At 68.5% G+C, this 57425-nt stretch carries 48 protein-coding genes and 6 pseudogenes (1 of these 54 running past the window's edge); 28 read left to right on the top strand and 26 right to left on the bottom strand.

Annotated elements, in window-relative coordinates; translation table 11 throughout:
- A protein-coding gene (locus ABZZ79_RS34095; RefSeq protein WP_356695531.1) for an ABC transporter substrate-binding protein crosses the window boundary here: on the bottom strand, nt 1-828 show its 5' portion. Its footprint begins 456 nt before the window's first position; the window shows 828 of its 1284 coding nt (coding positions 1-828); the start codon lies at nt 826-828; the stop codon falls past the left edge of the window.
- A gap of 352 nt (nt 829-1180) precedes the next feature.
- On the opposite strand from ABZZ79_RS34095, the gene ABZZ79_RS34090 reads away from it, so the two are divergent.
- From ABZZ79_RS34090 to ABZZ79_RS34080, 3 genes are all read left to right on the top strand, one after another.
- Nucleotides 1181-1354 carry a CsbD family protein gene (locus tag ABZZ79_RS34090; protein ID WP_356695529.1) on the top strand — a complete coding sequence of 58 codons (174 nt, stop codon included), beginning with the start codon at nt 1181-1183 and terminating at the stop codon, nt 1352-1354.
- A 222-nt stretch (nt 1355-1576) separates the two neighbouring features.
- Nucleotides 1577-1777 (top strand): hypothetical protein, encoded by a 201-nt coding sequence (locus tag ABZZ79_RS34085; RefSeq protein WP_356695527.1) that lies wholly within the window; start codon nt 1577-1579, stop codon nt 1775-1777.
- Nucleotides 1778-1782: 5 nt separating this feature from the next.
- On the top strand, nt 1783-2451 hold the full coding sequence (locus ABZZ79_RS34080) for an HAD family hydrolase (RefSeq protein ID WP_356695525.1): 669 nt from the start codon (nt 1783-1785) through the stop codon (nt 2449-2451).
- Between the two features lie 107 nt (nt 2452-2558).
- Here ABZZ79_RS34080 and ABZZ79_RS34075 read toward each other — a convergent pair whose 3' ends face one another.
- The 3 genes from ABZZ79_RS34075 to ABZZ79_RS34065 all read right to left on the bottom strand — a co-directional run bounded on the left by ABZZ79_RS34075 (nt 2559) and on the right by ABZZ79_RS34065 (nt 6940).
- The gene (locus tag ABZZ79_RS34075; protein WP_356695523.1) at nt 2559-4046 is read right to left on the bottom strand and encodes a hypothetical protein; all 1488 of its coding nucleotides are present in this window, start codon (nt 4044-4046) and stop codon (nt 2559-2561) included.
- A 1143-nt stretch (nt 4047-5189) separates the two neighbouring features.
- A complete protein-coding gene (locus ABZZ79_RS34070) occupies nt 5190-5645 on the bottom strand; it encodes a DUF6069 family protein (protein WP_356695521.1) in 456 nt (151 codons plus the stop codon).
- Nucleotides 5646-5932: 287 nt separating this feature from the next.
- Nucleotides 5933-6940, bottom strand: coding sequence for an RNA polymerase subunit sigma-70 (locus ABZZ79_RS34065; RefSeq protein ID WP_356695519.1), 1008 nt, complete (start codon nt 6938-6940; stop codon nt 5933-5935).
- A 296-nt stretch (nt 6941-7236) separates the two neighbouring features.
- On the opposite strand from ABZZ79_RS34065, the pseudogene ABZZ79_RS34060 reads away from it, so the two are divergent.
- Nucleotides 7237-9896: pseudogene (locus ABZZ79_RS34060) on the top strand (SpoIIE family protein phosphatase).
- A gap of 56 nt (nt 9897-9952) precedes the next feature.
- Here the strand turns inward: ABZZ79_RS34060 and ABZZ79_RS34055 are convergent.
- Nucleotides 9953-10777: an ABC transporter substrate-binding protein gene (locus ABZZ79_RS34055; RefSeq protein ID WP_356695517.1), complete on the bottom strand. Its 825-nt coding sequence runs from the start codon at nt 10775-10777 to the stop codon at nt 9953-9955.
- 158 nt (nt 10778-10935) lie between these two features.
- Here ABZZ79_RS34055 and ABZZ79_RS34050 point away from each other — a divergent pair, with 158 nt between their 5' ends.
- Nucleotides 10936-11769: a class I SAM-dependent methyltransferase gene (locus ABZZ79_RS34050; RefSeq protein WP_356695515.1), complete on the top strand. Its 834-nt coding sequence runs from the start codon at nt 10936-10938 to the stop codon at nt 11767-11769.
- A 968-nt stretch (nt 11770-12737) separates the two neighbouring features.
- Here the strand turns inward: ABZZ79_RS34050 and ABZZ79_RS34045 are convergent.
- The 5 genes from ABZZ79_RS34045 to ABZZ79_RS34025 all read right to left on the bottom strand — a co-directional run bounded on the left by ABZZ79_RS34045 (nt 12738) and on the right by ABZZ79_RS34025 (nt 19987).
- Nucleotides 12738-15425, bottom strand: a complete 2688-nt coding sequence (locus ABZZ79_RS34045; protein ID WP_356695513.1) for a hypothetical protein — start codon at nt 15423-15425, stop codon at nt 12738-12740.
- A 136-nt stretch (nt 15426-15561) separates the two neighbouring features.
- Entirely contained in the window at nt 15562-16431 is an 870-nt protein-coding gene (locus ABZZ79_RS34040; protein WP_356695511.1) for a peptidoglycan-binding protein, read from the bottom strand.
- A gap of 378 nt (nt 16432-16809) precedes the next feature.
- Nucleotides 16810-18219, bottom strand: coding sequence for a VCBS repeat-containing protein (locus tag ABZZ79_RS34035; RefSeq protein WP_356695509.1), 1410 nt, complete (start codon nt 18217-18219; stop codon nt 16810-16812).
- 89 nt (nt 18220-18308) lie between these two features.
- Nucleotides 18309-18734 carry a hypothetical protein gene (locus ABZZ79_RS34030; protein WP_356695507.1) on the bottom strand — a complete coding sequence of 142 codons (426 nt, stop codon included), beginning with the start codon at nt 18732-18734 and terminating at the stop codon, nt 18309-18311.
- 146 nt (nt 18735-18880) lie between these two features.
- Nucleotides 18881-19987, bottom strand: coding sequence for a peptidoglycan-binding protein (locus tag ABZZ79_RS34025; RefSeq protein ID WP_356695505.1), 1107 nt, complete (start codon nt 19985-19987; stop codon nt 18881-18883).
- A 1086-nt stretch (nt 19988-21073) separates the two neighbouring features.
- Here ABZZ79_RS34025 and thpR point away from each other — a divergent pair.
- Nucleotides 21074-21658, top strand: coding sequence for an RNA 2',3'-cyclic phosphodiesterase (thpR, locus tag ABZZ79_RS34020; protein WP_356695503.1), 585 nt, complete (start codon nt 21074-21076; stop codon nt 21656-21658).
- A gap of 116 nt (nt 21659-21774) precedes the next feature.
- On the opposite strand, the gene ABZZ79_RS34015 is transcribed toward thpR, so the two are convergent.
- Together ABZZ79_RS34015 and ABZZ79_RS34010 are read right to left on the bottom strand one after the other, a co-directional pair.
- The gene (locus tag ABZZ79_RS34015; protein WP_356695501.1) at nt 21775-21981 is read right to left on the bottom strand and encodes a DUF2180 family protein; all 207 of its coding nucleotides are present in this window, start codon (nt 21979-21981) and stop codon (nt 21775-21777) included.
- 187 nt (nt 21982-22168) lie between these two features.
- Nucleotides 22169-22308 (bottom strand): annotated as a pseudogene (locus ABZZ79_RS34010) (IS3 family transposase); the annotation flags it as partial.
- A gap of 613 nt (nt 22309-22921) precedes the next feature.
- Between ABZZ79_RS34010 and ABZZ79_RS34005 the strand changes: the two are divergent.
- The 4 genes from ABZZ79_RS34005 to ABZZ79_RS33990 all read left to right on the top strand — a co-directional run bounded on the left by ABZZ79_RS34005 (nt 22922) and on the right by ABZZ79_RS33990 (nt 26421).
- Nucleotides 22922-23359 (top strand): cytidine deaminase, encoded by a 438-nt coding sequence (locus ABZZ79_RS34005; RefSeq protein ID WP_356695499.1) that lies wholly within the window; start codon nt 22922-22924, stop codon nt 23357-23359.
- A 398-nt stretch (nt 23360-23757) separates the two neighbouring features.
- A complete protein-coding gene (locus tag ABZZ79_RS34000) occupies nt 23758-23982 on the top strand; it encodes a hypothetical protein (RefSeq protein WP_356695497.1) in 225 nt (74 codons plus the stop codon).
- A 143-nt stretch (nt 23983-24125) separates the two neighbouring features.
- A complete protein-coding gene (locus ABZZ79_RS33995) occupies nt 24126-24371 on the top strand; it encodes a hypothetical protein (protein WP_356695495.1) in 246 nt (81 codons plus the stop codon).
- A gap of 460 nt (nt 24372-24831) precedes the next feature.
- Nucleotides 24832-26421: a hypothetical protein gene (locus tag ABZZ79_RS33990; RefSeq protein WP_356695493.1), complete on the top strand. Its 1590-nt coding sequence runs from the start codon at nt 24832-24834 to the stop codon at nt 26419-26421.
- A gap of 478 nt (nt 26422-26899) precedes the next feature.
- Here the strand turns inward: ABZZ79_RS33990 and ABZZ79_RS33985 are convergent, their stop codons facing one another.
- Entirely contained in the window at nt 26900-27889 is a 990-nt protein-coding gene (locus tag ABZZ79_RS33985) for an aldo/keto reductase (RefSeq protein ID WP_356695491.1), read from the bottom strand.
- A 1001-nt stretch (nt 27890-28890) separates the two neighbouring features.
- On the opposite strand from ABZZ79_RS33985, the gene ABZZ79_RS33980 reads away from it, so the two are divergent.
- Entirely contained in the window at nt 28891-29811 is a 921-nt protein-coding gene (locus ABZZ79_RS33980) for a hypothetical protein (protein ID WP_356695489.1), read from the top strand.
- Nucleotides 29812-30243: 432 nt separating this feature from the next.
- On the opposite strand, the gene ABZZ79_RS33975 is transcribed toward ABZZ79_RS33980, so the two are convergent.
- The 6 genes and pseudogenes from ABZZ79_RS33975 to ABZZ79_RS33950 form a co-directional block, all read right to left on the bottom strand.
- Entirely contained in the window at nt 30244-32160 is a 1917-nt protein-coding gene (locus tag ABZZ79_RS33975) for a hypothetical protein (protein WP_356695487.1), read from the bottom strand.
- 190 nt (nt 32161-32350) lie between these two features.
- Nucleotides 32351-32925: pseudogene (locus ABZZ79_RS33970) on the bottom strand (exonuclease domain-containing protein); the annotation flags it as partial.
- 292 nt (nt 32926-33217) lie between these two features.
- Nucleotides 33218-33757, bottom strand: coding sequence for a GNAT family N-acetyltransferase (locus ABZZ79_RS33965; protein WP_356695485.1), 540 nt, complete (start codon nt 33755-33757; stop codon nt 33218-33220).
- Between the two features lie 20 nt (nt 33758-33777).
- Nucleotides 33778-34005: a hypothetical protein gene (locus ABZZ79_RS33960; RefSeq protein WP_356695483.1), complete on the bottom strand. Its 228-nt coding sequence runs from the start codon at nt 34003-34005 to the stop codon at nt 33778-33780.
- 53 nt (nt 34006-34058) lie between these two features.
- Entirely contained in the window at nt 34059-34991 is a 933-nt protein-coding gene (locus tag ABZZ79_RS33955) for a YceI family protein (protein ID WP_356695481.1), read from the bottom strand.
- Nucleotides 34992-35401: 410 nt separating this feature from the next.
- Nucleotides 35402-35812, bottom strand: coding sequence for a hypothetical protein (locus tag ABZZ79_RS33950; protein WP_356695479.1), 411 nt, complete (start codon nt 35810-35812; stop codon nt 35402-35404).
- 785 nt (nt 35813-36597) lie between these two features.
- Between ABZZ79_RS33950 and ABZZ79_RS33945 the strand changes: the two genes are divergently transcribed.
- Nucleotides 36598-37311, top strand: a complete 714-nt coding sequence (locus tag ABZZ79_RS33945) for a cupin (RefSeq protein ID WP_356695477.1) — start codon at nt 36598-36600, stop codon at nt 37309-37311.
- A gap of 54 nt (nt 37312-37365) precedes the next feature.
- On the opposite strand, the gene ABZZ79_RS33940 is transcribed toward ABZZ79_RS33945, so the two are convergent.
- Nucleotides 37366-38400 carry a LacI family DNA-binding transcriptional regulator gene (locus tag ABZZ79_RS33940; RefSeq protein ID WP_356695475.1) on the bottom strand — a complete coding sequence of 345 codons (1035 nt, stop codon included), beginning with the start codon at nt 38398-38400 and terminating at the stop codon, nt 37366-37368.
- 182 nt (nt 38401-38582) lie between these two features.
- Here ABZZ79_RS33940 and ABZZ79_RS33935 point away from each other — a divergent pair, with 182 nt between their 5' ends.
- The 9 genes and pseudogenes from ABZZ79_RS33935 to ABZZ79_RS33895 all read left to right on the top strand — a co-directional run.
- Entirely contained in the window at nt 38583-39503 is a 921-nt protein-coding gene (locus tag ABZZ79_RS33935; protein ID WP_356695473.1) for a sugar ABC transporter permease, read from the top strand.
- Nucleotides 39504-39573: 70 nt separating this feature from the next.
- On the top strand, nt 39574-40389 hold the full coding sequence (locus ABZZ79_RS33930) for a carbohydrate ABC transporter permease (protein WP_356695471.1): 816 nt from the start codon (nt 39574-39576) through the stop codon (nt 40387-40389).
- A 101-nt stretch (nt 40390-40490) separates the two neighbouring features.
- Entirely contained in the window at nt 40491-41795 is a 1305-nt protein-coding gene (locus tag ABZZ79_RS33925) for a sugar ABC transporter substrate-binding protein (RefSeq protein WP_356695469.1), read from the top strand.
- 90 nt (nt 41796-41885) lie between these two features.
- Nucleotides 41886-43001, top strand: a complete 1116-nt coding sequence (locus ABZZ79_RS33920) for a Gfo/Idh/MocA family oxidoreductase (protein WP_356695467.1) — start codon at nt 41886-41888, stop codon at nt 42999-43001.
- Complete coding sequence (locus ABZZ79_RS33915; protein WP_356695465.1) at nt 42998-43936, top strand: PmoA family protein; 939 nt, start codon at nt 42998-43000, stop codon at nt 43934-43936. Before ABZZ79_RS33920 ends, ABZZ79_RS33915 begins: the two co-directional genes overlap by 4 nt.
- 439 nt (nt 43937-44375) lie before the next feature.
- Nucleotides 44376-46661: a right-handed parallel beta-helix repeat-containing protein gene (locus tag ABZZ79_RS33910; RefSeq protein ID WP_356695463.1), complete on the top strand. Its 2286-nt coding sequence runs from the start codon at nt 44376-44378 to the stop codon at nt 46659-46661.
- A gap of 209 nt (nt 46662-46870) precedes the next feature.
- Nucleotides 46871-47371, top strand: coding sequence for an ATP-binding protein (locus ABZZ79_RS33905; protein WP_356695461.1), 501 nt, complete (start codon nt 46871-46873; stop codon nt 47369-47371).
- A 447-nt stretch (nt 47372-47818) separates the two neighbouring features.
- On the top strand, nt 47819-48304 hold the full coding sequence (locus ABZZ79_RS33900) for an ATP-binding protein (RefSeq protein WP_356695459.1): 486 nt from the start codon (nt 47819-47821) through the stop codon (nt 48302-48304).
- A 61-nt stretch (nt 48305-48365) separates the two neighbouring features.
- Nucleotides 48366-48698 (top strand): annotated as a pseudogene (locus ABZZ79_RS33895) (transposase); the annotation flags it as partial.
- 201 nt (nt 48699-48899) lie between these two features.
- Here the strand turns inward: ABZZ79_RS33895 and ABZZ79_RS33890 are convergent.
- From ABZZ79_RS33890 to ABZZ79_RS33880, 3 genes are all read right to left on the bottom strand, one after another.
- A complete protein-coding gene (locus ABZZ79_RS33890) occupies nt 48900-49481 on the bottom strand; it encodes a dihydrofolate reductase family protein (RefSeq protein WP_356695457.1) in 582 nt (193 codons plus the stop codon).
- 84 nt (nt 49482-49565) lie between these two features.
- Nucleotides 49566-49760, bottom strand: coding sequence for a hypothetical protein (locus ABZZ79_RS33885; RefSeq protein WP_356695455.1), 195 nt, complete (start codon nt 49758-49760; stop codon nt 49566-49568).
- A 91-nt stretch (nt 49761-49851) separates the two neighbouring features.
- Nucleotides 49852-49977 carry a hypothetical protein gene (locus tag ABZZ79_RS33880; protein ID WP_356695453.1) on the bottom strand — a complete coding sequence of 42 codons (126 nt, stop codon included), beginning with the start codon at nt 49975-49977 and terminating at the stop codon, nt 49852-49854.
- A gap of 35 nt (nt 49978-50012) precedes the next feature.
- Between ABZZ79_RS33880 and ABZZ79_RS33875 the strand changes: the two genes are divergently transcribed.
- On the top strand, nt 50013-50168 hold the full coding sequence (locus ABZZ79_RS33875; protein ID WP_356695451.1) for a hypothetical protein: 156 nt from the start codon (nt 50013-50015) through the stop codon (nt 50166-50168).
- A gap of 7 nt (nt 50169-50175) precedes the next feature.
- On the opposite strand, the gene ABZZ79_RS33870 is transcribed toward ABZZ79_RS33875, so the two are convergent.
- Together ABZZ79_RS33870 and ABZZ79_RS33865 are read right to left on the bottom strand one after the other, a co-directional pair.
- Nucleotides 50176-50343: a hypothetical protein gene (locus ABZZ79_RS33870; RefSeq protein ID WP_356695449.1), complete on the bottom strand. Its 168-nt coding sequence runs from the start codon at nt 50341-50343 to the stop codon at nt 50176-50178.
- Between the two features lie 510 nt (nt 50344-50853).
- Nucleotides 50854-51099: a hypothetical protein gene (locus ABZZ79_RS33865; RefSeq protein ID WP_356695447.1), complete on the bottom strand. Its 246-nt coding sequence runs from the start codon at nt 51097-51099 to the stop codon at nt 50854-50856.
- A gap of 551 nt (nt 51100-51650) precedes the next feature.
- On the opposite strand from ABZZ79_RS33865, the gene ABZZ79_RS33860 reads away from it, so the two are divergent.
- The 6 genes and pseudogenes from ABZZ79_RS33860 to ABZZ79_RS33835 all read left to right on the top strand — a co-directional run.
- Nucleotides 51651-52187: a 2'-5' RNA ligase family protein gene (locus ABZZ79_RS33860; protein ID WP_356695445.1), complete on the top strand. Its 537-nt coding sequence runs from the start codon at nt 51651-51653 to the stop codon at nt 52185-52187.
- A gap of 1284 nt (nt 52188-53471) precedes the next feature.
- Nucleotides 53472-53810, top strand: a complete 339-nt coding sequence (locus tag ABZZ79_RS33855; protein WP_356695443.1) for a hypothetical protein — start codon at nt 53472-53474, stop codon at nt 53808-53810.
- Entirely contained in the window at nt 53807-55387 is a 1581-nt protein-coding gene (locus ABZZ79_RS33850; protein WP_356695441.1) for a transporter, read from the top strand. Before ABZZ79_RS33855 ends, ABZZ79_RS33850 begins: the two co-directional genes overlap by 4 nt.
- A gap of 83 nt (nt 55388-55470) precedes the next feature.
- A complete protein-coding gene (locus tag ABZZ79_RS33845; protein WP_356695561.1) occupies nt 55471-56079 on the top strand; it encodes a dihydrofolate reductase family protein in 609 nt (202 codons plus the stop codon).
- 338 nt (nt 56080-56417) lie between these two features.
- Nucleotides 56418-56610 (top strand): annotated as a pseudogene (locus tag ABZZ79_RS33840) (IS3 family transposase); the annotation flags it as partial.
- Between the two features lie 7 nt (nt 56611-56617).
- A pseudogene (locus tag ABZZ79_RS33835) lies at nt 56618-56877 on the top strand (ISNCY family transposase); the annotation flags it as partial.
- Between the two features lie 232 nt (nt 56878-57109).
- Here ABZZ79_RS33835 and ABZZ79_RS33830 read toward each other — a convergent pair.
- Nucleotides 57110-57301 carry a hypothetical protein gene (locus ABZZ79_RS33830; protein ID WP_356695439.1) on the bottom strand — a complete coding sequence of 64 codons (192 nt, stop codon included), beginning with the start codon at nt 57299-57301 and terminating at the stop codon, nt 57110-57112.
- Nucleotides 57302-57425: the final 124 nt, after the last annotated feature.

The raw sequence follows: 57425 nt of genomic DNA, 5'->3' as shown, positions 1-57425 counted from the left end.
ATAGACGAACGGGTAGTTGAGTTCGAACGCCGCTGAACCCGATTCCATGGCCAGCCGGTTCTGGTCCTCCATCTGGTTGGACAGGGACGGGTCGCCGGCCGGTGAGCGAGCGAGGTCGCGCATGATGGTTGCGGCCCGCACGGCGGGCGGCCCCAGGGAGGGTTCGGTCGCGCTCGCGTTCAGAATGCTGCCGCCCGCACTGTTGATGAGGGTGTTGAACCAGACGGTCAGCCCTTCGTACTGGGCTCCCTGGACCTCCACGTAGTGCGGCTTGCCCTCCTTGGCGAGGCGGGCGGCCATATCCAGCATCTCGGCCCAGGTCTTGGGCGGCTTTGGCACCAAGTCATCGCGGTACCAGAGGAGTTGGGTGTTGGTGTTGTACGGAACCGCGTACAGCTTGTTCTTCCAGGTCGAGGTCTGCAGCGGAACGCGCAGGGTGCCTTCGATCGCCTGCTGCTTCACCCGGCCGGTCCACTCGCGGATCCAGCGCGCCTCGGCGAACTCCGGCGCCCAGGTGACGTCCAGGCCCAGGATGTCCAGCGAGTCGTCCTTGGCCGCGAGCCTTCGAACCATTTGCTGGCGCTGACCGTCGGCCGCGCGTGGGAGCTTGTTGTAGACGATCTTGTAGCGGCCTCCGGAGGCCTTGCTGCACCGGTCGGCCGCCGTCTGCAGAGCGCCCGAGTCGTCCGGGAAGTTGTACCAGTTGATGCTGCGCGGCCCGGACCCCTCGTCGTCGCCGCACGAGGCGAGCAGGGACGCCAGCAACGGCAGTACGGCAAGAGCTCGCAACCGCCGCATCCGCACGTCACGCACCTTCTTCCCACTCATCCGCTGGACTCCGCACCCGCGCACGTGGCCACCTCGTTTCCGTGACGGCGGACAGGGCCTGGCCCGGCGGTGCCTCACTCCACACTCACAATAGGCACGACGAGGCGGTGCGTAAGCACGCATCGTCGGCCTTTCACCCATATCGCCCAATATGTAGACCCGCTCGGCGCCGACCACGTCCAGCGGCAGCACAGGACGGCATGCGCAGTCGCGCCGCGATACGCATGAGCCGCGCACCCCCGGTGGGGGCTTCGTGGCCGACTGGCGAGCCGCCACGCGTCGCTGTTTGCGCCCCGCGCAGGAGGTCACTCGGGGTAGCCCCAACGTCGAATACGTCCGGGAGTGATCAGCCGTGGCTCGAGAGCAGAAGGCCAAGGCCAAAGTGGAGCAGGTCAAGGGCAAGGCCGAAGGAACCGTTGGCCGCGCGACGGACGACGAAAGCCTCACGGCCGAGGGCCAGACCGAGAAGTCGAAGGGCGACGTGCGTCAGGCCAAGGAGAAGATCAAGGACGTCTTCCGGCGCTGACGGACCCGATACGCACGGTGGGCCCCCGTACACGGAGGCCCACCGGTCGCGGTACATCCGCCGACCCGTGGGCGCCTCGAGCCCGCCGGCAGGCGTCCGAGCCGGTGACGAGGCCCGGCAGGACCACCCGAACCGTCCGCCCGAGGTCCTGTCGCAGGTGAGTCTCCTCCCCCACCGGGCATCGCGCGCGTGTCACCTCGGCGAGACGGGCACTCGGTGGTCATGAACGCCGAGCCGGAGAATCGGATGCCGCACGGGCAAGGGATCGCGCCACGCGATGAGCCCGTTCCGCCGCCGTCCGGCGAGGCCGTCGTCATCCACCACGAGGAGCACGTCGGGGAGCGCCCCCGCGACGGCTCCCGCTTCGCCTCGGGCGGCCGCATCCTCGAGGGCCCCGCCGTCCGGCCGACACGAGAGGTCTGAGCCTCATGGATCGAGCAGCCGTGTTCGACGTGGACGGGACCCTCGTCGACACCAATCACCTCCACGTGGTCACCTGGTGGGAGGCGTTCCGCCGGGCCGGGCACACGGTGCCCACACACGCGATCCACCGAGCGATCGGACGCACTTCCGAGGACCTCGTCGCCCGTCTGCTCGGCGAGAACGGCAAGCCCGAGCTCGCCCCGGCTGAGGTGGAGGACCTCAGCTCCGCACACAAGGTGCTGTACGCCCAGTACTTCGAGCGGCTGACCGCGCTGCCGGGCGCGGGAGATCTGCTGCGGCGACTGGCCGACGACGGCTGGACGGTCGTCCTGGCCACATCCGCCGGGGACGACGAACTGTCCGCGCTGCGTCGTGCGATCGGGGCGGACGACAGCATCGCGGCGACGGCGAGCGCCGACGACGTCTCCGAGGGCAAACCGGCACCGGAGCCCGTCGAACGGGCTCTGGAGCTGGCCGGTGTACCGGCGGAGCGGGCGGTGTTCGTGGGCGACACCGTGTGGGACATGAAGGCCGGCAGCCGTGCCGGCGTGCGGTGCGTGGCACTGCTCTGCGGCGGCATCCCCCGCTCGGATCTGGAAGAAGCCGGCGCCGTCGCCGTGTTCGACGACCCGGCCCATCTGCTCTCCGCGCTGCCCGACAGTCCGCTCGCCTGACCGCCGCGACGGCTCGCACCCTCCTCGGAGGCGCGGGCCGTCGCCCCGGTCCCGCCGCCATGGCGCACGGTGCCCTCCGACCGCGAGGCCGGGCAGCGGCGCGCCGTTCAGAAGCCACTGCGGCGCAGCGCGTCGGTGACCATCAACGCCGGTATGGCCTCGTGGACTTGGCCGCTGTCGGCATAGGACACTCGGCCCTCCAGTCGCCGGGCCAGGCTCTGCCATGCGGCCGGCGGGAGGGACGTGAGGGACTTACGGCCGTCGGCGGTCTCGGCGTGGAACGGCGGGACACCGGCCGTCACTCCGAGCCGGGCGAGCAACGGGCCGAGCTTGGCGGGGTCGTTCTGTGTGTAGAGCCGGACGGTCTTCGCTCCCGCCGGGCCGCGCGCGGCCCATGCGGTCGCGTGAGCGAGCGCGTCGTCGGTCGCTCCCGCCTCGTCGGCGTGGGGATCGAAGAGATAGACCTCCTGGAGCGTGTCCAGGAAGAGCGGGTGCGTCTGGTTGGCGGCGCGTGCCAGGAAACAGCTCAGCAGGGCGTGACCGCTGCCGAACGATCCCATGGCGAGCCGGCCGATGGATCCGAAGGCGAAGTTCCCCGCCCGGCGGAACATGAAGGCCTGGATCTCCTCCAAGTACTCCTCCAGCACGGCGGCTTCGGCGAACGAGGCGATCTCCCCGCAGGGTTGGGCGGCGACGCGTGGCAGCGGCAGTACCAGAACGACGTTCCGTCCAGAGGCATGCACCTGGTACGGAAGCCCCTTGGGCAACGGATCGTCCAGGAGCGGATCCCCCATGTATCGCAAGGGGCGAAGCAATCCGAAGAACTGGTAGTCCCAGCCCCACGGATAGGTGTCGCCCGTACCGGGGTCGTGGCGGTCCAGCGCGTTGGTGAACAGGCCGTCCGGAACCTGGTCGGCCGTCGTCGGGCCGAACAGGACGAGGAACGGCGCGGGCGGGGCGCCCGGTCCGCGGGGCACTGCGTCGGGCCAGTGGACGGCCACGAGCCGGGGCGCCTCGATTCCCGGGAGGCTCAGGACGACCAGCTCCCCGTTGGGGGTCACCGTGCGGCTCTCCACCTGGATCGCCCGGTCACCGACCGCGGGCGACGCGACGAAGGTGGTGCCGGTGGTCTCCGGCAGCGGGGAGTACGCGGTGGGCGGCAGCGCCACGGGCGGGATACGGAAGCTCATGTCGCCCGGCGGCGGAGCGCCCGGGTAGTCGGCGCCGGTGCGCTCCAGGCTGGTACGCGCCTGCTCGGTGGCGTCTCGTAGCGGAGTGACATGGACCACCATGATCACGCGCGGGCCCGGGGCGGGGGGCAGGACTGTCAGGTGGCAGTTCTCGGGCAGGAGGACGGCCCGGACACTGCCGGATGCGTCTATCTCCAGTCGGGCCTCGGTGGTTCCGTACCTGACCGGGTCGAAGGGGTCGGCACGGATGTCGATCCGCGCCGAGGCGTCCGGGAGTGTGTACTGCGACTCCTCAAGGATCTCTTCCGTGGGCGTGGCGGGGCTGCCGCCGTTCACGGTGACCGTGAACTGGCACTGGGGCATGGCCTCCCTGCCGACACGGGCGCTGAGGGTGATTCTGCCCATGGCGTGCCTCCTGTCCTGGATCCGGACGGCCCGCCCGGCCAGTGTCGGCGGATCCCCCGCCCGCGGCAACTCACCGGTACCGCTCCGATGACGGCGGATTGACGCCGAGCTGACGCCGAGCTGACGCGGCGAGCATCGGGGGGCGTCATACGCCACGCCGATCCCGTCGACGAACGGCAGCACCGGGCCCTTCTCTGCGGCTGCGGCGTCCCATCCGAGCAGCACACCCCGTGCACCCCCGCCTACGCGAGGATCAGGCACACGTGGAGCACGCTCCGGAGGGCATCCGATCTCCACGGTCGGCGGTCAGCCAGTCGGCGATCCGCAACGCGATGGAGCGCACGGGCAAGGTGGTCGTCGTCGGACGACCACAGCAACTGTGGTGGACGGCCCATCGAGCCGGAGAGCGCCATGGCTTCGGTCCGGTCGTGCGTGACGTACACCGTTCGTCGTGGTGCCCAGGCGGCGTTGTATCCGGGAGATCTGGGTACGCATCTGGACCGCGATCCGATGCTCGACGAAACGAGCCCTCCAACGGGCCATCGCGTGCGGCGTCGAGCCGAGTTGGGCGGCCACGTCCATATTGGACGCCCAGCTTGCGCAGGCAGGGCGTCGACGGCAGCGCGGGTCTGGGCTTCAGGGAGGTGTCGGTCCCGATCGTCATGTCGACCCGCGGGAACATCGACGAGTGACGAAGTCGAGGTAACCCCGGGAGGTGTTCTCCCAGAACGGCAGCAGGGCGTGGTCGCCGGTCAAGAGCATCGCGACGCAGGCGGGATCGGGGATAACGGGCACGGTGTTGTCGCCGGGTCCGGATGATGCCGAGGCGGACGGACTTGGCCTGATGTTCGGCTCCTTGTCGCGCGGCCGACGCGCCTGTACCCGTTGGAGTCCGACACCACGCCCTTTTCCAATCGATCGCGCGGCCCCGCACCTCGCAGTCGCGAGACAGGGCGACGGGTCCTGCCGGCCGGGCGCTCTCGTGGTGACGCGACATCCTCCGGCTCGCCGCGTAGACGCGGCTGTCAGGCAGCCCACGGCCCCCGGCCAACGAGCCGAAGAAGGCCCACCGTACGGGTTGTACGCCTCCTTCGTGGGGTGTGCGGTGTCCGGCTTGCCTATGCCGTGAACTCGGCCTCGTCGTCAATCGGTCCGGGTGCGCAGGCTGCGCGCCAGGGTGGGGATCATCACCGTCGCAGGGACGAGGTGCAGCCCGAGGAGGGCGGCGGCGGTGGCGGTGTTCGCCCCGGAGAGGAAGGGCGGGACGAACGAGATCGCGGTCAGCGACACTGCCGTCCACACGAATCGCTCGGCGGGGCGAGCGCTCCGGCGGCGAAGTGCGACGGCGATGACGATGCCCACGACGGAGAAGGAGCCGGTCACCACGGCGAATCCGGACAGCGGGATCGCCTCGCCACCATCGGGGACCTCGAAGTCGACGCCGACGGCCTGGGCGAGCGCCGCGGCGAGGGTGGTGGTCGCCAGCGCTGCGAGCGTGGCGGTGAAGCCGGTGCCGACGAGGCCGCGGGGTCGGTTGGTGTGGCTGGTCCGGCCCGATGCCGGGCCTGCGACGGCGCCGGTGTCATCCATGCTGTCCATGCCGTTCCTCCTTCGTTCGGTACTGGCGTACGGGGTGTTGACGGGCACGTGGCGGTCCTGGCCCTGGGGGTGACGATGAGCGCCCTCGCCGTGCGACGGCGCCGTTCCGCCGGGCGCGGACGCCGGTTCCGCGGAGCCGGAACCCGGCGTCGCGTCCCGAGGACCTGGCCGGGCTCGCCCTCGTGCAGCTCCAGCCGCACCCGCCCGCGGGTGACGACGCCGAACGTGTCGCGCCGCGCCGCCGCGACACGCGTGCCGCGACGCAGCACGAGCCCCCGCACCGGGTGCTACTCCGTGCCGTCCGCCGGCAGGCGCTCCGGCAGCCCGAGCCTCGGGAACCGGTCGTCGTGGAACGTGACGATCTCGGTGATCGCCCCGCCGGTGACGCGCAGGACGTCGATCGTCAGCGGCAGGTACGCGCCCTCCCGCTCGCGCCAGAGGTAGAAGGCGACAGCGGGCTGCCGGTTCACGGAGGTCAGGACGCCGCGCAGGCCCTTCATGCCCTCGAAGCCGCTCTCGACCCAGTCGTTCACCACCGCGTCGCGGCCGACGTACAGGCCCGGCGTGGGCGGCATCGAGCACCGGACGTCGTCCCGCAGCATCGAGGCGAGCGCCGGGACGTCCGTGGCCACGCTGGCGTCGGTGTAGCGGCGCACCAGGTCGCGCGTCCCGGCGTCCTGTTCACCGCCGGTCCAGTCCTGCCGCTCGGCGGGCAGGTGCTCCCGCATCCCGGCGCGGGCCCGCTGCAGCGCGCTGTTCACGGAGTTGACGGAGTCCCCGAGGAGTCCCGCGACGTCCTTCGCGGGCCAGCCGAGCACGTCCCGCAGGATCAGCACGGCCCGAGGGCGCGGCGCGAGGTGCTGGACCGCGACCAGGTAGGCGAGCTCGATCGTCTCCCGCGCGACGGCGACGGTCTCCGGCTCGTCCGCTTCGCCCGCGGGCAGCTCGTCGAGCAGCCCGTCGGGGTAGGGCTGAAGCCACAGCACCTCGCCGCCGGTCGCAGGTTCCGGGCGGCACTTGGCGAGCAGGTCCAGGCAGGCGTTGGTGGCGATCCGGTACAGCCAGGCCCGGAATGTCGACCGCCCCTCGAAAGTCTCCCGCCGCCGCCAGGCACGGAGGAACGTCTCCTGCACGGTGTCCTCGGCGTCCTCGAACGACCCGAGCATCCGGTAGCAGTGCACGTGCAGCTCCCGCCGGTGCCGTTCGGCCAGCCCTGAGAACGCCGACTCGTCGACCTCGTCCAGCCTGCCCGGACCGCTCATGCCCAGCTCCTCCAGCCGCGTGTCCGCACTCATCACGTCGTCCTTCCGCCTTGCCGTGTCCCGTCATAGGTGTGACGGGGATGGGCGCCAGAACTCATCACAGGGTCGGCCGGCATGGCTGGGCGCTTCTCATCTTCACCGCCTGTCGCGGCACCGGCCCGGCGGGCCCGTCCTGAGCCGCGCCCGCCGGGCCGGTCACTGAAACTGAGGAAATAGGCAAACTTGGGCAATATGTCCCGGTGAGCCGACGGGACGACCGAGTGCAGCCGAAGGCCCGGCCGCCGGAAGCCGGCCCGGGGGCCCGCCACCGTTCGGCCGGCCGACGCGGGCTGTCGTCGCTGAAGCCACGCAGTGTCGCCGGTCAGGTCTTCCTGCTGCAACTGGTGGTCGTCCTGCTGCTCATCGCCACGGCCGTGGTGGCGCTCGTGATCCAGGACCGCAACCGCGCGATCCAGGAGGCCGGCGACCGGTCACTGGTGGCGGCCGAGTCGTTCGCGAACGCCCCGGGCACCGCGGAGGCGATGAAGGGCGATGACCCGACGGCGGCACTCCAGCCACATGCCGAGGCGGTGCGCAAGAAGACCGGCGTCGACTACGTCGTGGCGTTGAGCCCCTACGGCTTCCGGTGGACCCACCCGGACCCGGACCAGATCGGGAAGCACGTCTCCACCTCCTACGGCGAGGCGCTCGAAGGCGAGCCCCACCAGACCACGTTCGACAGCAGTCTGGGAAAGGCGGTCGACTCGACAGTGGCCGTCGTCGACGAGAAGGGGACCGCGGTCGGTCTCGTCACCGTGGGGGTCACGGTGGACAAGGTGACCAGCGTGGTGCAGGACCAGCTGCCGGTGATCTTCGCCGCCGGCGGTGTCGCGCTGCTGCTGGCCGCAGGCGGGTCGGCGCTGGTCAGCGGGCGCTTGCGGCGCCAGACCCGGGGCCTGGGGCCGGTGGAGATGACCCGCATGTACGAGCACCACGACGCGGTGCTGCACGCGGTCCGTGAAGGCGTGATCATTCTGGACGGCGACGGAAGGCTGCTGCTGGTCAACGACGAGGCGCGCCGCCTGCTCGCACTGCCGCCGGAGGCCGAGGGCAGGCCGATCACCGGACTCGGGCTGAGCCCGGCCCTGGCCGGACTGCTGGGATCGGGCCGGGCGGCCACGGACAAGGTCTTCCTGGCCGGGGACATCCTGCTCGCGGTCAACGTGCGGGCGGTGGGCCCGAAGGAGGGCAGCGTGGCCACCCTGCGGGACACCACGGAGCTGCGCGCCCTCGCGGGCCGAGCGGACGTGGCGGGCGGGCGCCTGCAACTGCTCTACGAGGCCAGCACGCGAATCGGTACCACCCTCGACATGAAGCGCACCGCCGAGGAGCTGACCGAGGTGGCGGTCCCGCGCTTCGCCGACTTCGCCACCATCGAGCTGGTGGAGCCCGTGCTGCTCGGCGGTGAACCCGGCGGCGCATATGGACATGCGCCGCATCGCGGCCGCGGGCATCAGGGAGGAAACCCCTTCACCCCGTCGGGAAGCTGATGCGCTACGCGCCCGACAACCCCGTGGTCATCGGTATGACCACCGGCCGGCCGGTCCTGGTGGCGCACCTCGCCATGGCCGACGAATGGCGGGCACAGGACCCGGAGCAGACCCAGAAGGTCATCGAATACGGTATCCACTCCATGATCTCGGTGCCCCTCCAGGCCCGAGGCCAGCTGCTGGGGGTCGTGGAGTTCTGGCGTTCGGAGCAGAACCCCTTCGAGTCGGACGACCTGTCCCCCGCCGAGGAACTCGCCACTCGTGCGGCGGTGTGCATCGACAACGCGCGCCGCTACACCCGCGAGCACACCACAGCCGTCACCCTCCAGCGCAGCCTGCTTCCCGGCACACTTCCCGAGCTGTCTGCCTTGGAGGTCGGGCACCGGTACCTGCCCGCCCAGGCGGGGGTGGGCGGCGACTGGTACGACGTCATCCCGCTGCCGGGGGCCCGGGTGGCCCTGGTGGTCGGCGACGTCGTCGGACACGGTCTGCACGCCGCCGCGACGATGGGCCGCCTGAGGACCGCCGTGCACAACTTCGCCGCCCTGGACCTGCCTCCGGACGAGCTTCTCATGCACCTGGACGACCTGATCACCCGGATCGACCAGGACGCGGCAGCCGAGGGCGAGACCGAGGCCGTCACCGGTGCCACCTGCCTGTATGCGGTCTACGATCCGGTCTCCGGGCGGTGTGTTCTCGCCCGCGCCGGTCATCCCGGTCCGGTGCTGGTCTCACCCGACGGCTCCGTGACCTTCCCCGACGTCCCCGTCGCCCCGCCACTCGGCGTGGGAGCGGGGCTGCCGGTCGAGACGGCCGAACTCCGGCTGGCCGCCGACAGCCGGCTGGTCCTCTACACCGACGGCCTCGTCGAGGCCCGAGGCCGTGACATCGACGTCGGGCTCGGCATGCTGAGGGAGGCACTCGTCCACGCGGACGGCACCACCCCGGACGACACCTGCCGGGCGGTGCTCGACGCGATGCTGCGCACCAGGTCGAGTGACGATGTCGCCCTGCTCGTCGCACGCACCCGGCTGCTCGACCCGGAGCAGGTCGCAGAGTGGGAGGTGCCCGACGACCTCGCGGCCGTCTCCCGGATCCGCGCCGAGGCCACCCGCGGGCTGGAAGCCTGGGGGCTCGGCGAGGCCACCTTCACGACCGAGCTGATCCTCAGCGAACTGGTGACGAACGCCATCCGGTACGGGGCGAGCCCGATCAGTCTGCGACTGCTGCGCGACCGCGACAGCCTGATCTGCGAGGTCGGCGACGGCATCAGCACCTCCCCGCACCTGCGCCGCGCGACCCTCACCGACGAGGGGGGCCGCGGGCTGTTTCTCGTCGCGCAGCTGTCCCGCCGCTGGGGGACCCGGTACACCGACCGAGGCAAGATCATCTGGGCTGAGCAGGCGCTCGACGCCGGAGCCGTCGGCGACCTGAGCGGTCTCCCGATGGCGGACCTGTGAAGCGGGGCGGAAACCGGACCGCCGCCCACCCCTGGGTGTGCGCACGCCCGGAGCGTTCAGGAGCCGTCGTCGACCGTGAAGTACGGGATCTTGGCCGGATCCTGGCCGAAAGCGGCCCCGAGATAGACGGCCGACAGTTTGGCGAGCGTCCCGTCGTCGATCAGCTGCCTGATGATCCGGTCCAGCTCGTCCCTGTCGGGTGACCCCTTCGGGTACAGGGCGCCGTAACCCTGGTCGGTCCTGTACTGACCCACCAGGCGCACCCTGCCCTCCCGCTTCTGGGGATACGCCAGCAGAATCGTCGTGTCGTGGACGACCGCGTCGATCCGGCCCTCCTCCAGCGCCGTGACCATCTCAAGGTCGTTGGGGAAGACGGTGACGGGCTTGAGCTGCTTGATGCGGTCCTCGACGAACTCCTCGCCCGTGGTGCCCTCGGCCACTCCGATGCGCACGTCACGGATGTTGTCCTGGCCGATCTTCTCGCCGTCCCTGATCAGCACTCCCAGGGTCGAGGAGAGGTAGGGCGGGGAGAACTCGGCGACCTTGCTCCGTTCCGGGGTGATCGTGATCTGCGCCAGCGCCAGGTCGAAGTCCTTGGTCCGGCCGGACACAACCTCCGGGAAGGGTGCGTTCTTCACCTTCACCCGGTCGAGTCCGGACCGGTAGGCGATGTTGGCGGCCATGCAGTACTCGTAGCCACTCTTGACGGAGTCCGGTGTGTCGCCGTTCCACCAGGCGGGGGCGGGCAGGGTCGTCTTGACCGTGAGGGCATCCGCCGTCTCTGGTGACAGGTGAAACTCCCCGTGATGTCCCGAGACCGGGCAGTGGGCGTTCGACGACTCCGACCCGCCCTGGTCACAAGCCGCGACGATGAGCGCCACGCCGACAGCCAGAGAGACGGTCGCTGCCGCGGCGCGCATCATTGCACCTCCGGTAGGGGCATACTCCTTTAGTCACCATAAATTACCCCGAAGCGCGCGGGTCGGATCGCCTGTGTTCCGGCGACGCCCGTCGGCTCGTCGACGACGGAGGCCCACCGATGACCTCGACAACCGGCAGCGCGGGTGGTCCTGTGCGAAACCGGACCGACGCGGCGCGACGCGTCCGGGTGAACCGCGCCCGCCTCGTCCACAAGCTCCGGTACGCGAGAAGTCACCCCGACCGCATCTGGCCGTATCTGCGCCGCCTCGCCCGCGACTGGCGGCTGCGGCTGACGACTCGCGGCCATACGGCGTACTACCGCGGCGTGATGAAGGCCGACACCGCGAAGAGCACGACAGGCGCGGTCGGGAGCGCCACGCGGGAGCGCTGGCTGGCGCTCGGACAGATGCAGTTCGACTACCTCGTACGGCACGGGCTGACCCCTCAGGACCGGATGCTGGAGATCGGCTGCGGCAATCTGCGGGCGGGCTGGCGTTTCATCGAGCATCTCGAACCCGGTCACTATCACGGCCTCGACATCTCCCCGGACATCCTCCTCGCGGCAGCCGACACCCTGGCCGAACGCGGCCTGCAGGACAGACTCCCGCGGTTGATCCTGGTCCGAGATCTGCGCCTGGAGGCACTACCGGCCTCGTACTTCACGGTGGTGCACGCGCACAGCGTCTTCTCGCACTCACCGATCGAAGTGATCGACGAGTGCCTGGCACACGTGGGCCGGGTGATGGCGCCGGGGGCCTTCTTCGACTTCACCTTCGACCGCACGGAGGGCAGGGAACACCATGTACTGCGGGAGGACTTCTACTACCGCACGGAGACACTGACGGCCCTGGCGGAGCGCCACGGCTTCACGGCACGCTTGATGGAGGACTGGGAGGAGCTCCCGCACAAGCAGTCCAAGATCCGTCTGACCCGGCCCGGTCCGACGGCCTGACACGTGCCCTGACGCCGAGGTCGTGGTCCACGTCCCGGTCGTACTCGTCAGCGAGGTGACCGCACGGGCGGGGACGACGAGTTCTCGCAGGACACGGCCGCAGCTACCCGTTCTCCGCAAACATGCAGGTCACCGCCGACCCCAACGGCCGCCCGGTCGTGGCCGCTGCCCGCGCGACCGCGGACAACAGGGCCGAGGCTACGCAAGCGCGACTCCGGCAGGACAACGGCCTGCTCAGGCCTTCGCCCGGTACGCCCGCAGCGCCGGCGGGCAGAACACGGCGGCTGTCCCGGCCGCCCACACCGGGACGCGCCTACGCGCAGTCCAAGCTCGGCGAAATGCTGACGATCCACCTGGCCGAGCATGGCGGGCCTCTGCCATCGGCCGGTGCGCACCACGGCTACACCGCACCAACCTGATCACCTCGGGCCCGACCCTGAACGGTGGCCGGCCGATCACTCCTGCACAAGATCGTGCCGTCCCAGGGGACAAACCTGGAGCAGGCACGCCCACACCCCGGTCGTGGCCGTCAGCGGCCGCCGCTCGGGGCGCCTGTCAGTTGCCGCGCCGATCGCAATGCGGCCAGGCTCCCGCACCTGGCTGTGCCACCGATCGCGCACCCACCCCGCAGGCAAGGGCAGGCGCCGCAGCATGCGCGAGCGTGGCTTCATCGCGCTGACCGACGGCCTCACCAACTCGTCAAGGCGCCGGACGTGCCGTTGCGGGACCGGCTGGACACTCACGTCTCCCATGTCATGCGTGAGCTGATCGCCGAGCGTGAAGGGTTGACGGTGGGCCTCGTACGCAACCGCTCAAGCGCCTTCAGTACCGGCCATGCACCCTCGGCGGCTTCATAGTCGGCACCGGCCTGGACCCTCCGGGTTCCAGAGTCACCCTGACGAGCCGGAGTCAGCAGTCAGCTGGGTTCAGCTGCTGCGCGTCAGTCCAATGGGACTGACCAGACTTGATCAGCTGACTCGCCGGAAGTTGTACGCACCGCCATTTCTGATGACGGCAAGAGCACGCCACCACCTGTCGTTTGGCTCGTGGAAGCGACTCATGGCCGTTCGCAGGGCCGCGCCGTCCTCGTCGGGATCGACCTGATCACGCAGCGCACGCCAGGCGATCTCATAGTCCCTGCACACCTGCCTGACAGCAGCCTGAGTAACGAAAACCGCCGATGCGCCATTCCGCCGCACAGAGGTCAGCCACTGAGTGCTGAGGACGATAGGGGAATTGGGGTTCCCTGAACCGTTCAGCCTCTCGGACACGACAGACTTCATGGACTCAAGGCGCCTCTTGATCTCCTGCTCGGACGCCTCGACATGTTTCCGCGCATCGTTGACATTCAGCCATGTGGCGTTGTCCAAGAGGTCGTCCATCTCCGGCAGCCTGGCCGGAAGCCCGCACTTGACCAGCAGCGTGATGTCGGCGATCTCCCTGACGTGCTGGAGAAGTTTCTCACGATCACGCCAGTGGCGACCCTCATTCTCGGCGATGCGGTGGACACATCGCCACAATTCAGCGTCGCCGGAGAACCACTGCGCCAGCAAGTGGGATTCGACCGGGAGCTGTTTGCCCCTTAGACGCCAGGTGTGCTCCATCACTTCAGCGCATCCGCTCAGCAAATGCTGGTCGTACACGGTCATTTCCGGCCACACAGGCCTCCTCGGCCGATGGCGGTCCGGTGAGGCATGGGGGTAGGTCTCACGCTCGAAACGGATGAAGTGGTCCGTCTGGCGTAGTTCCTCGAGATCCGGGTCCTCGGCGAGCAGCCACGATCGCATGAGGGGATGATGGAAGCCGCTCGAATCGGCATGTGTCGCGTTCTCCAGTTCCTCCACAGCCAGGTCGGCGAGGGCGCCGTGCTCGGCGTCCCCCTCGGCGAAGCGGTTCATCCCCACCGCGTACACACATGCGGCGTTATAACTGTCCTGCCAGAGGCTCCACTCGGGCGACAGCCACTGGCGAGGCATCCGTAGCCAACCCCTTGCCTTCTTCACCCCTCGCTGGAGCTTCTCGGCCGACAGAGAACCCCATCGCAATGAGTTCTCCAATCCCTGGAACGCGTAACCACCTTGGTCCTCCACCTGGGCCAGTCTCAGCGGCGCCCACACATCCCGATCGAGTCGCAGGGAAGTGCGGGTGAGTGTCCCATGAGCGTGAGAGAAGGGGTGCCGAAGCTGGAAGAGAATCCGGAGCATACGGGGGTAGTCGTCGGCGAGCTGCCTCATCTCCTCCCTGCAAGCGAGCAGGAAAATCACCTTGACGATCTCCTCTCGGCGTTCCTCCTCCCCGAGTCGCTTCTCGAGCCACAACTTGGCGTCGTTCTCCCGCACCCACCAGAGGGGACGGGTCTCACCAGGAGGTGTCAGCCCCATGAGGATTCGCCAGTGACGGCTGGCGAGGGCAGGGACGAGAGCCTTCCGGATCTCCATTCGGGCGTGCTCTCGTCGCGGGTACCGGCCTGCTTCCGGTCTGCACCACTGATTGGCAGTCCGCTCCGCCACCCCCAGGACAACGGCGTAACGGAATCGCGCCTCCAGCAAGCCACTGCGCCACCACCGGTATCGCCGTCGGAAGATCCGGCGCGGATCCCAGGAACCCATGCCCATACGGGCGTTGCGCTCCGTGCTGGTCTGCCCGTCCAGAATTACGGCCCCGTAGTAGGTCTCCAGGGCATCGAGATGCAGCCAGAGCTGCTCCTGAATCCCGGCGATCTGTGTGCGCAGATAGAGGTTTGTCGGGTCGATCCGCAGCGCCTCGTAGTAGCGGTCCAGAGCATCATCGAATTTCCGGTCCGAGCTCAGCTCCCGGGCCTGCTGATACGCCGCGAAGAGCTTCGGTGGCAGATCCCGTCCGCGCCACTGCTGCCAGGGTGGTCGTCGACTGGCCCGGGTAACGGGCACGAGGGACGCCATCACCCAGTATCCCGCGTCCTGAACCGCCTCGTCCCACGTGGTACCCCAGATCGCTTCCGTTCGGCTACCTCGGATGGCATAAGAAGTGACAGTGACGGTGATGCCGAAACGGGGCTCCTGCTCCCGCGTGCGGAGGACTCCGCGAACCGTATAGGCGATCTTCGGCCGCAGGCGGCTGAAGAGTCGCAGTAGACTCGTCCACACTTTCCTGGGTTCAAGGTCAACGTCCCCCAGGAGGTCAAGGAAGTTGTCCGCCGGCGCCTCCGCCGGCAGCGCCGTCGGCGGGTAGAGATTCGTCTCGGACAACTGCTTGCGGAACTGCGCCGTAAGACCCTCCAGATTTGGTTCGGCATCCGGCGCGGAGGCAACGAGTCTCTTCACGTCCACAGCACCGGGCTTGTACGCGTAGTACATCAGCATCCAGCGCCGAAGCGCGACGAACAGCACGATAAGCAACAGCAGGCAACCAAGCCTGGCGGTGAACGAGGCCCCGTCGCTGCCGGCCTTCACCAAACGGGCGACACCCTCGACAAACTGCATGAAAAGCTCGGCAGGCAATTGAATGACTCTCAGCCATCCGGTTGCCTGCCACGCGGAATTATTGCCTCCGACAGAACGGACCACGGCGAACAGGACAGCGAAAACGAACAGCGTCAGCGTCGCCGAACGCATCACGTGTGGTGTCCGCAACGACGAGGCATCAGTTGGGGCATGGCGCTCAATACGAGAGGACATGGCTCCCTCGGATCCTTCTGACCTTCAATGTGAAAGTCTTCTGCTTCACTCCTAGTCGAATCGCGGGCACGCGGCACGAGGAATGCGCCGAAGCTCTGGTCGAATCCGTTGTGGCCGACCTTTGTTCGGAAGAACCTCAGACGTTGGGGACTTCGAGCCTGTCCCAGCTGAACTGGCCGGGGATGCCGTCGGCAGCGCTTCCTTCGAACCCCAGCTTCTGCTGCCAGAGGCTGTACGACCTCACATCGCCCGCTCCCCACACATCGACAGGGGCGCTGGCCGTGTAGCGGTCGCAGTTTTCTGTGACGAGCCGAGCGTGCATCGCCGCGATGATGGGCGACCTGCGTCCCATCTGGAAGAACGACGCACCGGGGAACGGCTCGAACCGCGGCTCGGCAGGGGGCGGTTCAGTCGGCCGGGACGCGAACGCCGGCCAGGAACCGGGGTCGACGTGATCGTTCTCCGGGACATGCGCATGGGCGTACCACCCCCCTTGCGCCCTCCACTTGTCGGCCGGACACGAGTTGCGGGACAGGGAGGTCGGGCGGCCCATGGGCCAGACGTCCGGTACGTCCCACGAGCTGATCCATGCGTTGAGAGCGTCCCAGCCCGTACAAGGAGTGTCGACCAGCCTCGCGAACACCTTGCCGTTCACGCGGCAGTGCGGGAAGAACAAGGACTCGACCTGGATGACGACCTTGCCGGCCCGGTTGGTACGAGTACCACCGGTCGCGTCGAACACCGCTTTGCTACGGGAGGTGGCAGGGAAGAACTGGGCGAACGCTCCGGTGAAGGGATCCCAGAGGATGTGCGGCGCCTTGCCGCTGCCACTGCCGGTGAAGAAGCTCTTGAGGTCGGCGAACGGAACCAGATCCAGGGGAGCTTCGGCGGTGGCTTTCCTGTCCCCCGTGATGTGCGCTATCGCCCTTGCCGGAAATTCGGGGTCACACGGCGCGTGGTCACCGATGTCCGTCTTGAGGGCTTGGGGCATCCATGAACTGGGCATCCCGAGATCCTTCCCTCTTCGCAGCACACATGATCGGGGACGCGACGGAGACAGGGGTGCCGACGGCATCGAACCAGGCAGCGGGCCCCTTCTTACTTCCTGCGATGCGAGTGCCGGGCTGTGGTATTCGAGAACAGGGGCATGGACCTTCCTCCGGCGCGTACGTCACATGAGTGAGAATAGGAGCGCGCCGTCATCGTGGCGTCATCAGTACGGCGCGGGGACTCTCCCACCTCTTGCCCGTCCGAACACTGGTGCCGGGAGCGGACTCGGGCTCCCCGGGCCGGCTGATCAAGGGCGTGCCAGTCGCAGTAGGGACCGCGACACGCGGGGGCCGGTGTTCTCGACACCGGCCCCCTTACGTCCGCCCGCTCCGGGTCAGGTGATCCAGAAGAGCCCGAAGCCGCCCAGCCAGCCCTCGTACGACTGCGGCATGCCGAGCGAGTCCAGCGTGAAGCCCCTGCTGCCGGTGCCGGTCGGGCGGGACGCACCGCCCCGCAGCATGAACACCGCGCCGTTGTAGTGGTTCTCGCAGGCCGCGCCGATGAACAGCTCTGGCCTGAGGTCCCCGTTCACGTCCTCGGCGGACACCGTGGTGCCGAAGCAGTCCGTGGTCTCGTTGACGCTGGGGACACCAGGGGTGTCCTGGTGGAAGGAGTAGCCGCCCGCACCGAGCGGGCCGATACGACGGCCCGGGATCACGGTGACCATGCCGGTCCGGAGGACCTCGCCGACGGCCTCGTACGGCGCTCCGACGATGATCTCGGCGGCGCCGTCGCGGTTGAGGTCGGCCACCGCCAAGCCGGCACCGAACGTGTCGCCCTTCTCGCTCGTGCCGGGCACCCCCTCGGTGTCCTGGCTGATCACCTCGGGGGCCGCGTCGGTGGCGATACCTCCCGCCGAGCCGCGCCACACCAGCACACGGCCGCCCAGCTCGCCGTCGACGCCCGGGGTCCAGGGCGTCAGCGGGTCGCCGACCACCAGGTCGCTGTAGCCGTCGCCGTTGACGTCACCGGTGGCGGCGATGAACCCGTTGCCCTTCTGCAGCACCGTCCCGGTGGGGGCGCCGGTCTGGTTCACCCGGACCGGGCTGCCGGTCAGGTCGCGCTGCCGCCAGCCGAAGTCGACCTGGTCGGGCATGCCGTCGCGGTTGAAGTCACCGAGCGCCACCGAGCCGGTCAGGGGTCCCCGCTCGCCCGGACCCTGCATGACCGAGCTGTAGGTGCCGGAACTGCTGAAGGGACCCTTGAAGAGGACGGTCCCGCCCTCTCCGCCGACCAGGACCTGGGCCCTCGCGCCCGGTCCCGCGCTGACGGCCGCCACGTCCGCGCCGTAGAGGCTGTTGTAGGGCGTCGGTTTGGGCAGCAGGGTGCCCTTGCGCAGGCCGTTCCCGCTGCCCCACATGACGGTGACGGTCGTGCCGCCCCTGGGGGCACCGATGACCAGGTCGGCGAATCCGTCGCGGTTCAGGTCGGCCGTGGCGGTGGACTGGCCGAAGCCGGACGACTCGGCGATCTGCGCCGGAACACCGGGCGAGTCCTCGGTGATGACCTGACGCCGACTGCCGGCCGACACCCCGTTGGCGGAGCCGTACAGGACGACAACGGCACCTCCACGCACGTTGTTACCGACCTTCGCGCTCGGTATCGGCAGCACCGCGTCGCGGTAGCCGTCACCGTTGAAGTCGCCCGGCACGGCTCCGTGCACGGAGGCTGCGGGGCCGGCCGGCGCCAGCGTCCCCGCGATCAGTCCGACGGCCACCAGCGCGGCCCCACTCCATCTGCGCATGTGTGCGTCCTTCCCCAACCTGCTTCTGGAAAAGGGGACATGTCACGGCTCCAGTTGGTTGTACGGCTCCGCACGCCTTCGAAGGGCGCTCAGCAGACGCCCTTCCCCCAGCCCGTGCCGATCTCCAGCGGGCCCCGAACGTCCCCGTCCCGATGCCCGAGAACTACAAGATCCTCCGCACTGCCTGCGGATCTCGCCGCCGATGACTCGCGGCGACGCATTGCCCCTTCGCTGTCGTCGGCCCGGCCCGGGGAACGGCGGCGGGGAGGCTGGTCGGTCAACTCGCAGTGGAACAGCGTCGCTTCCGTGTTGAACAGGGCGTTGGACAGGGCCTTGGCGCGGCGGATCGGGATGCGGCGGGCCCGCCTCCAGCAGCAGGCTGCGTCCCTCGTCCCAGTCGGCTCTGCCCGCAGTTGGTCCGGCCGTGTGCCGAACAGCGCGACAAAGTGGCCCAGCAGGTTGAACCGGGTCATCGCCATGGCGTCGCGCAAGCCGGGCGTGCGGGCGGTCTCCATGAACCGCAGATGCAGTTCCGGCTCCGTTTGCTGCGAGCACGATGCCCAGTCACGGACGGCGAGCCACCAGGCAATCGGCGCCCGGCTGCATCCGTCCGGTCACCGTGTTGCATCGGAGGCGATCTTCATGAGCGTCACCGAATGGTCTACGGACCACCCGGGGGCAGCAGCTCGGGCCGTCCGGCCTGGCCGAACCGGCCGGCGATCAGATCGTCCATGGGCAGGCTGGTCAGCCGGGCCCGTTCGTCGACACCAATGTCATCCCAGCGCTGGTACATCCCGTCCGGGAAGGTGATCCAACGCCAACGATCCTCAGTGTTCAGAATGTCCCCGGTCGGCACCTCGCGGAGGAAAGCACGATGGTAGGGATGGATGTTGTTGGTGAACGGCGTGGGGAGCCCGGAGAACACGAATGTACGCAGCACCTCGTAGTGCGGCGGAATGATCGACTTCTGCTCATTTTCGAGTAGATCCCGGTTGCCTTCGGCAATCAGCCCTGTGGTGATCTTGTTCCAGGCCGCTCCGTAGGAGCGGGTGGGAAACCCGGGGGCGAAGGTCGGCAGGCCGGTCGCGTAGGTCGTGTATTCATTGAACCGGTCGTGCAGATGGCCAAGCTTGATGGCCTCGCTCGGATGGTCCAGGAAGGCCTCGTGCAGCCAGGCAAGGTCGAAGAAGATGTCCCGGCCGATCCGCACCATGATGGACTGCTCGATGAAGGCGGGGTCGCTGTCCAGCCCGCCGACGACCGCGCCTCCTGCCATGCGCCCGAGACCGGCCCAGAGAAATTCCGTCGGTGCTGTCTGGGACAGGTCGCGGTAGTAGCCGTACAGGTCGACGACCCGTGCTCGGTTTGCGGCCCACCCCGCCTCCGGCAGCCACTCGGCATGCTCGCCGTCGCGGGCCTTCGCGAGTGCGCGGTTGCTGTAGAACGAGCGCCGGTCCGAGTAGTGCATCTGCAGGTCGTCGAGGCTCGGCAGGGGTTCGGTGTCGAGCCGGCCTATCGTCTTCGGGCCGACCTTGCCGTCGCTGGGCGAGATACCGCGGGACTCCTTGTATGCGCTGACGGCCCCGGCCGTTTCGTCGCCGAAGTCACCGTCTGCACCGAACATCGGCAGATCGAACTGAAGGTCCAGCAGTGCCCATTGAACGCGCCGCACTGCCAACCCCTTCTCCCCCGGCCCCATGACGTGGGAGTCAACTGCGCACGCCTCCAGCACGGGGTCGCCGGAGAATCGCGGATTGCTCAGGCCCATCGCTCTGAGGCTCCACCAAGATCGGTCCTGACGACCTTGTACCTGCCCTCCATCAGCGGCAATGGCATTCGGACTCTCCTCACGGGCGTCTTTCGTTTCATGGTTGGCGACCGCCGGGCTGTTCGCATCCACACGGGGGCCGGACGAGTGCCGAAATCATTCAGGACTCGGCTGCCGCAGCGTCCGGACTGAAACCGAAACGCCACCGGTCGACGATTCCTGTCGTCCTCTCGCGACACCGCATCCTCCCCCTCGTCACCGTGATCAACCGGCTGACGACCCCAGCATCGGAGAGCCCGGAAGCTGTGGCGGAACCGCTGATGAGGTGCGAGCCGGACCACGCGGGCCTGCCGCGGCCGCCGGTTCGGCCTTGCCGAGCGCCGGGAGCGGAGGCAGCCCTCCCCATCACATGCACCGCGAAGAGCGCCAGGTGCTCCTCGGCGACGAGCCGACAGGCACACACCCTGGTCGCCACAGCCCAGGAGCCGAACGCTGAGCTTGCCTCTCAGCTGCGCCTCGCTGCCCCACTCGCCGCCGACCATCCCGCCTCCACCACCCGCATGGCCACCCTCCGCAGGCCGCTCGAACCGCCACCAGCCGATTCATCCGGCGACACGGCGGGCGCAGAGCGCTGAGCCCCACCCTCCATCCGCTACCGAACGCAACACATGGCTGGACAGGCCGCCCGTGTTCGAGTCGGAGAGACCTCCGCGAGATCGGTGCCGACGGAACCACCGGTTCCCCAGAGCCGTGGGCATCCGTGGCCAGCCGCACCCGCGCGACGCGTGCCTGAGGCGTCGCACAGGCCCCCACCGGTGAAACGCTCCGCAACTCGCGCCAGCAGTGCGCGCCATCCGCCCCGACGACCGCCACCGCGCCCGATGATCCTGTCGCGCCTCCAGCGCCCGGACGGCAGCAAGATCCGCCACACGAACCGCACTTCCTCGCCTCCCGCACCAACTGCCGTCTCTGCAGAGGCGCCACCGCGGGCGCGGGACGCGAACAGCCGCCAACGGTGACGATGCCGCTCAGCACGTACGGACCCGGATTCGGTCCGGGCTCGCGCGGTGGTGTACGAAGTCCTGTGTGAACGAACAGTCCGATGCATCCACCGTCCGCGTGTTCATAGCGCTGGCCCCGCCCGACGACGCCAAGGAGGAGCTGGAGCGGGAGCTGCGGCCCGCCTACGACGCGTACCCGCGGATGCGGTGGAACCGCGTCGAGGACTGGCACATCACCCTGGCGTTCCTCGGCGAGCTCCCGGTGCGGGTCGTACCGCTCCTGGGGCAGCCGCTCGCGGACCTCGCGGCGCGGCGCTGCCCCGTGGCGCTGGCGCTGCGCGGCAGCGGCCACTTCGACGAGCGGGTGCTGTGGACCGGGATCGACGGGGACCTGGCCGGGCTCCACACGCTCGCCACCGAGGTCCGCGAGCTGGTCGGGGAGTGCGGGGTGGCCTTGGACGAACGCCCGTTGCGGCCGCACCTGACACTGGCCCGGGCCCGCCGCGACGATCCCTCCAGCGTGCTGGAAGTCGCCACCGGGCTCGCCGCGTTCACCGGCCGCCCCTGGCACGCCGAACGCCTTCACCTGGTCGGCAGCAACTACGGTCGCGGCCCGGGCCCGATCCGCTACCGCGACATCGACGCGTGGAGCTTCACCGGCGCACAGTGATCACGTACCCGCCGGCCGATCATGGCGCGTCGCCGCGCCCCGGCCGCCTCGCCGCGACGCGGGCGTGGAGGCCCGGGGAGCGCCGGGGACGACAAGGGAGCCGAGACCTACCCCGGCTACGGCGACACCTCGGCCGCTCGGCACACCGGGCAGGTCAGCTGGCGGGCCGCTCGGTCATGTGTCACCTTGCCCAGACTCGCGGGGCCACGCAGTACTTTGCCCTCGGTGCGCACATGGTCGGCGCACACGGCCGCTCCGCATACCCGGCACACGGCGACCGCGACCCGTTCACGACCTTGCTGAGCACATTCGTAACAGTCCACGGCAGACCCTTTCGATCACAAGACCGGGCACCTTCGCGACTCCCTCGTGGCCCCAGGCTTCCCCCCAGCCTTCGCGGACGCAACCAGGATCGCCTTCCACCCAGCGCTTCGGGTTCCCAGTCCAGCAGCCGGGCACCGATCAGCGCCGTCTGCGGGGTGTGGCGGTACACCGGGCCAAAGGGGTCGGCCGGGTCCTCACTTCACCTCCCGGGCGAAATAGGCGGCTGCCCGGCGCAGGATCTCGCACTCCAGCGGCCACTCCTTCGCGGCCTTCACAAGCCTGGCGTTCTCGGCCCGCAGCCGGGCCAGCTCCTCGGCCTGCCGTCCGGGCCGCTCCCGCCCCGGACGGCAGGCACGTCCGCACCGTTGTCCTTGAGGACCGGCGCGCCCAGCCAGGGTGCCCACTCCAAGGGATCCGCTTCAGTTCCCACCTCCGCCTCCAGGCCCCGCACCCCAGCGAGACGGCAGTGGCCCGCGCACCGTGCTCGGGACTGCGTCTGCGGCGCGGGCGACGGCCAGGTCGAGACCCTGTGCGACGGCTCGGTGAGAGGCAGCCTCGGCCAGCGGTGGTGAAGGCCACGGACGCCAATCGAAATGCCCTGGTCACAGCCCTCTACGTCCAGCTCGGCGGCCCGCAGCTACTGGGTTCGCGCGGCCGGTGTGGTCCGCCGCCTCACGCTTCCGGCCTCGTCCGACGCAGTCCGGCGTGTGGCATATGCCCGTGTCAGGAAATGCTGGTCGCCTCCCTGGAAGGGGACCTCGCGTTCGAGGCAGGTGCCGTGATCAATAAGAGTCAGGCCGGGTGCCACTCGCTACCTCACTCTCGACGGTACCGACCACGCCGGCCACAAAGGAGCAGGGCAGCATGATCCGCCACCAGCGCCTACGCTCCGTCGTCGACAGGGCCAACGCCGCCTGACACCGCATGAAGGCAGAGAAGATGACCACACAGACCGACCGTGTCGACCACGAACTGATCCGGGCAGCGGCACACGTCGCGGCCACACGTTGCCGGGGCGACAACCACACCATGGCGGCTGCGGCCCGCGCCCGAGACGGCCGGATCGTCACCGCGGTGAACGCCTATCACTTCACCGGAGGCGCCTGCGCGGAACTGGTCCTGATCGGCACCGCTGCCGCCCAGGGCGCCTATGACCTGGACACCATCGTCGCCGTGGGTGACCGCGACCGAGGCGTCGTTCCCCCATGTGGCCGCTGCCGCCAGGTCCTTCTTGACTACTTCCCAGCACTCAAGGTCATCGTCGGGACAACCGACGGCCTCCGAGCGGTGCCCGTCACCGACCTGCTTCCCGAAAGCTACATCTGGGCGGACCACCAGCTCGACGCTGATGAGAGCGCACCACTCAGCACGAGCTGACGCGCCAGGCGGTTACAGGGCAAACGATGCCTGATACGGCTGTATGCCTTCGCACGCCGCTGGCAGATCAGAGCCTGCGCGGCAACCGTTGATTCGCAGTCGGTGCGGACCGCGGCCAAGGTCACGCGTTCGACGCAAGGGTGGGATCGCGGGAGGAAGGTGGACGGGCCAAGCAACGCCGCGCGGTCGCCTCGCCCTGGAACTGGTGGTGCCGTCCCCCCACCTGCTGCGGTGGTTCTTTCACGGCCATTACGTCTTTTTATATAGTTATGCGCTTTCTGTCTTGACCTGTGTCGAGGAGGCGACAAGCGTGAATCGGTGACAGGCGACAGTCGGAGAAACTCTGCCGCAGCAGCCGTGAGAAGGAGAGGCTGAGCGAAATGTCGAGCAGGTTCAGGATGAATAGGCTGGTCACCGCCATCGGCGCCGGTGTCGCGGCCTGTGCGCTGAGCGTCGGCGGGGCAAGTATCGCCGACGCCAAGATTCAGCCGGTGGACACCGAGTGCACCAACAATGGCGGCCAGCAGCCAGGCGGCCAGCAGCCCACTTGCACGGGCGGCGGTCTCACCCAGGACACCGAGAACCAGAATCCCGCAGGTCACGCCCCACGCGGGCAGAACTGACGCGACAAACACCAGGGCCGGCGTCGGCGCCGTCGGCCCCTCCGCGTGCCGGTCCAGGCGGCCGGGCGCGGGTGCGTCACGGAGTGGCGCAGAAGCTCTGGCCGGACGACCGTGGAGCGTGGGGTACCGCAAGGGAGGTAGCCATGACTGTCCGTACCTATGTGTCGACGACTGTCCTGAACGACCGCCTCGACGAGGTTCTGCACGCTCTGGAGGACTTGGACCCGGATGCGATCGTGGCATCCGCCAACCGCTCGGATAATCCCGACGTCCCCGCCGGGGTATCGGTGTCGCTGGCCGGTGACGTCCGGGAAGCGGTAGTGGAACAGCTCAAGGTGTTTCCCGACCTGGACTGCGATATTGACGTTCGGGACGCCGAAGATCTGTGACTCCCGCCCGGTCGCCCAGAACCAGCGGGTACCTGCACGGGTCGCAGCCCGTTCCCCGCACCGGTGCGCTGGGCGGTGGGTGCTGGCCGGGCCCCGGGGCGCCGGGGTCTGTAGGCGCCCTCGTCACGTTGGCGGGCATCCTGCCCGCTTGCCTCACTCGCGAGCTTGACGAACAGAACGGTGCCGAACGCCTGCAGCAGGCTGACAGCTGAATCTGGACATGCAGAGTCTCGAGCGAACGCTTCGAGGCCGAGCTGCGGGCCATCGCCGGCCAGGACGCCAGGTTCGGCGTCCGGCTGTGGCTGCTCACCCAGAAGCCCTCCGCCGGCGTGCTCACCACCGCCGTGCGCACCAATCTGCCCGCCCGGATCCGCCACCGCGGCGACACCTTCGAGGACGGAAGAACGCAGGGAAGTGCCGGGCCTGGCAGACTGTGCGCCACCTTGGGGGGGAGATCGTCATGCCGGATGAGTTGACCGTCCGCCGGATCCTTGGGGACCAGCCGTTCGCCGAGATCGGCCGGCCCGTGTGGGCGGTGACCGACGCGCGTCACAGCTGCGTCATCGCGGCCGGTGACCTCGGGCACGTCATGTGGCGCGGTACGGGCCACTGGCTCGGCCACCGGATCGGCGTGTACGAGGCCGGCACCCACCGTCCGCGCCACGTCGTCGCCTCCCGCTACCCCGTATGTGCCATCGAGCCCCACCCCGAGCTGCCGCTCGTCGCCATCGGTACCGGCCACTACGACGGCTCGTGGGACTTCCAGGGACAGCTGCTCCTGCTTCACCTGGAGACAGGGCGCGTGACGAACCTGCTGAGCAAGAGCCGCCAAGTGCGCCACCTGCGCTGGCTGGAGGACGGCAGACTCGCGATGCTGCTCTCCCCCGAGGACAAGGACGGCGGCTTCCGCAAGGGCTTCGAGCTGGCCGTCGCGGTGGACGACTGGCTGTCTGCTCCGGCCGCTCTGGTCGACCCCGACGACACACGCCATCCGGTTGCCGAGAGCGGGCTCCTTTATGACCCCCGTGTCGAGGGCACCCTCGCGCGGCTGACGGACGGCCGGTGGCGGCGCCGGGCACAGGTGCGGGACCTGGCGGTGCTGGCCGACGGCCGGGTGCTCGCCACCGGGCGGCACACGGATCTCGAATGCTGGGATCCGTCGGGCGCGCTGAGGTGGACACTTCCCACAGACGGGGAGGGGAGCGTCCGGGTCGAGGCGTCTCCCGACGACGAGTCGGCGTGGGTGACGTACCGGGGCTACCGGCGCGACGAGGTGACGGGTCGACAGGTTGACCGTGCGGTCACCGTTCGGCGGATATCGACGGCGGACGGCGGTGCGGTGGACCGCGTGGACCTGCCGTCGGCCCCCGAACCGTACGCCGCGGACGAAGGCTGGCTCGCCTTGCGCCCGCGAGGGCGCGACGCACACGCCGCGCTGCTGCTCACCCCCAGGCACCAGGAGGCGGCACGCCTCGCCCTCGCCCCCAGCAACTCCAACTCCCCGGCGCTGCGCGTCAGACACAGCGCCCGTCTGCTGTACGTGGACGGTCCCGGCCCGGACGACGACGCGCCGTGGATCCACGCGATCGATCCTCCAGGCGCCCACGGCCCCGCCACCCTGCGCGCCCTCTTCCCCTTGCGCTGGGACCCGGCGTCCGCACTCCAGCCTTGGTACGGCCCCGCCGTCGATCTGAAGCACACCCTCGTCCACGCGGGCCGGTCGTACGAGCGGGGCGCCACCTACGCGGAAGCCCGCGAGGGCACGTACGTCGTAAGCCGCCGGCTGCCGGACGGAGAGGCGCGCTGGGTGTACGGCACCGACAAGCCGCTCGCCGATCTCGACGGCGACGAGCGGAGGCTGTACGTCGTGTATCTCACCGGTGAGGTGGAGACCCTGGACACGGCGACGGGCGAGCTGCGAGCCCGGCACACCCTGCGCGCGCACGGCCACCCGGTCACGCCGGTGTCCGCCGCGTACCGGGCGGAGCAACAGCGGCTGGTCGTGGGGACGGTGGACGGGCGGATCCTGGACTGCTCGGTCCGGGATTGACCGGGCCGCTTGTGCTCTGACCGCATAGGTTCGCCGGGTCGATGGTCGTGGCGGTTGGATGTGTGCTGACGCCCCATCCGACTGCTTGAGGCCGGCGGCCGAGCCTGTCCGTGTGCGCAGACTGACCGCCGGGAGGGGGAAGCCGCAACGGATTCGCGCGCCGGGGCAGCACCAGCTCGGTGCGCTACCGGCGCGCGATGATGCAACCGTCACCACACTGAACGCGGTGCCCGGCCCCAGCGAGAGCCCCCTGCCTCTTCCCCGCCGCCTACGCGATGTCGCCCATCGCGCCTACCGCCCCTCCGAAGCGGACCGGGGTCGTGCGTAGGGGTTCGGAGGCCCCTGGTAGGTGGTCAACGCCTGAAGCAGTGGCGAGGCATCGTCGCCCGCTACGAGAAGACAGCGACCCTCTACCGGCTCTGGACTCCACATCGCCGGCATCTTCCTGTGGTCAGCGCACTGATCCAAACGAAAGCCCCTAACGGTCGACGGCCCGCATCCCCGCCTCGTCGTACCGCTCGCCGGCCGCCTCCGGCAGCTCCGATGCGATGCGGCTCATGTCCTGCGCGGTCAGCTCGATGTCGACCGCGGCGGCATTCTGCTCCAGGTAAGTGCGGCGCTTCGTTCCCGGGATCGGTACCAGGTTCTCGCCCCCGGCCAGTACCCAGGCAATGGCCAGCTGGGCGGGGGTCACGTGCTTCTCGGCGGCGATCTCCTTGACCTTCGCCGCCAGCCGCAGGTTCGCCTCCAGATTGGCGTCCTGGAAGCGCGGGTTCTCGCGGCGCCAGTCGTTCGCGTCCAACTCGTCCGGAGAGCTGAACCGGCCGGCGAGAAAGCCGCGACCGAGCGGCGAGTACGGCACGAACCCGATGCCGAGCTCCCGGCAGGCGGGCAGCACCTCGGCCTCCACGTCCCTCGACCACAGCGAGTACTCGCTCTGCACCGCGGTGATCGGGTGCACAGCGTGGGCACGCCGAATGGTCTCCGCGCTTGCCTCACTCAGCCCGATGTACCGCACCTTGCCTTCGGCCACCAGCTCCCCCAGCGCGCCCACCGTCTCCTCGATGGGCACGTCCGGGTCGACCCGGTGCTGGTAGTACAGGTCGATGCGGTCGGTGCCCAGACGCGTCAGGGAACCGTGGACCGAGCTCCGCACGTGCTCTGCCGAGCCGTCCTGCGGACCGACCGTGCTCATGTCGCCTGCTACGGCACTGTCCATCCGATAGTTGAACTTCGTAGCGATCACATACTCGTCGCGGTGCCCCCGGATCGCCTCGCCGACGAGCGACTCGTTGGTGAGCGGCCCGTATACCTGTGCGGTATCGAGGAAGTTGATGCCGAGGTCGAGGGTGCGCCGGATGGTCGCGATTCCCTCCTGCCGGTCGGCGGATCCGTAGAAGGCGGAGATGCCCATGCATCCGAGGCCGATCGCCGATACCTCAAGGTCCCGCAGACTGCGCTTCTGCATGCCGTGTCCCAGCCTCTCCCTCACACTCGTACTTCGGCCGAACGGCACGAAGCCTCTCCTCCATCTGGCGACGGATTCCGCCACCCCGCATCCCGTGGTGCCCGCCAGGGCAGCGGACCCCGCGTGGTGTCCACGACGCTACGACCTGGAGCGCGCTCCAAGGCAAGTCGGCACCTGTGTGTGATCGGAGTCGGGCCTGCATGGCTCCGTCGTTACGCGACCGGGCACTGCGGTGTCCACAAGGCGGGGGCAGACCGCAGGACGGACGCTGTTCCGCGAGGAGTTGGGGCTCCGGGCCGAGCGGTTCACTCAGGCGAAGCGAGCTCGTTGATGGACAAAGACCTTCGGGTCAGCGTCGGGCAGTGCGCTGGTGGGTCAGCTCGCCGACGCCTACCGAAGTCCAGCCAACCCGGATCCGGCGGAGGTGGGATCGCTGGCGGTGCCACTCGACGCCGAGCACGCTGCGGCCTGGCCCGATCCGATCCGCCGCACCACCCAGCCACGGAAGGTCGCAACCGGGTGCGACCACCACCGGCTCTCGGCAGAGGAACACCACTGGATCTTCGACGAGATGGCGCTCCGGTGCCGGGGGCTGCTCACGCCGCAGGACAGACCCGTCGCGGAACTCTCGGTTACCGCGACTGGATCCAGAAGCCCCCGTAGGCCACGAGCGCACCGCCGACGGCGGTGGCGGCACCACGAATCAGGTGGAGGCCGGCTTCGTTGCGTACTCGCCGTGCCCGCGCGGCCCATCGCCCTTCGGAGGGTGGGTGGGGCCGTTCGGGGGCGGGGTCGTTGCCCGTACGCTCACTCTCGGACATGAGCTTCTCCCTTACCTGGGTGAGGATGCGGTCACGGGCAGGGAAAGACCGTCGGCTGAGCCGGCCAGAGCATGCGGCTGAAGGGACCTCCCTGCGCAATTCCAAGGCTAGACAGCACAGTTGGGCTCACAGCGCCCCGGACGGCCCCCGCCGGTGGCGAAGGCGGTGTAATTTCCAACGGTGGAGCTCTGGAACAAGATCACGCAAATCACGGAGCCCGGCACGATCGATGAACTCATCGCCGATGCCGGGGACGTCGGCCACAAGGTAACGGCCCGCCTCGTGCACGACTGGGTCGCCCAAGGGCTGCTGGACAAGCCGACACGCAGACCGAAGGGACGGCGCGGTTCGGCCAAGGCTCTCCACGCGGCCACCCAGCGCCAGCTGTTCCTATTGCTCCTCGACAAGCGCCAACAGATGCCCAGGATTCCCCGCTTGGCTCTGATTCCGCTGAACCTGTGGTTCTACTGCGGTGACGAGGTCGTTCCCACCCGTCAGGCTTTGAAGGCACTCCGTACGTGGCTGAGAGACGGGGTCCGCAGCAAGGACGTGGCGAGGGAAGGAGCCCGCCAGATGCTGCAACAGCTGGACCATCCGCTCGCGACGGACACCGCCCGCAACCGCCTCTTGCGTCTACTCACGGATCTGAGCTACACCGGTCGCTTCGACCGAGACGAACTCACCGAGGCGGCCCGGGCGGTGTTCGAACCCCCGAGCGCTTTCGCCGGTTCCGGCCTGAGACGTGCCGTGGGCCACGCGCAGGCACCGGAGACCCTGGAGTACTTCCTGACCCACATTCACGCCATGTGCACGGCGATCCGCCGAGTCAGAGACGGAGACGTCGATGTCGCGCTCTTCGCGCGCGTCCGGCTGGTGCACGAGGCAGTTGCAGGGGCGTCTCCGGAGTTGCTCGCCGAAGCCTTCGGCGACACGACAGGAGTCGACCTGGTCAACGGCTGCGGGCGGAACGTGCTGGCCATCCTCGGGCTTGAGATTCTGCTCGCCGAGGGATACTGGGAGAACGCACCCTACAAGCCGGCACGCGTCGCCGCCGGGTTCGGTCACCTCCGTGGGAGTGGCGCACCGACGGCGACCCGGTGATCCCGGTGATCTCGGTGATCTCGGTGATCTCGGAGCGAAGAACCGGCGCGGATCCTGACGCGGCCGGCCCGGCGAGTACGGCACCTGCGACAGGTGCTCCGGCGCCATGCGTACAGTCGGGTTCGCCTTGGCCCCGGACTCGTCGGCGGGGCATCTCGCCGACAGGGTCGGCCGGTTGATCCCGGTGCCCATCGGTCGGTGGACACCGGGTTTACCCGGGAGGTCCGGGATGGCCCGGTCAGGAAGGCTCGACTCGGATCGGCTGAGTAGGGCGTTGGCCCGTTCAGCGGCCGAGGCCAGGTGTCGGTCGTCGGGGTGATGGCGGCCGCCGCGGGTGGTCTCGATTGCGGCGTGTCCGAGTACGTCCTGAGCTCATCCAGCGGTACGCCTGCGTCAGCCAGCCAAGTGGCGCCGGTGTGCCGAAGCCCGTGCCTACGATGAGTCCGCGCTCGTTGCAGCTTTGGCGGTGAGTCGAGCCCGCCAGTAGCTCGCGGCGTCCTGACCTGCCTGCATCGCGGTGAACTCATCAGTCCGCTTCGCGAGCGCGGCAGCGGGCACCGTGCCCTCGACGTAGGACTCGAGACCCAGGCTGAGTGCGCTGCCGCTCAGGAACTCGGCGTACTCGCGCACGGATTCAACGATCGCGAAGCTCGCGGGGTTGCCGTGCGCCAAGGCATTCCGGACACGACGACGTCTGGCCTCCAACACGGCGCCTTCGGCGGCGTAGCACTCAATCAGGGCGCGGTACTCGGCGAAGTCACTCACACTTGCGAACATCCGCCTGACCCAGGCGCGCTCGGACTCGACGCGGCAGAGCGAGAGCAGATCGTCAGAGCGGTCAGCGACGAACAGAATCCACGGGCGCGACGGGTTGTTCGCCAACCACTCGCGGGTCAGCTCGCGGAGCAGTTCGTTCCGTCCTCCACCGCCGAGCAGGCACATATGAACGGCAAGCCGCACATCGATAAGCCACCGAGCATGTGGCCAGCGCCCGCCGAGGAGATCGAACAAGCCGTTCGGGACGAGCGCTGCGTGCGCCGCGACGTGTTGCACCACGCGGTCCGCGAGGGGGATCACGCTACTGATGTCCGCTTCGGAAGGTCTGCGCAGCGCCATGTCGCGGCTGAAAGGGTAGTCGGCGGTCGTCTGCACTTCGAGTGCGGCCGCAAGAAATCGGGGAAGCTCTTCGCGGGCCAGCGCCAAGGCAATGCGCGGCCCATACTCCTCGATCGCTTCCGCGGTGATGCTCGCGCCGTAGTGATCGTCGGGGAAGCCCGTCTCGCGCCGGGAGACCATGAAGTTGAATGAGTCGGTCCGACCGGAGCGCAGGAGCCCGTGCTGGGCGAGGTGCGGGCGGATCCCGCCGGAGTTGTGGATCGAGACGTCGAGGATCGTGTTCACCATGCGAACGGCACGGTTCAACGCACCGGCTGCCGTGGTTCTGCCGAGGTCGACGCGAACCAGGAAGTCCACGTCGGACTCCTCGTCGACCAGCTCTGCGACCTTGAAGAGGTCGCCGCCCTGCATGAGTTCCCAGAGCTCTGCCTTGTGCTCGAAGTCCTGGCCCTCGGGCCCGGCGTTGGGTACCGCCCAGTGGGCGTTCATGAAGGACACTCGCCCAGCTGACAGGTGTGGGAAACCGCGGCCCTGGTAGCCGAGCCACACCACGATCGGCTCGACTTCAGCGGGAGTGCTGACGTGGGCTCGGGCGCGCGCGATCCGCTGCTCCAGCGGTACGTTCGTCCGATCGATGCGAACACCGTCGGGCTCACGGCCGAATGCGACCACCGACACGAGGTCGCGGAAGGTCCGCTCCGCGCTGAGGCCGCGCCTGCGCAACTGGTCGAAGAGCAGTTCAGCGATCGGGCGGTACTCCCGGCCTTCCAGGGTCCGGTCCTGAGCTGTGGCCACGAGGTCATCCCAGCCGGCGCGGGCGGCTTCGTCCGCGTCGAGCGCTTCGAGGAGATCCTTCGCGGCCGTGATGAGGTCGGTCCAGATGGCGTCGGTGCGGGTGCCCGGTGGCCGCGCCAAGACCGCAGCGGGGCTACCGTCGAGCTGCGAGAAGGCGGCTTGGAACTGTGCGAGTGATGGGGCGATGTGCGCTCGAAGCGAGGCACCGAGCGCGCCGATGGACTCGTCGAGGTCGAGCCGCAGCGACTTTCGGTTGGCGGCCTTCTTCCAGGCGTCGACGCCGCTGGCAAGCTCCAGCCACTCCAGGACCTCCTCCACGATCACGGTGAGCGGCAGAACGGTACTCACGCCGTCGTGGCGGTCGAGTGACGAGACGAGGGACTTCAGCCAGTCTGGATCGTCAGCGGACCAATGATCACTGACGTTGTAGTCGATCATCACCTCGGGCCCGCCTTTCGTGCGGCCCTGGCGGCGGGCTGGAAGGGCTGTGTCATCATATCCCTCTCAGAATACGGGGCATGCTCGGCCGCGGACGAAGGGCTACGACGTCGCCCGTTCGCAGCGAACCCCACTGGCGCCCTGGTCACACCTACAGGATCCCGCACAGTGCCTCCCGGTCATGTACCCGCAGCGGCAGGGACAAGCCCAGCCGTTCGGCTGCGCCCAGCGAGCCGCGCAGGATGCCGGAGAGGACCCGTACGTCGTCCTGTGCGTCGTGGGCCCGCTCCTGCTGGACGCCGTAGTGCTCGGCGAGAGTGCCCAGTTTGAGGTCGTGGATGGCCGGCGCGATCAGGCGGTTGAGGGCCAGTGTGCACAGCCGTCTGCTGACCGGCACCCAGGAGCGGACGTGGGCGAACTCGTGGGCCGAGAAGTCGTAGTCGAACTGCGCGTTGTGCGCGACCAGGACCCGGCTGCTGAGCAGTGCCCCCACCTGCGGCGCGATCTCCTCGAAGGTGGGCGCACCGGCGAGACGGGCGGGGGGTGAGACCGTGGATCTGCACCGGGCCGGGGTCGCAGCCCGGGTTGAGGAGGGTGGAGAACTCCCCTGTCTGGTTACCGTGTGCGTCCAGCGTGAGGATCGCAAGGGACAGGACGCGATCGCGGCCGGGTCGCAGGCCGGAGGTTTTCCACATCGACCAGCGCCCAGTCATGGAAGTAGTCGGGAAGGGTAGGCCACTTCGGGCTCGACGACAGCAGGGCCATACCTGGATCCCCTCCCCCGGGTGCGGCCGGCTGCACACCCTCTCCAACGCGATGATCGACTGTGGGATTTCCGCACGCAACGCGCGTCGGTTCCGGTCGACGTCACCAACAAACGCCGACACCCTCTACCAGCGCTGGACCTACGACCCGTACGGCACCGGGATCCTCAACACCACCGCCAGCAGCGCGCCCCCGCCTGCACCGCAACGCCCGGCGTGCGCGCGGGCCAGTCGCGGATGCGGGCCGCTCGCGCGCGGATGGGCGGGTGCTCCCCGGCCGTTCCGTCACGAACTCAACTGGACTGCGTGACCGGGGACCTCATGCCGAGCCACTGCTCGGCGCCCCATGCCTCGAACCGCTCTACCTCGGTGAACCCCAGCTTCGCAGCAAGGCGCATCGAGCCGACGTTGGCGGTCTGGGTGGTGAGTACCACCGGCTCGCCGGGAAGCGTGTCGGCGAGCCAGCCGAGTGCCGCCGCGCATGCCTCGGCGGCGTACCCGTATCCCCACACCCGCGGCAGGAACAGGTAGCCGAGATCGGCCTTCCCGGCGGCGGCCGGACGACGGTGTCCCGTTGCTCTCCTGAGCAGGATCTGGCCGATCATCGACCCGTCGAGATCAACGACGAAGCTCCCGGGCCACCGCTCGGGCACGTGAGGCGTCTCGCGCTCAAGCTCGTCACGCGGGCGGGGGCCGCCGAGGTAGGTGTGTACCTCTGGCGAGGCGAGCAACTCGATGAACGCCGCACGATCCCGCGCCTGGGGCTCACGGAGCACGAGCCTCTTGGTCCTGATCGGCTCAGGCGGCCAAGCCACGGGTCCCAGATCTTCCATCCGCGCACGCTAACAGATGATCAACCAACCGCACGGGAAACGCCTGACGCCGGCTGTTCCTGTCCGAAACCGGCCGGCACCGCCCCGCCATGCGCTTCACCGAACGCCTCATCCTCCAGCTCCGCAGCCCGGTCGTCGCGCGGTCGTCCGGTGAACTTGTCTCCGGCCTCAGCGGCGACGTTGACGGCGTCGGCCACGACCTCGGCGAACCGGGAGTGGAAAGTCGGCCGCTTCGCTTCAGCAGACACGCTCCCGCCTCTCCGCCAGGAGTACCAGTTCGCCGCCGCGACGGCTTCAAGTACTACGAGTGGAGCGGTCCTTGGCCTTCATGCGGCGAAGGCCGGCCAGTCGACTGTGAGGGCTGGGTGACCTGGATGTCGAGCTCGATCTGGATGGTTGTGCCGATGGCGGCGATGCCATGGGAGAGCATCTTCTGCCAGTTGAGGGTGAAGTCCTCGCGGTGCAGTTCGGTGACGGCCTTGCACGCGGCGCGCAACTCTCCCTGCAGGCCGGTGCCCAGGCCCAGGTAGGTGGTGTCGAGCTCAACGGTGCGGGAGACGCCGTGCAGTTCCAGCATGCCGGTGACCGTCCAGTGGGAGCCGCCGCGGTGGACGAAGTCGCTGCCGGTGAAGAGCAGGTCAGGAAAGGCGGCGACGTCGAGGAAGTCCGGCGAGCGCAGGTGGGCATCGCGGGTACGGGCACCGGTGTCGATGCTGTCCGCCTCGATATGGACCTCGATCTGGGAGTCCCGCATGCGCTCGGCGATCCACAGACTGCCCGAGAAGCGGTTGAACCGGCCGTGGATGTAGGCGAGACCGATGTGCCGGACCATGAACCGTATCGCGCTGTGATCGGTGTCGATGTCCCACCGGCCCGGTGCCGGCGTCGGCGGCTGCGAGGCGGCGACCAGATCGATCACTCCGGCCGACGCCCGCACACCGGCGTCCACACGGACCTGCGTCCGTCGGGGATGGAACCCTTCACAGGTCACCGAAAGGTCGTAGGCGCCGGGCGGCACGGCCGCGGTGAACAGCCCGTAGGTGTCGGTGGCGCCTTCCGCGGCCAGCTGACCCGCCTGGTCCAGGACACTGACGGTGGCCCGCATCGGCAGCCCCACCGGGTCCACCACCTGGCACTCGACACGCCCCGCACCCTCGGGCAGTGTCGCCGTGCCGCCATCGAGCGTGTGTCCGCCATTGCCTTCTCTGGCCCGTCGGCGCAGGAGGGGGAACATGGTTGGCGCCTTTCGTCGTCACATTCGGAAAGCGTTTCACCCTGTCAGTCCTCCAATCCGTGTCACAACGGGCGCTCGCCATACGGACCAGTAACGGAGTGTGTGACCAGAAGGTGCAGAGCGTGACGACGCGGTGAAGATCCAGGTGGCGACACCGCCGGTCCCACCGGCCCGCTCTTTCGCAGGCCTGGCCCGGTGCCCGCCAGGCACGCGGAGCGCTACTGAACGCCGCGTCGGTCCCGTTGCGGACACAGGAGATGAGGAGCGCGAGCAGCGGCTGCCTCAGCACCCCGCCATTTCACCGAAGACGCGGCGGGCCGTACTTCCGTCGTCGGCTCCCATGAAGCTGCGGTCGGTTCGCGGGCCGCTGTTCGCCGTGTTCAGCCGGACCGACACAGACACCGCCCGACTCAGCAGACAGCCCGTCGCAGCAGATCACGCTTCCGGCATGTGGTGTCCCCCTGGCGTGGTGTCGTGGTGAGCCTGCGGACCTGCGGCGACAGCGGGGCCGTGCACGTGGCCACAGCGATCACGGCAGCACAGCCGGCCAGCGCCTCCCGGGAGCCGACGACGTCGGGAACAGGTCCGGCCGCGAGCGGCCCGAGCGGGGCGAAGGCCAAGAAGCCGAACCAGTCATAGGAGCTGACGCGGGAGAGTGCGTCTTCGGGGACTTCACACTGGTGGTCGTGGACCAGAGCACGGCGAAGATGTCCCGCGGCGCTACCCGATCCGAACATGGCCATCGCGGTCAGCCAGACCGGGGCTGAGACGGCGAGCAAGGCGATCGGTGAGGCAGCCGGCAAAGTGGCCAGAACCGCCATGAGGACGGGCCTGTTCACCCTCGCGCGCGCGGCCAGCCCGGCACCTGCGATGGTGCCCTCGTCCCCCATTCCAACGCCCGCAACGGGCTGCTTTCCAGGACGCGCATCAGGTCGCCGCTTGGACATTTCACCTACTGAACGCCATCGCGCGTGTCGAACGCGCGCTATACCGGAAAAGCTTTACCGTTCGCGAAACCCCACTCATGGCATGCCCCCAAGACCACCCCTGTTCAACATCAACGGTGGGCGCCCATCCCGCGAGCCGAGATCGTGGGCGGCGGCACCACGATGCGAGCGGTCGGACATTTTGAGTTCATCGCGTGCAGCTCCTTCTCCAGCCCCCTACGGAGATACCCAACCCGGACGGGCAACACGGGAAGATCGGCAGGGAATCATCGATGCCCGCCGTCGACAATCAGGCAAGCCCGGCGCAATGGCAGCCGCAGCACGACCCGCGCCAGCGTCTGACCTGCGGGAAGCATGCGGGTCGACGGTCAGTCATCGTGCCGTTCCGAGCGAACCCGGCAGTGGTCATAGCGCCGCGCCCCCGACTGCCTCTCTCACGGCAAGTGATCCACAAAACCCGCGCCGATTCGCATCTCCCCACACAATGCCGTCGCCGACGGCGTGGACCCTTTCGCCACCAAGCCGCTTCCATATCGGCCAACTGCCAGTCCATCGAGTCGGGGTTGATGTGTTTCACGTCATTGACCCGTCAGGTCAGGACGCGTAAATTGCACACGCAGAAAGCGCTTCCTAAAGAGGAACGGGAGTACTGACACAACATGACTGATGCACACGACACCGGGTTGCCCGGGGGCGTCGCCATTTCCCATCTGTCGGTATACGACTGGCCTGCCGCCGATGGGGAATGCGGCGGCACCCCTCATATGCACCTGGCGTGCTCCGAGGCTTACATCGTCACCGGCGGACGCGGCGTCGTTCAGACACTGACCGCGTCCGGGTACGAGGCCACTCCGCTCCGGGCCGGCACGGTTGCCTGGTTCAGCCCCGGCACCATCCACCGGCTGGTCAACGAGGGCGGTCTGCGGATCACGGTTCTCATGCAGAACAGGGGACTGCCGGAGGCCGGGGACGCCGTCCTCACGCTGCCTCCGGAGTACCTGACCGATCCGCAGACGTACGCCCGTGCCACCGCCATCCCGGCCGACGCGCCCGAGGAGGAGCAGGAGCGAGTCGCCCGAGCCCGGCGGGACCTCGCCCTGGAGGGTTACCGCGCACTGCGGCAGGCCGGGGGGCCGGAGGCCCTGACCGCCTTCCACCGTGCGGCCGCCGCACTTGTGCGGCCGCGCATCTCCGAGTGGCGCGAGCGGTGGCGACAAGGTGCCGAGGTCGACGCCATGGCAACCGGGCTGCAGCTCGACTGGCTGGAGCAAGGGCAGTTCCCGCACCTCGCGGATGCCGCGGTGAGGTCCCAACAGCCCTCTTTCCGTGGGAAGTTCGGGATGTGCGGTCGGCTGGACGTCTACCAGGACTGATGTCGGTGCCCGACCGGGCTTCGGGTAAGGCGGGTGGCGATGCCGGCCCACGGGTCACCGCCTGCGGCCGGGACGCCGCGTCGCAGGCGGCTCTGCCGTCGATTCCCTCCAGATTATCCGGAACAGAGACTCCTTATCCGTTTCGGGGGTTTCGTTCCTCAAGCTCGCGATCAGTTGATCCATGGCCCTGGCGCCGAGTCGTTCGAGGTCCACGTCGACGGTGGTCAGGGACGGCGTCATGAACTGCCCGACCCCGATGTTGTCCCAACCGGTCACGCTGACGTCGCCCGGCACGTCCCAGCCGCGTTCCCGGGCTCCCCGTATGACGCCTGCGGCGACGAGGTCGTTCGCCGCGATCACCGCGGTCGGCCGGGAACGGCTCGGGAGCGACCGGATCGCCTCCACGCCGGACTCGCCGGACCAGTCACCGTCGAACACCCCGACGGACTCGAGCCCCAGGCGTTCGACCGTGTCCAGATAGCTCTGCCTGCGCGCTCTCGCGGAAGCGAACCGCGGGTCGCCGGCGACGTGCAGGAACCGTGAGTGACCGAGCGCCGCCAGGTGCTCGATCATATGGACGACAGGAGTGGCATCGGCCAACTCCCCGATGCCGCGCATCTCGTCGTCGTAGTCGGCCGAGATCACCACGGTCGCCCTCTGGTGCAGTCTGTTCTTCGCCGAGGGGAGCACGGGCGCGAGGGAGAGGATGCCCTCGAACTGTCCCGAGTCGGCGAGTTCCAGGAGGCGTTCGCTCCTCGCCTTGACGCCGCCGGCGGCGCCCACAGAGTCGACGAAGTACCCTGCGGCGTGCGCAATCGCACTGGCTCCGGCCAGAATGCGTGAGGGGTTGAAAGCCATGGCGGGCATAAGGATCGCCAGCCGGCCGGTCTTCCGGGTGCGCATGGAGCGCGCCACAAGGTTGGGACGGTAGTCCAGTTCACGGATCGCGCTCTCCACACGTTCCAGGGTGGCGGGCTTCAGGCCGCCGTTGAACCGCAGGTACCGCGACACCGTCTGTGGTGACACACCGGCCAGCCGCGCCACATCAGTGATCGTCGGCCGCCGTCGCGCCGTGTCAGCGCTGTCCATCCGCAGCCCCCGCCCTTCCTTCGACGTTCCGGTGAAGCCAGAGCGTACACACTCTTGACGTAAAAAGTGATCGTTCACTATTGTCCTGCCCCACCCAGACGTGAACGTTCACGTCCGGCATGCGGGCCAGGGACGGTCCCGCATCAATGTGTGCCGATGCCGCCACGCAAGGGAGCAGTGCCGTGAGCTCCATCAATGAACTACGCCGGCTGCGCGGGTCCCAAAGGGGCGCGAAGCAGCAGAACAAGGTGGCGTTCTTCTTCCTACTGCCCTGGTTCGCCGGGCTCTTCGCGATCACACTCGGCCCGATGCTGGCCTCGCTCTACCTCAGCTTCACCAAGTACAACCTGCTGCAGCCGCCGCAGTTCAGCGGATTCGACAACTGGACGCGGATGCTCTCCGACGAGCGCCTGCACCAGTCTCTCCAGGTGACGTTCGGCTACGTCTTCGTCTCTGTCCCGCTGCAACTGGCGATGGCCCTGGGGCTCGCGCTACTGCTGGACAGGGGAGTGCGTGGCCTCGCCTTCTACCGCTCCGTCTTCTACCTGCCCTCGCTGATCGGCGGCAGCGTGGCGATCGCCGTGTTGTGGCGCGCGATGTTCGGGACGAACGGCCTCGTCAACGAGGCCCTGGCCGTCGTCGGCATCCAGGGGCAGGGCTGGATCTCGGAGCCGGGAACGGCGCTGTCGACCCTCGTCGTCCTGAACGTCTGGACCTTCGGTTCGCCCATGGTGATCTTCCTCGCCGGACTGCGGCAGATCCCGGCCTCCCTCTACGAGGCGGCCTCCGTCGACGGCGCGAATCGATGGCGCCAGTTCCGCAGCATCACCATTCCGCTGCTGACACCCATCATCTTCTTCAACCTGGTGTTGCAGATCATCCACGCCTTCCAGACGTTCACCCAGGCCTTCGTGGTCTCCGGCGGCTCCGGAGGGCCTGCCGACTCCACCCTCTTCTTCTCGCTGTACCTGTACCAGCGCGGGTTCGGCCACTTCGACATGGGTTACGCGTCCGCGCTCGCATGGGTCCTGCTCCTCGTGGTCGCGGCCTTCACCGCCCTCAACTTCTGGGCCTCAAAGTACTGGGTGTTCTACGATGACTGACCGCCCCCTGGCCGTGCCTCGCTCGCTTCCCGTCGACCGCCCTCCAGCGGTGTCCCGGATCAGGCGTGCGGTGCGCACCCCCCTCAAGCACTGCCTGCTGGCACTCTGTGCCCTGACGATGCTGTACCCCGTCCTGTGGATGCTGGTCAGCTCACTGCGGCCCAACAGCGAGATCTTCCGCAGTGCGGGACTCGCCCTGACGCACCCGCGCCTCGAGAACTCCAACGGCTGGAGCGCCTTCTCCCAACCGTTCAGTCACTACATGATCAACTCGTTGATCATCGTGACCGGCGCGATCCTCGGGAACCTCATCGCCTGCTCCCTGGCCGCGTACGCGTTCGCCAGGCTCGAATTCCGGGCGAAGCGTGTGTGGTTCGCCATCATGCTCGTCACCATCATGCTGCCCGTCCACGTGATCATCGTGCCGCAGTACGTCCTGTTCTCGGAACTCGGCTGGGTCAACACGTTCCTGCCCCTGATCGTGCCGAAGTTCCTGGCAACCGATGCCTTCTTCATCTTCCTCATGGTGCAGTTCATCCGAGGCATCCCACGCGAGCTCGACGAGGCCGCACGCATCGACGGCGCCGGTCACGCACGGATCTTCTTCCAGGTCATCCTGCCGCTCATGGTCCCGGCGCTGGCGAGTACCGCGATCTTCACGTTCATCTGGACCTGGAACGACTTCTACTCCCAGCTCATCTATCTGACCGACCCGGACAAATACACCACGCCTCTCGCGCTGCGTGCCTTCGTCGACCAGCAGACCGCGACCGGCTGGGGGTCGGTGTTCGCCATGAGTGTCGTGTCGATCGTTCCCGTCTTCCTCGTCTTCCTGGCCGGACAGCGCTTCCTGCTGCGAGGCATCGCGACCACCGGCGGCAAGTAACCACGGGGCAACCGCCAGGCATGCGGAGGCGAACGAGCCAGGGCCGCCCGGGAGCGCCGCAGCCATCAACCCGCCCCATTCACCAGGCACAGGAGCACCACATGAACACCAGCCTCTTCGGACGCGCCGCGTTCGGAACGCTCGCCTCGCTCTCCCTCGCACTGACCGCCTGCTCCGGCAACAGCGCCGGCTCGGCTTCCGAGCTCAGCGGCGAACCGGTCACCCTCCGCGTCACCTGGTGGGGCTCGGACAGCCGCGCCCAGATCACCGAGCAGGCCATCGCGGCATTCGAGAAGAAGTACCCCGACATCGAGGTCAAGGGGCAGTACAAGGACTGGAACGGCTACTGGGACGCGCTCGCCACGACGACCGCGGGCAAGGACTCACCCGATGTCGTCCAGATGGACGAGCTGTATCTCGCGTCGTACGCGGACCGCGGCGCGCTGCACGACCTCGGCAAGGCGAAGAAGCTCCTCGACACCTCGATGTTCGACCACAAGGCCCTGGCCACGGGGCAGGTCGACGGAACGCAGTACGCGCTTCCCACCGGGGTCGGCGTCTCGTCCATCGTCGTGAACACCGACCTGTTCAAGAAGTACGGCGTGGCCCTCCCCGACGACACGAAGTGGACGTGGGACGACTACGCCAGGATCGGGAAGGAACTCACGGACAAGAGCGGCGGCGAGATCCACGGGGCTTCCGGCGCCCCCGGCTTCTACGCCGGCGACGTCAAGTACTGGGCCCGTCAGCAGGGCGGCGAGCTCTTCGACAAGGACGGCAACGTTTCGCTGAGGCCCGAGGCGCTCGCAGGCATGTGGAAGTACGGTCTGGGCCTGATCTCCTCCGGGGCCGGCGTCAAGGCTTCGACGATGGTCGAAGACCTGACCGCCGGGGTCACCGCCGGCAGCTTCGCCACCGGCAAGGCCGCCATGATCACGGCGTACAACACACAGCTCACCGCACTCCAGCAGGCCACGAGCGCCCACCTGAAGCTGCTTCAGCTGCCCCACGCCGACGGCACCGAGGCGAACTTCCTCAAGCCCTCCATGTACTGGGCGGTCTCCAGCCAGAGCCGGCACCCGGCCGAGGCAGCCGCGTTCATCGACTTCCTGCTCAACGAGCCGGTGGCCGCCCGCATCCTCAAGACCGAACGGGGCATCCCCGCGAACGAGCAGATGCTCGCACACCTCCAGCTGGCTCTGACCGGCCCCGACAAGGCGGCCGCCGACTTCATGGACGCGGTGCCCCAGGGTGAGCCACCGGTCGTGACCCCCAACGGCGGAAGCGGCATCGAACCGGCGCTGCAGCGCTACACCCAGGAGGTCTACTTCAAGAAGACCTCGCCCGAAGCCGCCGCGCAGGCCTTCGTCAAGGAGCTCCAGAGCGAGATCGACGCGGCCAAGTGACCGCTGTCCCGGGGGCCGTAGCCGCCGTCCACAGCCCCCGGTGGATTCCCGCGAAAGAGCGGGTCGGACACCGAGAGAGAGAAGCCATCCATGCCCGTCCCCCGGCCGCCGTACCGTGTGGCCATCATCGGCACCGGCGGTATAGCCCATGCCCATGCCGAAGCGCTCACCCAGCTCTCCGCACGCGCCCAACTGGTCGCCGTCGCCGACGTCGACCACACCCGTGCCGCCGAGTTCGCCGGCCGATTCTCCGTGCCGCACGTCTTCGGCGACCCGAAGGACCTGCTGGAGAGCCAGGAGCTCGACCTCGTGCACATCTGCACGCCGCCGCAGACCCACGCGCCCCTGGCCTGCCTGGCCATGCGGGCCGGAGTGACCGCCCTGGTGGAGAAGCCGACGGCGCTGAGCCTGCGCCAACTGGACGAACTGACCGCGGTGCAGGAGCAGACCGGCTCCAGAGTCCTGACCGTCTTCCAGCACCGCTACGGTGCCGCGGCCGTCCGACTGCGCCGCCTGGTCGAAGCCGGCGCCCTGGGCCGGCCACTGGTCGCCACCTGCGAGACCCTGTGGTATCGGTCCGACGACTACTTCGAGGTGCCGTGGCGGGGGCGCTGGGATGTCGAGGGAGGCGGCCCCACCATGGGGCACGGCATCCATCAGTTCGACCTGATGCTGTCGGTTCTGGGCCCGTGGTCGCTGATCACCGCACTGGCCGACCGCCGGGCCCGGTCCACGGACACCGAGGACGTCTCGGTCGCCGCCGTCCGCTTCGGCAGTGGAGTCCTCGCGACGGTGGTCAACTCCCTGGTGTCCCCGCGCGAGACGTCCCGCCTGCGTTTCGACTTCGAATACGCCACGGTCGACCTCGAGCATCTCTACGGATACCGCGAGGAGCACTGGCGGTTCACGCCGGCCCCCGGCCATGAGGGGCTCGCGGCCCTGTGGGCCGGTGGTGACGAGCCGGACGTCACGAGCGGCCACAGGCTCCAGATCGAGGCCGTGTTCGACGCCTGGGACACCGGTGAGGAACCCGGTGTCTCCCTGCTGGAAGCGCGTCGCACGCTGGAGTTCGCGGCAGCGACGTATGCCTCGGCGTTCCGCGGTGTCCCCATCGCCGCGGGCGAGCTGACGGACGACGATCCCTTCACGCTCAGCATGGACGGCGGCGCCGTGCCCTGGCAGCGGGTCAAGGAGGCCTTGGTATGAACGCGCTCAAGATGGGCCATGACCTCGGTGTCTCGGTCACCGTCCGGGACGGCGGTACCGAACTGTTCCAGTACGTGTACCGGCCGGACACCGTCCAGCTGGAATCGCCCAAGCCCTACATCAGCCCCCTGCGCACCCGGGCCGGAGAGGTGGTCAGCCTGTTCCGTCCGCACGACCACGTGTGGCACAAGGGCATCGCGTGGTCCCTGCCTCACGTCGGCGAGGAGAACTTCTGGGGCGGCCCCACGTACGTCCATGGGCGCTTCTACGTTCAACTGGAGAACAACGGAACCCAGGCTCACCGCCGGGTCGTCGCCCTCGACCGGTCCGACGGCACGGCGATGTTCTCTCATGACCTGGACTGGATCACTCAGTCCGGGAGGCTGTTCTTCACGGAGCGCAGGACGCTTCGGGCGAGCCTGATCTCCCCGCAGGCCTGGGCGTTGACGTTCGAGACGCGGATGACGAACGTCTCGGGGACGGACGTCGTCATGGGATCACCGACTACCAGGGGACGGGAGAACGCCGGTTACGGCGGTCTGTTCTGGCGGGGCCCGCGGTCGTTCACCGGCGGGCGGCTGGTGACCGAGGACGGCCTGGGAGGTGACGAGATCCGCGGGCGGCGCATGGCATGGATGGCTTATGAGGGCCGCCATGACGAGACGGACGCGCAGTCGCTGGTCCTCATGGTCGACGACGCGGCCAACCCGAATCACCCGCCCCAGTGGTTCGCCCGCACGGAGGAGTTCGCCTGCCTCAACCCCGCACCGTTCTTCAGCGAGGAGCTGACCATCGAGGACGGGACGACCGTGCGGTTCCGTTACGGCGTGGGCATCGCCGACGCCGACGCGAGCGCGGCTTCCGCACTCGCCGACGCCGTGCGCGGGTTGCTCGCGCGGCCCGACGCGATCCCCGCTGCCGGGGAATCCGAGTAGCCGCCATGGGCGGTGGCCGCGCTCGCGCACACGGTTGCGGAAGAGAGCGAGTTGTTCGCTCGCTCGACTGCGACTGCGACTGCGACTGCGACTGCGACTGCGACTGCGACTGCGATCCAGACCTTCGAGTCCTCGGACCTCGATGTGTACCCGGGGTGCGGGACCTCCCCACGGCCACTGCTCCCCGCCGACTTCACCCTCACCAGGTGTGACCAGATCGTCCAGGCCGCCCTCACCCGGCACAGCCTGGACCGGCAGCGGACGCTTCTCACCCCGCAGTCCCTCCTGCCCGCATTTCCCGCACCCCGACGTCCGGCGGGCCGGGCCCTGTCAGCGCCCGGCCCGCCAGCCGCCTCGAAGACAAAGCCGGCTCCGAAGCAATGGGAGGCGTCGCTCACGCGGTTTCCGATCCGCTCCCCCTCCTGAAAGGTTCGACACGATGAAACCAACTCTCGCGCGGCGCTCAGTGCGCGCCAGACGGTCCTCGAGCGCTCTGCTGAGCCTCCTGACCTTCGCGGCTGCCGCGATCAGCGGCACCGTGATGTCACAGACGGCAGCGGCCAGCACGGGAACGACGTACTACGTCAGCGCTTCCGGTGGCAGCGACCAGAACTCCGGCACGAGCGCCAACTCGCCCTGGAAGTCGCTGGCCAAGGTCAGCGCCACCACCTTCCAGCCCGGCGACTCGATCCTCCTCAAGGCGGGCGACTCGTGGAACGGCCAGATCTGGCCGAAGGGATCGGGTGCCGATGGCGCCCCCATCCAGATCAACCAGTACGGCACCGGCGGCAAGCCGCAGATCAAGGGTGCCGGAACGGTCGCGGATGCCGTCAAGCTGTGGAACCAGCAGTACTGGGAGATCCACAACCTGGACGTGTCCAACAACGCGCCGGCGACGAGTACGCCCGGGGCCAACCTCGGCGACTTCCGCGGCATCCACGTCGGTGGTGACAACGGGCAGCGACTGAATCACTTCGTGATCGACTCGGTGGATGTGCACGACGTCACGGGTGAGATCAGGTGGATCTACGGGTACGGCAAGCCCAGCCTGCCGGGCATCTCGTGGGGCAACGGCTGGGACCGCTCGAAGAACACCGGCGGCATCGTGTTCAACACGACGGTGCAGAACATCGCTTCGCCGCCGAGCACCGCTACCGTGCTCAACGACGTGACGATCGAGAACTCCGCGATCCGCAACACCTCGTTCGCCGGGATCGTCTTCAAGCAGTACACAGGGGACGCGCCCGGGGCCGTTCCCACAGGGTGGGGGTCCCGGACCACCGCCACCGATCCCAAGTTCACACCGTTCACCCAGGTGACGGTCCAGAACAGCTACCTCACTCAGACCGGCACCACCTACGGGGCCAACGGCATGTACCTCACGGGCATCCGCAACGGCCTGGTGCAGAGGAACCTGGTCGACCGCGTCGGCACCTCGGGTATCGAGCTGTTCGCCACGGACCAGGTCGTCGTGCAGTACAACGAAGTCACCGGCACGCAGTTGAGGTCGGGCGGAGTCGACGCGAACGGCATCGACACGGACATCGCCACGACCGGCTCCATCGTCCAGTACAACTACCTCCACGACAACGTCGAGGGTTATCTCGCCTGCGCGTGCCTGGACGAGGCCACCTTCGGCGACGCCGTCTTCCGCTACAACGTGGTCGCGAACAACTCGCTGGCCGGCATCCACCTGGCCAACGTCCCGGGTTCGACGACCAAGGTGTACAACAACACGGTCTACAACACCGGTGCGAAAGTGATCAGGAGAGACGACAACGACAAGAAGGGTGGTGTCACCCACTTCAGCAACAACATCTTCTACACCACGGTCGCCAATGCCGCGATGGTGGCGGATGCCCAAGTGACGTACGCCAACAATCTCTACGGCGGCACGTCGCCGGTCGTGCCCGCCGGCGACACCGACGCGGTGAAGGGAGACCCGCAGTTCGCCAATCCCACCGCGGGTGGCACCGGAACGCAGGCCACAGGGCCCGCCCTGAGCGCCGGCCTCAACTGGCGCCCCGCCGCCGCCTCTCCCGCCGTCGACGCCGGCATCACCATCGCGGCGAACGGCGGGGTGGACTACAACGGTGCGACGGTGCCGGTCGTCCCCGACATAGGGGCCCTCCAGCACAACCCGCCCTCCGGCACCGTCTTCAGCGACAACTTCGACGCCCTGCCCGCCGGGGCACTCGCGACCGGGACCAACGGCTGGACGGTCAACTCCACCGGCAACGAGGTGAAGGTGTCCAACACCCCCAGCTCCACCGACAAGAGCGTGCAGCTGGTCCGGATGCAGGACGCCGGCGGCGTCCTGGGCACCAACCTCAGCCGCACCTTCCCCACAGCGCTCACCGGTACCGTCACCGTCGAAGCCGACGTGATGCGCAACGACGGCGTCGGGGAGCGCAACTACTTCGGCCTGCCCTACCTGTACAACAGTTCAGGCGACCAGGTCGTCAGCGTCGGCTTCTCCGAGGGCAACATCGTGGCGTACTCGGGTACCGCTCTCAAGGTCATCAAGCCCTATTCGCAGGGTACTTGGTACCACGTCAAGATCGTGGCCGACACGACGCAGCAGCACTTCGACCTCTACCTCAACGGCCGGAGCGTCCTGACCGACGCTCCCTTCCGCAACAACGCCCCCAGCATCGCCCGCCTGGCCTTCTACGGCAACGCCGGAAACGGCAGTGCTTACGTCAACAACGTCACCGTCCGCTGACGTCTCACATCCCTCCTACGCGAAGCCCCTGGCAGACGCGGGTGATCTTGATTGAGAACCCGTCTGCCAGGAGCTTCGCCATTTCGCAGGACGGTGGGGAGCGCGCGATCACCGGCCGTCCTGCGGCTGTGCGACCCCGTTCCCAGGGGCGGACGGCACCGGAACCTTCGAGGCCGGCCTCGTGAGCGGCACGTCGTCAGGAGAATGCCATGACTGATCAGCCCGGTCGGCTGTTGCCGCACCGACAGCTCGGTGAGCATCACCCTGTGATCCGGAGGGAGGGGAGCCACATGAACACGCCTCTTCGCGTGGACAGTTGGGTGATCGCCGCAGAGCCGGACCTGGTCGCCAAGACCCGGCAGCAGGTCCTCGACACGGCTCGCCAGTCGGGCTTGTGCCTGACCGACGAGTCAGCAGACGATCTCCGACTACGGGTCTCCGAACTGGTGACCAACGGGGTCGAGCACACCCAGGCTTGCCTGCTGACACTGACCCTGCTCGGACTCGGTCGCCACCTGTGCTTCGAGGTGATGGAGGGAGGCGCGGGCGCGCCCGTCGTCGAACGGCCCGATACCGATCAGGAACACGGGCGAGGAATGTTCCTGGTCGACGAACTGGCGACCTGCTGGGGCTGCCGGCAGGCGCTGTCGGGCAATGCCGTCTGGTTCATCCTCGCGCTTCCCGCGGCGGACCTCCGGTCACCCGCGTGAATCCGCCGTACCGATGCTCCACGGGCTGCGGGCGCACGGCTCCCGCGGCCGCACGGCGGGCAGCGTGATCGCAGCGGGTCCACGGCGGCCCCGCACGCCCTTGACACCCCCCATCTAGGGGCATACCGTCTGAAACACGAGAACGTGAACGTTCACGAAAGATCGAAAACAAAACAGTCCTCGGCAGGAACCTCGCCGGAGATGATCAAGGTTCTCCAGGTGGCATCGCCGTCACTCGGAGTTCGGGCTCAGCTCCGACACCGCCGACGGCGGACGCAACTCCTACGGCCACTGTCCCAAGGTTCTGCACCCGCCGACCCGGTCCCAGCGGTTACTGCGAGAAGCTCTCGGAGAACTCCCCGTGCAGCACGTGCCGACGGCGCGCGGCAAAGGGAGTACCGGGTTCCCCAGCTGAAGCGCATCCCAGCAGCGCACGCGGAGACCGACATGACCGTTCTCACGCTCGCCCCGCCGAGCCAGGCACGACCGGAAACGCACACCGCCTTTGCTCATGCGGCTTGCAGCGCCGCCACCAGTAATGCGTGCGTGCCGGCACTGAGGCATTTCGTGTCGCACTTCGTCCAGCGACTCGGCCTGTCAGAGGACCTCCGTGATGCAGCGTGCCTGGTTGCCAGCGAACTGATCACCAACGCCGTCCTGCACAGCGGCAGCAACTCGGTGACGGTTCTGGTCGGCATGGAAGGGCACGGTCTGATCATCTCGGTGCGTGACCGCGGCAGCTGGCGTATGCGAACCGATCCCCGGCACAGCCCGGCTGATGACGATGTGGTGTGCGGTCGCGGCCTGGACCTGGTCCGGACACTCACCGACCACCTCTCGGTTTCCACGGGCTCTACCGGCACAGTCGTCAAGGCGTTCCTGACCATCGACCCGCTGGTACCACTCGCCATCTTGTCTGGCAGTGACGCTTGAAAAGGAACGCCGACCGGGTCGCGCCGGGCACGCATGACGCGCCCGCACGGAGCGCGTCCGGGGCATCTGCCAGCGGATGATCGCCGCCTACCGGCACCCCCACCCAGCCGCGGGCCGCGAGCTGACGGTCAAGCTGATCGAGTCGCTCAGCGCCGGCGTCCCCAGGCCGCTGGTCGAGATCGTCAAGCCCGGCCGGACCCTGAGCAAGCGAGCCGCTGACGTACTGGCCTACTTCGACCGGCCCGGCACCAGCAACGGTCCAACCGAAGCGATCAACGGCCGCCTGGCGCACCTGCGCGGCTCCGCCCTCGGCTTCCGCAACCTCACCAACTGCATCGCCCGATCCCTACTCGAGACAGGCGGATTCAGACCCGCCCACACCCTGCACTGGTGAAGAGCCGCTCTTCCTGGGGGTCGGCCAAGATACGACGGAAACCGGCAACCAGTGATCTTGAGTTGCACTTGCCGCAGATGAGGTACCGGGGCGGATCGGCGTCGGCTGCCCGACCAGAGACAGCCATGCGCAAACGCAGCCGGAGACCCGAGCTTGTGTCACCGTTCGCAGTGGACTTGTGCGCGTACCCGCTCGGATCGGTCAACGGCGCACCCGATAGCGCAGGTGAAGCACCCGGTTGCCCCGAATCACCACGTCAGGATCCTCCAACAGGTGCTGCGCGTGGACCGACCCGAAGTAGCGCTTGCCGGACCCGAACACCACGGGTACGACGTCCATGCGCACCTCGTCGACCAGACCCGCGGCAAGCACCTGGCCACCGACGTCGCCAGCGGCGACCTCGACCATGCGGTCACCCGCAAGCCCTTGCGCCTTGGCCACGGCTGCCTCGACGCCGTCGACGAAGTGAAACGGCGCCTCGGGGTCCCAGCCCTCGGGCTCCGGCCGGTGCGTCACGACGACCACGTGGTCGATCCCGCCCGGAGGCTTCCCGTCCCAGCCGTCCGTCAGGTCGAAGACGTGGCGGCCGACGACTGTCACCCCGATCTGGTCCCAGTACGGGCGGGTGTAATCGTAGGACGTCTGCGACACCTTCAGCTCGCCGCTCTCGTCCAACGGGACGTCACCGCTGGACAACCAGTCGAACAGCGGTCCGGGCTGGTCATTCTCGTCCGCGACGAAGCCGTCCACCGACACCGAGCTGTACATGACCACCTTGCCCACAGGGCTCTCCTCTGCTTTGGGGTGCCCCCAAATTAGCGTGTCGTGAGCTGTCGCTCTTGTAAGAAATCAATCGGCCGGCAGGGGTCAGCTGTCCAGCACGTGGCCGGGATGTTCGCGCAGGAACCGCCGCCGGACTTCGACGTACCGGGTCGGTGTGAGCCCGGTGAACGCCCGGAATTCGTGACCGAAGTGGGCTTGGTCGAAGTAGCCTGCGCCACCGGCGAGGTCGCCCCAGTCGATCGGTCCGGCGAGGTCGATCGCGAACACGGTGGCGGCCAAGCGGCATGTGCGGGCCAGCCGCTTCGGCGTGACGCCGATGAACTCCTGAACCGCTGCGCCAGATGAGTGCTGCTGACACCGGCTGCCACGCTCAGGCGAACGCCGACGGCATCGGCGGCAGCGTCAGCCGGGCGTACGGCGACGCACCCTCCAGGTAGTAGAGGTCGTCGATCAACCCGTCCAGCGGCGGTCGCGGCACTCTGGACACGTACTCCACGCCCCGGCCATGTCCTGCAGTCCTTCAGTGGCGTCGTGAGCGGCCTTCTTGACCTCCATGACCAGACACTCATGGACGGCAGGTGGCACGCCCTGTACCCGGGCCCACCGCGCATCCGCGTCAACCTCTCTGTCCCACACGCCGACCTGGTCTCCACGCTCGCCGTGCTGCACACCGCGCTGCGTCGCTGAGGAGGCGTCAGCTTGCAGGGCCGCTCGGGTCGGAGCGCCTGGATTGGAACCCGTCGCCGTTGCCGTCGCCGTTCATGCACAACGGGCTTGCATCCGAGATGAGTTCAGCGATCGCATCGGCCGACAGGCCGGTGAGTCTTCGGTTGCTGATGATCGCTGCACGAGCGATGGTCATCGTCCACCCTGTCGTGGCGAAGCGCCCCCGTGGCGATCAGTCACTGAGACGCTGCGCACCGGACATGCACGCAAGGGTCTAACAAGATTGGTATGTCAACTCGCCACGATGGATCCGGTCGCAGGCAATGAGCTGCCCCAACGCGAGGCGGCCGCAACCGGCTTGCCCACTCGGTCCGAGCTGTGCAAGCACCAGTCACGACCAACCGGGTGGTGCAACTCTCGGTGCAGCGGTTCAGCCCACGAAGGAAGCAACCCCCGCCCACGGCACACGGCTTGTGCAGCGAGTGCGCACCGGCCGGGCAAGCCGACTGCCCAGTGGGCAAACCCGGCCGGGTCTGTGGTCGGAGGCTTCCCCACACCCCTGACTAAGACCCCACCACGGCCTCACCATGACCCGACCAGGGCCAAACCATAGCCCTGACCTGCGCAGACGGCACCAGTGCGCAATCGCCTACGCCTGGACGATGCGTCTCACCAGCCAGGCGGCAGCGGGCCAATGCCGGTCAACTCACCCCCGCGACGGCTGGGCACCATGCCGCGAGAGCTCCTGGGCCGCAACAGCCACACCCCGGCCGGCGTGCAGCAGCGCCATCAGGCCCAACGGGACGGCCAGCCAGCGCCACGCAGTGTGAAACTGCGTGATCGCGTAGACGTACGCCCAGACCTGGAGCCCAGCCCCCGCCAGGTTGCCCACAATCCGCAGCACCGGATGCGGTCTCCTGCGTAACACCGCTTCGAACCAGGTCTTTTCCACTATTCCCACCCTCTCGCGGCCCGGGACCGCCCCGGACCATGCCAGAGAAAGAGTAGATGACACGCGATCCCGACCGGGGGGGCTTGTCCACACACCGCCCAGGCCCGCCCTTCACCCCTCACCACAGACCCGACCACAGGCCTCACCATGACCTGACCATGCAGGTCACAGCCTTGCGCAGCTCCTCCCTTCCTTCAGTGCGCGGGTCTGCTCAGTCACCATCGGCTGCGCATTCCGCGACTGCACGCAGCACGAGGGTCCAGTTGCGCAGACCTCACCGAGTGCGCACGCAATGGCCGACCGCGCAGGGCGACGTCCTCCAGGACTGTGGCGAGCCGGTCGGCGTCCTCACGGAGAGGTAGTCGGGGTTGATGTCCATATACACTACGGTCCCCTTGATCCAGTGGGCGATGGTCCTCGCCTTCCTCATGCCTTCACGCTCCCGTGAGGCAACAGCTCGGGGCCTGAGCACGCGTACTCAGCCGCGGGTTCAACCGCGCGCGATCGTGATGGGGTCGCTGCCGTTCCGAGCACGCTGATACACATGTGCGATGGCAGGCGACAACTCCGGTGAGTTTCAAGCAGGGCAGTCGGGACTCATAGTGAGGGTCCCCGAGGCAGAACCTATTGTTCGAGCGTGGCGGGACAGGCTGGATCCCTCAGCCCGCGCGGGCGTTCCGGCCCATGTCACCGTCCTTTTCCCGTTCCTCGACGAGAGTCGCATCGACAACCGCGCTTGCACTGCCATCGGAGAAGTGATCGGGTGTCACCGGTCCTTCGAGACCCGGTTCGAGCACTGCGGTCGGTTCCCGGGGATCTTGTATCTCGTCCCTGAGCCGGACATCCCGTTCCGCCGGCTCACCGAGGCGATCGCGGACCGGTGGCCGGAGGCCCCGCCGTTCGGTGGGCAGTTCGACGAGGTCGTCCCGCATCTGACCATCGCTCAGGGGCAAGTCGATGCCGTGCTTGAGGAGGCCGAGGCCGACCTTTGCAGCCGGCTTCCCGTCACTGCCCGCGTGTCGTCGGTCGATCTGATGGTCCACGACGGAACAAGGTGGCAGCAGCGAGCGTCGTTCGCACTCCGGTGATCCCTTGGTTGGCAGTCGGCCAGCCGCCGCCCTGCTGGGCCTTGGTGTGGGCGAGTCGGTAGGAGCGCTGCCGGTTTCGAGATTGTCGTTGCCGAGGGTGAGGCGGCCCACCATGGCCGCGCAGAGCCCCGGGTCGGTGAACGTCTTGGTCCGGGTCTGTGTAGCGAACGGTGGTGAGAGCCCCGACCCGTGCCTGACCCCCAACCTGGACCCGCCGCGTAGGCGACCGAACTCGCGAAGGCGGGACTGCGGACGGCCCGCCGAAGCCGGTGTCCCCACCCGACCGACTCGGGTCTCGGTAAGGGTGAACGAGCCGCAGAGGTCGCCTCGTGTTGCGGTGCGGTCACCTTGGCCCCGAGGGCGACGGTCCACCAGTGCGCGCAGGTGCGGGCCTTGACCGGCGCGGCCGCGGCCAACGGGGCGCGGCCGGCTACGTAGCGAACAGTTCGCCACACTTCGACAAGAACGGTGACTTGGTGCCGTGCGGGCACCAGCGGCCCGCCGAGGGCGGTGGCTGATCCGCGTCCGATCATCAGGCCCGGAGCCGATGACAACGGCTGCGGCGGGGGCGGTGCCGAGGAAGACGTATCTGCGCAGTAAGACTGCGGCACCTGGTTGATGGGAACGACGCACTGCCGGCGGACCAGACGCCGCTCGATGGCCTGCACGGAGAGGTCAGCCACCCCTCCCCCGCGATGCCCCACTGCCTCGCGGGGCCGGCCATCATCACCGCGCACATGGTTCTGCCGGGCGGCGCTCAGCTGGCACGAAGGGCCATCTGATCCTGGAGACGCCTGCATCGGCCGCCGATCGCTGATCGCTGATCGCTGATCGAGACTATTCGCCAGCCCGCGAGGCATCCGAGGCCGACGGCTGTGCTCTTCCGTCTGCGGCCGTGTAGATCTGGGGCCGGACCTTGCCTACCACGCTGCCGCCTTGCCAGTAGGACCTGAAGTGCGCTTGTCGCATGGACGCCATCTCCTTGGGCAGCATCCGCGCCAGCTGTTCGGACATGTCGGTTGTCGGCCCGAGCGAATGCGATGGCCCCATCGTGAAGGAGCACGAGCCAGGCTGTCGGCTTCCCAGTGCCGCCGTGACGCGGGGGATCTGTGTGGCAACGCAGTGCCCGTTCACCGTCCGCACGACTCCCGATTGGGCGGAGGAACAGATCTGCGCCTGGGGCGTGCGGGTTTGCGTCTGTGTCTGATTGACTCCGCGCCCACCCCCACACCCGTACGCGCACCCTTTCCGGGGTGCGAGATCAACGTGAGCGGAGCCGCCCAGATGTCCTTCGCACCGCAGCCCTGGCACGGGCCGCCGAACCACCACGAGTCCGCAGCCGGGGCGCGGCCTCCGGCAGAGCATGAGCCGCACGACGCCGAGGAGACGGCGCGACTGGCCGTCGGGCTGCGGCTCGGCGTCCGGATCGCCGGCGCCTGGCTGCTCTACGTGCTGCCCGCCGCCCTCATACCGGCTGTGTACGGCACACGGATCGCCGGACCGGTGAGCCTCGGCATGATCCTCGCCGTGGTGCCCTTCGCCGTCGGTGTGCACGCGCTGGTGGTGTACGGGCGACGGGTCGACCGGCTCGAACCGCAGCCGGACGCCCGGAGGTGCTCATGACCACGCTGCTCGATCCCTCGTCCCGGTCCCTCGTCTTCGCAGTGTTCTCGGTGTTCGTCGTGACCTGCCTGATGCTGTGCATCGTCACAGGCGCCGACGAGGACGACCGGGCTCTCGTACGGTCCGACAGCCGCCGGCTGCGCTCCTGGCAGCAGGGCATCGCGATGGGCGGCGACACCACCACGGTCGCGACGGTCACCGTACTGGTGGGCATGGTCGCCGCGTTCGGCTTCGATGGCCTCGGCATCATGCTGGGCAGCCTGATCGGGGTCATGCTGCTTCTCGTGCTGATCATCGAGCCGCTGCGCAGGCACGCCTCGCTGACGGCCGCCGACATGCTGGACGCGCGCGGCAGCGGTGGGCCCGCCGTACGCGTCTCGTGGGGCGTGGTGACCCTGCTCGTCTGCTTCCCGCTGCTGGTCGTGCAGTTGGTGGTGGTCGGCAACGTCGCCGCGGCACTGATCGGGCAGCCCGGTATGCGGACCGGCTGCATCGTGGTGATCGGCTGCGTGATGACGGCGCTGGCCGTCATCGGCGGGATCCGGGGCACGGGCGTGGTGATGATCGCGAAGTCGGCGATCGCCCTGCCCGTGCTGGTGATCGCTGCCGTGCTCGTGCTCTACCGCTTCGGCGGGGACCCCGGGCGGCTGCTCGACGCCGCCGCGCACGGCTCGCGGATGGGCGAGGCGTATCTGCGTCCGGGCGGCTACACCGGTGAGGGGTGGGTGGGGGCCGTGAACCGGATCGGGCAGACCCTCGGCATGTCGATGGCCACGCTGGCGATGCCCGCCGTGCTCATGCGGGCGATCTCGACGAAGAGCCCGCGCGGCGCCCGGACCGTCGGCTGTTGGATGCTCAGCGAACTCACCCTGCTGTACGGCGCGCTCGCCGTCGTCGGCGTCGGCGCGGCGGCCCTCGCCGGCGAGGCGCTGCGCGAGGCCGGTCCGGCGGCGCAGGTGTTCACGCCGCTGATCCTGGGGCGGGCGCTCGACAGCGGCGGCATCCTGGTCGCGGCCATGGCCTGCGTCCTCTTCCTCACCGCGCTCGCGGCGGTGGTGGATGTGACCCTCGCCGCGGGTATCACGCTGGGACGGGACGTGCTGGGTGCGTCCGGCAAAGCTGCCGGCAGGCGCTCGGCGGGCAAGGCGGACAGTGCCGCTTCGCGGTGGTCGGCGGCGCTGACGGGGGCGGTCTCAGCGGTCGTGGCAGTCGTCGCCGCCGACTGGAACCTGGTGGTCGTCTCGACGCTCTGGCTCGCCGTCTGCGGCGCCGCCCTCGCACCCGTCCTGCTGTACGCCCTGTACTGGCCCGGTTTCACCGCCCGCGGTGCACTGTGGTGCCTCTGGGGGGCCACAGCGCTGAGCATTGCGGCGCTCGCGCTGTCGCCGTACATGTCCGGCACACCCGAGTCGATCTTCCCGGAGCACGACTTCAGGGTCTGGGACGTGACGATCCCGGGTCTGGTGACGGTGCCCGCGGGCTTCCTGCTGGGCTGGCTGGGCAGCATCACGGATCCGCGCCGGGCGACAGGCGACGTACCGGGGTCGGTGCGCCGCAGGGAACTGGACACTGTCTGAACCATCCCGCGTGCCGCCCACCGATGACTTCCGGTGGGTGGCACGGTCGTATCCGGTACATGCACCCGGATTCGGAGGACACCATGCCGCGGAAGATCACCGCCAGCCTGTTCATCTCCCTCGACGGCGTCGTCGAGGCGCCCGATCAGTGGCATTTTCCCTACTTCAACGACGAGATGGGAGCCGCGGTCGGTGCGGGCCTGAACACCACGGAGGTGCTGCTCTTCGGCCGCAGGACGTACGACAGCTTCGCCGGCGCGTGGCCCGAGCGGGAGGCGGCGGGCGGTGAGGACACGGGCTTCGCCAAGCAGCTCGGCGACATGCGGAAGATCGTGTTCTCCCGCCGACGGCTCGACCTGCGATGGCGGAACTCCGAGCAGGCGCAGGGTGACGTCGCCGAGATCGCCGCCGCCCTGAAGAGCGAGCCGGGCGGTGACATCTCGCTGAGCGGCTCGGTCTCCGTCGTCCGGCAGCTGCTGGCCGCGGGCCTCCTCGACGAACTCCACCTCCTTGTCCACCCCATCGCCGTACGCAAGGGCATGCGCCTGTTCGACGAGGGCGAGCCGTCGATCCCACTGAAGCTGCTGAAGTCGGAGACGTTCACCACGGGCGTGCTGAACCTCGTGTACGGGCCCGACCCCGCGCCGCCGACAGGCGGTTACGAGGATGCCGTCGCCGCGCTCGGGGAATGACGGCCACCGCGGAAGACGCAGGCCCGGCGACCCCGGCAAGCGGCAGCGGCAGCGGCCCCGGCAGCGGCAGCGGCAGATCGGGCGACTCCGGTGTCGGGATCGCGCAGCTTGCCGTTGCCCGCGCACTGGAAGCCTGGGAGGCCCGCCGGAGCAGAAGTCGGTGCCGTCGGGGAAGCACTTGAAGTATTCCGCCAGCCGCGCGGCGGAGAGACCTCCGAGCTCCTTGAGTGATCGGGTCTGCGAGTTGTCGACGAACGCCCTGTGATCGTCATCGACCTTGCCGGCTGTGGTCGATCGCCCCGCCTTGGGCAGAGGTACCCGCCGAGCCGCCCATGCCGCTGGAGGCGGAGAACGTGGCCCTGCGGAAAAGGGTCCGCGAGCTGGAGGAGGAACGCGAGATCCCGCGGAAGGCGGCGATTATTCCGCCGGGGAGACGCGCCGGTGAACCGCTTTCAGTTCGTGGCCGACCACCAGCGCCACTACGGCGTGAAGCGGCTGTGCACCATCGTCGGTATCGCCCGCTCCAGCTTCCGGATGTCGGCGCGGTCCGGCGCCCCATCCAGTTCGTCACACCGCGCTGGTGGCCGCGGACGAGTGCGGGTCTCGTCGACGACCACCAGCTCCAGGGAACCCACCCGACGCGCCTCAACTGGAGCCCTCGGCGGGACGGGTCACCAGCCTGACCGTGCCGGCCGACCGCCCGGCACGGTCATCGCTGACCGCGGCTGCTGCACCGCGGCCAGCGACCTGGCACTCGCCGGATCCGGCGTCCAGCGGATCGGCTTCAGGGGCAGGCCGCCAGTGCTCAGGGGCGCCCGTACCGCTTGCACAGGTAGTACGTGGGAGGGTAATCGCCGTCATCGAGGCAGATGCGGACCACGGCCGCGCCACCGGGGACAGCCGCTTCGACAGGCACTGAGAATTTCGCGCTCGTGCCGCACACACTGGCGCTGAAGCCCCGACCCAGTTCGACGTCGGCGCTGTCGAGGGTGAACACCGAGGTGCCCCGGCAGCTGAACCCGTCCACGGACTACTGTTCGCCGGTCACGGTGACCGAACGGTTGTACCAGGTGATGGTGCCCCTCGTGTAGGTGTTCCCGACCGTGACGTCGAACGGGCTTGTCGGATAGGCGGTGGCCTGGGCGGAGGCGGCGGGCGCGCTCAGCAGCGTTCCGGCGGTGAGCACGACGCCGCATAACGCGGCAGCGAGACGAGTACGCATGTGGTCTCCCAGAGTTGACGGCTGATCGTGAGGACTAGTGCCCCGACAGGCAACGTTCGCCCCGTCGCGACGCCCGGCACGCCCTCTCGCCGCACCGGGCACAGACCCAAGTACATCCAGTACG

The sequence above is a fragment of the Streptomyces sp. NPDC006458 genome (assembly GCF_040612135.1).
In the GTDB taxonomy this organism is placed as follows: domain Bacteria; phylum Actinomycetota; class Actinomycetes; order Streptomycetales; family Streptomycetaceae; genus Streptomyces.
The sequence above is the reverse complement of the archived record's forward strand: the minus strand, read 5'-3'. Positions and strand labels throughout refer to the sequence as shown.

What these genes read in the sequence shown, in the direction of transcription:
- ABZZ79_RS34040 (WP_356695511.1), bottom strand. Translation starts at nt 16,431, where the DNA reads ATGCCCAGTTCATGGATGCCCCAAGCCCTCAAGACGGACATCGGTGAC.
- ABZZ79_RS34075 (WP_356695523.1), bottom strand. Translation starts at nt 4,046, where the DNA reads ATGGGCAGAATCACCCTCAGCGCCCGTGTCGGCAGGGAGGCCATGCCC.
- ABZZ79_RS33915 (WP_356695465.1), top strand. Translation starts at nt 42,998, where the DNA reads ATGAACGCGCTCAAGATGGGCCATGACCTCGGTGTCTCGGTCACCGTC.
- ABZZ79_RS34025 (WP_356695505.1), bottom strand. Translation starts at nt 19,987, where the DNA reads ATGGGCCTGAGCAATCCGCGATTCTCCGGCGACCCCGTGCTGGAGGCG.
- ABZZ79_RS34070 (WP_356695521.1), bottom strand. Translation starts at nt 5,645, where the DNA reads ATGGACAGCATGGATGACACCGGCGCCGTCGCAGGCCCGGCATCGGGC.
- ABZZ79_RS33920 (WP_356695467.1), top strand. Translation starts at nt 41,886, where the DNA reads ATGCCCGTCCCCCGGCCGCCGTACCGTGTGGCCATCATCGGCACCGGC.
- ABZZ79_RS34035 (WP_356695509.1), bottom strand. Translation starts at nt 18,219, where the DNA reads ATGCGCAGATGGAGTGGGGCCGCGCTGGTGGCCGTCGGACTGATCGCG.
- ABZZ79_RS34000 (WP_356695497.1), top strand. Translation starts at nt 23,758, where the DNA reads ATGAATAGGCTGGTCACCGCCATCGGCGCCGGTGTCGCGGCCTGTGCG.
- ABZZ79_RS34050 (WP_356695515.1), top strand. Translation starts at nt 10,936, where the DNA reads ATGACCTCGACAACCGGCAGCGCGGGTGGTCCTGTGCGAAACCGGACC.
- ABZZ79_RS34005 (WP_356695499.1), top strand. Translation starts at nt 22,922, where the DNA reads ATGACCACACAGACCGACCGTGTCGACCACGAACTGATCCGGGCAGCG.
- ABZZ79_RS33955 (WP_356695481.1), bottom strand. Translation starts at nt 34,991, where the DNA reads ATGTTCCCCCTCCTGCGCCGACGGGCCAGAGAAGGCAATGGCGGACAC.
- ABZZ79_RS33860 (WP_356695445.1), top strand. Translation starts at nt 51,651, where the DNA reads ATGGCAGGCGACAACTCCGGTGAGTTTCAAGCAGGGCAGTCGGGACTC.
- ABZZ79_RS33910 (WP_356695463.1), top strand. Translation starts at nt 44,376, where the DNA reads ATGAAACCAACTCTCGCGCGGCGCTCAGTGCGCGCCAGACGGTCCTCG.
- ABZZ79_RS33870 (WP_356695449.1), bottom strand. Translation starts at nt 50,343, where the DNA reads ATGACCATCGCTCGTGCAGCGATCATCAGCAACCGAAGACTCACCGGC.
- ABZZ79_RS33850 (WP_356695441.1), top strand. Translation starts at nt 53,807, where the DNA reads ATGACCACGCTGCTCGATCCCTCGTCCCGGTCCCTCGTCTTCGCAGTG.
- ABZZ79_RS33990 (WP_356695493.1), top strand. Translation starts at nt 24,832, where the DNA reads ATGCCGGATGAGTTGACCGTCCGCCGGATCCTTGGGGACCAGCCGTTC.
- ABZZ79_RS33900 (WP_356695459.1), top strand. Translation starts at nt 47,819, where the DNA reads ATGACCGTTCTCACGCTCGCCCCGCCGAGCCAGGCACGACCGGAAACG.
- ABZZ79_RS33845 (WP_356695561.1), top strand. Translation starts at nt 55,471, where the DNA reads ATGCCGCGGAAGATCACCGCCAGCCTGTTCATCTCCCTCGACGGCGTC.
- ABZZ79_RS33965 (WP_356695485.1), bottom strand. Translation starts at nt 33,757, where the DNA reads ATGGAAGATCTGGGACCCGTGGCTTGGCCGCCTGAGCCGATCAGGACC.
- ABZZ79_RS33940 (WP_356695475.1), bottom strand. Translation starts at nt 38,400, where the DNA reads ATGGACAGCGCTGACACGGCGCGACGGCGGCCGACGATCACTGATGTG.
- ABZZ79_RS33830 (WP_356695439.1), bottom strand. Translation starts at nt 57,301, where the DNA reads ATGCGTACTCGTCTCGCTGCCGCGTTATGCGGCGTCGTGCTCACCGCC.
- ABZZ79_RS33985 (WP_356695491.1), bottom strand. Translation starts at nt 27,889, where the DNA reads ATGCAGAAGCGCAGTCTGCGGGACCTTGAGGTATCGGCGATCGGCCTC.
- ABZZ79_RS33975 (WP_356695487.1), bottom strand. Translation starts at nt 32,160, where the DNA reads ATGATCGACTACAACGTCAGTGATCATTGGTCCGCTGACGATCCAGAC.
- ABZZ79_RS34065 (WP_356695519.1), bottom strand. Translation starts at nt 6,940, where the DNA reads ATGAGTGCGGACACGCGGCTGGAGGAGCTGGGCATGAGCGGTCCGGGC.
- ABZZ79_RS33995 (WP_356695495.1), top strand. Translation starts at nt 24,126, where the DNA reads ATGACTGTCCGTACCTATGTGTCGACGACTGTCCTGAACGACCGCCTC.
- ABZZ79_RS33905 (WP_356695461.1), top strand. Translation starts at nt 46,871, where the DNA reads ATGACTGATCAGCCCGGTCGGCTGTTGCCGCACCGACAGCTCGGTGAG.
- ABZZ79_RS33950 (WP_356695479.1), bottom strand. Translation starts at nt 35,812, where the DNA reads ATGGCGGTTCTGGCCACTTTGCCGGCTGCCTCACCGATCGCCTTGCTC.
- ABZZ79_RS34085 (WP_356695527.1), top strand. Translation starts at nt 1,577, where the DNA reads ATGAACGCCGAGCCGGAGAATCGGATGCCGCACGGGCAAGGGATCGCG.
- ABZZ79_RS34030 (WP_356695507.1), bottom strand. Translation starts at nt 18,734, where the DNA reads ATGGAGACCGCCCGCACGCCCGGCTTGCGCGACGCCATGGCGATGACC.
- ABZZ79_RS34080 (WP_356695525.1), top strand. Translation starts at nt 1,783, where the DNA reads ATGGATCGAGCAGCCGTGTTCGACGTGGACGGGACCCTCGTCGACACC.
- ABZZ79_RS33855 (WP_356695443.1), top strand. Translation starts at nt 53,472, where the DNA reads ATGTCCTTCGCACCGCAGCCCTGGCACGGGCCGCCGAACCACCACGAG.
- ABZZ79_RS33925 (WP_356695469.1), top strand. Translation starts at nt 40,491, where the DNA reads ATGAACACCAGCCTCTTCGGACGCGCCGCGTTCGGAACGCTCGCCTCG.
- ABZZ79_RS34045 (WP_356695513.1), bottom strand. Translation starts at nt 15,425, where the DNA reads ATGTCCTCTCGTATTGAGCGCCATGCCCCAACTGATGCCTCGTCGTTG.
- ABZZ79_RS33945 (WP_356695477.1), top strand. Translation starts at nt 36,598, where the DNA reads ATGACTGATGCACACGACACCGGGTTGCCCGGGGGCGTCGCCATTTCC.